This is a genomic window from Pseudomonas palleroniana (assembly GCF_003031675.1).
Taxonomy (GTDB): domain Bacteria; phylum Pseudomonadota; class Gammaproteobacteria; order Pseudomonadales; family Pseudomonadaceae; genus Aquipseudomonas; species Aquipseudomonas palleroniana.
In genome coordinates this window covers 1-56,666 of the sequence record NZ_PYWX01000031.1, presented here as the reverse complement: position 1 = coordinate 56,666, position 56,666 = coordinate 1, and the positions used below count along the sequence as shown (strand labels likewise).

The 56,666-nt window shown below is 61.0% G+C and carries 50 protein-coding genes, 5 tRNA genes and 1 pseudogene (1 of these 56 running past the window's edge); 35 read left to right on the top strand and 21 right to left on the bottom strand.

All coding sequences use genetic code 11. From position 1 onward, the window contains the following. On the bottom strand, positions 1-2,002 hold the 5' portion of the coding sequence (locus C9383_RS10935) for a TonB-dependent siderophore receptor (RefSeq protein WP_090366887.1). The gene continues 95 nt to the left of window position 1, outside the view; only the first 2,002 of its 2,097 coding nucleotides appear in the window; its start codon is at positions 2,000-2,002; the stop codon falls past the left edge of the window. A 110-nt stretch (positions 2,003-2,112) separates the two neighbouring features. After that, positions 2,113-3,267 (bottom strand): Do family serine endopeptidase AlgW, encoded by a 1,155-nt coding sequence (algW, locus tag C9383_RS10930; RefSeq protein ID WP_060754839.1) that lies wholly within the window; start codon positions 3,265-3,267, stop codon positions 2,113-2,115. Positions 3,268-3,370: 103 nt separating this feature from the next. On the opposite strand from algW, the gene C9383_RS10925 reads away from it, so the two are divergent. From C9383_RS10925 to cysN, 3 genes are all read left to right on the top strand, one after another. Then, complete coding sequence (locus C9383_RS10925; RefSeq protein ID WP_060754840.1) at positions 3,371-4,129, top strand: Nif3-like dinuclear metal center hexameric protein; 759 nt, start codon at positions 3,371-3,373, stop codon at positions 4,127-4,129. 226 nt (positions 4,130-4,355) lie between these two features. Next, positions 4,356-5,273: a sulfate adenylyltransferase subunit CysD gene (gene cysD, locus C9383_RS10920; RefSeq protein WP_060754841.1), complete on the top strand. Its 918-nt coding sequence runs from the start codon at positions 4,356-4,358 to the stop codon at positions 5,271-5,273. 9 nt (positions 5,274-5,282) lie between these two features. Continuing rightward, positions 5,283-7,181, top strand: coding sequence for a sulfate adenylyltransferase subunit CysN (gene cysN, locus C9383_RS10915; protein ID WP_090366885.1), 1,899 nt, complete (start codon positions 5,283-5,285; stop codon positions 7,179-7,181). A 100-nt stretch (positions 7,182-7,281) separates the two neighbouring features. Here cysN and C9383_RS10910 read toward each other — a convergent pair whose 3' ends face one another. From C9383_RS10910 to C9383_RS10900, 3 genes are read right to left on the bottom strand one after another with little or no spacing between them, the layout of a single operon-like run. Further along, positions 7,282-8,181 carry a 1-acylglycerol-3-phosphate O-acyltransferase, YihG family gene (locus tag C9383_RS10910; RefSeq protein ID WP_090366883.1) on the bottom strand — a complete coding sequence of 300 codons (900 nt, stop codon included), beginning with the start codon at positions 8,179-8,181 and terminating at the stop codon, positions 7,282-7,284. Further along, a complete protein-coding gene (pta, locus tag C9383_RS10905) occupies positions 8,182-10,281 on the bottom strand; it encodes a phosphate acetyltransferase (RefSeq protein WP_090366881.1) in 2,100 nt (699 codons plus the stop codon). A 60-nt stretch (positions 10,282-10,341) separates the two neighbouring features. Continuing rightward, positions 10,342-10,635 carry a DUF3565 domain-containing protein gene (locus C9383_RS10900; protein WP_081087021.1) on the bottom strand — a complete coding sequence of 98 codons (294 nt, stop codon included), beginning with the start codon at positions 10,633-10,635 and terminating at the stop codon, positions 10,342-10,344. 14 nt (positions 10,636-10,649) lie between these two features. Between C9383_RS10900 and C9383_RS10895 the strand changes: the two genes are divergently transcribed. After that, the gene (locus tag C9383_RS10895; protein WP_060754845.1) at positions 10,650-11,135 is read left to right on the top strand and encodes an FKBP-type peptidyl-prolyl cis-trans isomerase; all 486 of its coding nucleotides are present in this window, start codon (positions 10,650-10,652) and stop codon (positions 11,133-11,135) included. A gap of 182 nt (positions 11,136-11,317) precedes the next feature. Here the strand turns inward: C9383_RS10895 and rpsT are convergent, their stop codons facing one another. Next, complete coding sequence (rpsT, locus tag C9383_RS10890; RefSeq protein WP_060754846.1) at positions 11,318-11,596, bottom strand: 30S ribosomal protein S20; 279 nt, start codon at positions 11,594-11,596, stop codon at positions 11,318-11,320. Between the two features lie 253 nt (positions 11,597-11,849). Between rpsT and murJ the strand changes: the two genes are divergently transcribed. From murJ to ispH, 6 genes are all read left to right on the top strand, one after another. Further along, complete coding sequence (gene murJ / locus C9383_RS10885) at positions 11,850-13,388, top strand: murein biosynthesis integral membrane protein MurJ (protein ID WP_090366879.1); 1,539 nt, start codon at positions 11,850-11,852, stop codon at positions 13,386-13,388. Between the two features lie 119 nt (positions 13,389-13,507). Continuing rightward, complete coding sequence (gene ribF / locus C9383_RS10880; RefSeq protein ID WP_060754848.1) at positions 13,508-14,446, top strand: bifunctional riboflavin kinase/FAD synthetase; 939 nt, start codon at positions 13,508-13,510, stop codon at positions 14,444-14,446. Positions 14,447-14,460: 14 nt separating this feature from the next. Next, the gene (gene ileS / locus C9383_RS10875; protein ID WP_090366875.1) at positions 14,461-17,292 is read left to right on the top strand and encodes an isoleucine--tRNA ligase; all 2,832 of its coding nucleotides are present in this window, start codon (positions 14,461-14,463) and stop codon (positions 17,290-17,292) included. Beyond that, entirely contained in the window at positions 17,285-17,794 is a 510-nt protein-coding gene (lspA, locus tag C9383_RS10870) for a signal peptidase II (RefSeq protein WP_060754850.1), read from the top strand. Before ileS ends, lspA begins: the two co-directional genes overlap by 8 nt. Positions 17,795-17,801: 7 nt before the next feature. Next, positions 17,802-18,239, top strand: a complete 438-nt coding sequence (fkpB, locus tag C9383_RS10865; protein ID WP_174554049.1) for an FKBP-type peptidyl-prolyl cis-trans isomerase — start codon at positions 17,802-17,804, stop codon at positions 18,237-18,239. A gap of 178 nt (positions 18,240-18,417) precedes the next feature. Further along, entirely contained in the window at positions 18,418-19,365 is a 948-nt protein-coding gene (gene ispH, locus C9383_RS10860; protein WP_060754852.1) for a 4-hydroxy-3-methylbut-2-enyl diphosphate reductase, read from the top strand. On the opposite strand, the pseudogene C9383_RS10855 reads toward ispH, so the two are convergent. Then, positions 19,319-19,898: pseudogene (locus tag C9383_RS10855) on the bottom strand (GspH/FimT family pseudopilin). The gene ispH and the pseudogene C9383_RS10855 overlap by 47 nt on opposite strands. A gap of 203 nt (positions 19,899-20,101) precedes the next feature. Here C9383_RS10855 and pilV point away from each other — a divergent pair. The 5 genes from pilV (at position 20,102) to thiO (ending at position 23,415) form a co-directional block, all read left to right on the top strand. Next, on the top strand, positions 20,102-20,587 hold the full coding sequence (gene pilV, locus C9383_RS10850) for a type IV pilus modification protein PilV (protein ID WP_090366870.1): 486 nt from the start codon (positions 20,102-20,104) through the stop codon (positions 20,585-20,587). Beyond that, positions 20,584-21,291, top strand: a complete 708-nt coding sequence (locus tag C9383_RS10845) for a PilW family protein (protein ID WP_090366868.1) — start codon at positions 20,584-20,586, stop codon at positions 21,289-21,291. The genes pilV and C9383_RS10845 overlap by 4 nt, the downstream gene beginning before the upstream one ends. A gap of 7 nt (positions 21,292-21,298) precedes the next feature. After that, complete coding sequence (locus tag C9383_RS10840; RefSeq protein ID WP_090366866.1) at positions 21,299-21,829, top strand: pilus assembly PilX family protein; 531 nt, start codon at positions 21,299-21,301, stop codon at positions 21,827-21,829. A gap of 12 nt (positions 21,830-21,841) precedes the next feature. Next, entirely contained in the window at positions 21,842-22,243 is a 402-nt protein-coding gene (locus C9383_RS10835; RefSeq protein WP_090366864.1) for a type IV pilin protein, read from the top strand. A 62-nt stretch (positions 22,244-22,305) separates the two neighbouring features. Further along, a complete protein-coding gene (gene thiO / locus C9383_RS10830; RefSeq protein WP_090366862.1) occupies positions 22,306-23,415 on the top strand; it encodes a glycine oxidase ThiO in 1,110 nt (369 codons plus the stop codon). Here the strand turns inward: thiO and C9383_RS10825 are convergent. Both C9383_RS10825 and C9383_RS10820 read right to left on the bottom strand, forming a co-directional pair. Next, entirely contained in the window at positions 23,402-23,635 is a 234-nt protein-coding gene (locus C9383_RS10825) for a PP0621 family protein (RefSeq protein WP_060754859.1), read from the bottom strand. The two genes, thiO and C9383_RS10825, sit on opposite strands and share 14 nt — an antisense overlap. 126 nt (positions 23,636-23,761) lie before the next feature. Further along, positions 23,762-24,787 carry an outer membrane protein assembly factor BamD gene (locus C9383_RS10820; RefSeq protein WP_090366860.1) on the bottom strand — a complete coding sequence of 342 codons (1,026 nt, stop codon included), beginning with the start codon at positions 24,785-24,787 and terminating at the stop codon, positions 23,762-23,764. A gap of 149 nt (positions 24,788-24,936) precedes the next feature. Between C9383_RS10820 and rluD the strand changes: the two genes are divergently transcribed. From rluD to C9383_RS10785, 7 genes are all read left to right on the top strand, one after another. Continuing rightward, entirely contained in the window at positions 24,937-25,899 is a 963-nt protein-coding gene (gene rluD / locus C9383_RS10815) for a 23S rRNA pseudouridine(1911/1915/1917) synthase RluD (RefSeq protein ID WP_090366858.1), read from the top strand. Then, on the top strand, positions 25,896-26,621 hold the full coding sequence (pgeF, locus tag C9383_RS10810) for a peptidoglycan editing factor PgeF (protein ID WP_090366856.1): 726 nt from the start codon (positions 25,896-25,898) through the stop codon (positions 26,619-26,621). Before rluD ends, pgeF begins: the two co-directional genes overlap by 4 nt. Before the next feature lie 130 nt (positions 26,622-26,751). After that, positions 26,752-29,316: an ATP-dependent chaperone ClpB gene (clpB, locus tag C9383_RS10805; protein ID WP_060754863.1), complete on the top strand. Its 2,565-nt coding sequence runs from the start codon at positions 26,752-26,754 to the stop codon at positions 29,314-29,316. 303 nt (positions 29,317-29,619) lie between these two features. Continuing rightward, positions 29,620-29,695, top strand: a tRNA-Asn gene (locus C9383_RS10800). A gap of 9 nt (positions 29,696-29,704) precedes the next feature. Beyond that, positions 29,705-29,781 (top strand) — tRNA-Pro (locus C9383_RS10795). Between the two features lie 5 nt (positions 29,782-29,786). Beyond that, a tRNA-Lys gene (locus C9383_RS10790) sits at positions 29,787-29,862 on the top strand. Positions 29,863-29,956: 94 nt separating this feature from the next. Beyond that, positions 29,957-30,033, top strand: a tRNA-Pro gene (locus C9383_RS10785). A 104-nt stretch (positions 30,034-30,137) separates the two neighbouring features. Here the strand turns inward: C9383_RS10785 and C9383_RS10780 are convergent. The 3 genes from C9383_RS10780 to C9383_RS10770 form a co-directional block, all read right to left on the bottom strand. Continuing rightward, complete coding sequence (locus C9383_RS10780) at positions 30,138-31,436, bottom strand: NAD(P)/FAD-dependent oxidoreductase (protein WP_060754864.1); 1,299 nt, start codon at positions 31,434-31,436, stop codon at positions 30,138-30,140. A 60-nt stretch (positions 31,437-31,496) separates the two neighbouring features. Continuing rightward, a complete protein-coding gene (locus C9383_RS10775) occupies positions 31,497-31,670 on the bottom strand; it encodes a DUF3094 family protein (RefSeq protein WP_090366854.1) in 174 nt (57 codons plus the stop codon). 89 nt (positions 31,671-31,759) lie between these two features. Beyond that, a complete protein-coding gene (locus tag C9383_RS10770) occupies positions 31,760-32,389 on the bottom strand; it encodes a DUF1780 domain-containing protein (RefSeq protein ID WP_053254334.1) in 630 nt (209 codons plus the stop codon). Between the two features lie 128 nt (positions 32,390-32,517). On the opposite strand from C9383_RS10770, the gene C9383_RS10765 reads away from it, so the two are divergent. Beyond that, a complete protein-coding gene (locus tag C9383_RS10765) occupies positions 32,518-33,207 on the top strand; it encodes an energy-coupling factor ABC transporter permease (protein WP_090366852.1) in 690 nt (229 codons plus the stop codon). Positions 33,208-33,272: 65 nt separating this feature from the next. Then, positions 33,273-33,488, top strand: coding sequence for a hypothetical protein (locus C9383_RS10760; protein ID WP_003171680.1), 216 nt, complete (start codon positions 33,273-33,275; stop codon positions 33,486-33,488). On the opposite strand, the gene yacG is transcribed toward C9383_RS10760, so the two are convergent. The 4 genes from yacG to C9383_RS10740 are packed head-to-tail and all read right to left on the bottom strand — an operon-like array spanning position 33,485 to position 36,370. Beyond that, positions 33,485-33,682 (bottom strand): DNA gyrase inhibitor YacG, encoded by a 198-nt coding sequence (gene yacG / locus C9383_RS10755; protein ID WP_090366850.1) that lies wholly within the window; start codon positions 33,680-33,682, stop codon positions 33,485-33,487. The two genes, C9383_RS10760 and yacG, sit on opposite strands and share 4 nt — an antisense overlap. Beyond that, on the bottom strand, positions 33,679-34,302 hold the full coding sequence (gene coaE / locus C9383_RS10750) for a dephospho-CoA kinase (protein WP_060754868.1): 624 nt from the start codon (positions 34,300-34,302) through the stop codon (positions 33,679-33,681). The genes yacG and coaE overlap by 4 nt, the downstream gene beginning before the upstream one ends. Continuing rightward, positions 34,299-35,165: a prepilin peptidase gene (locus C9383_RS10745; protein WP_090366848.1), complete on the bottom strand. Its 867-nt coding sequence runs from the start codon at positions 35,163-35,165 to the stop codon at positions 34,299-34,301. Before C9383_RS10745 ends, coaE begins: the two co-directional genes overlap by 4 nt. After that, on the bottom strand, positions 35,162-36,370 hold the full coding sequence (locus C9383_RS10740; protein WP_090366846.1) for a type II secretion system F family protein: 1,209 nt from the start codon (positions 36,368-36,370) through the stop codon (positions 35,162-35,164). Before C9383_RS10740 ends, C9383_RS10745 begins: the two co-directional genes overlap by 4 nt. A 203-nt stretch (positions 36,371-36,573) precedes the next feature. On the opposite strand from C9383_RS10740, the gene C9383_RS10735 reads away from it, so the two are divergent. From C9383_RS10735 to C9383_RS10725, 3 genes are all read left to right on the top strand, one after another. Next, positions 36,574-36,987 (top strand): pilin, encoded by a 414-nt coding sequence (locus C9383_RS10735; protein WP_090366844.1) that lies wholly within the window; start codon positions 36,574-36,576, stop codon positions 36,985-36,987. Positions 36,988-37,051: 64 nt separating this feature from the next. After that, positions 37,052-37,127, top strand: a tRNA-Thr gene (locus C9383_RS10730). A gap of 173 nt (positions 37,128-37,300) precedes the next feature. Then, positions 37,301-37,603, top strand: a complete 303-nt coding sequence (locus C9383_RS10725; RefSeq protein WP_060754872.1) for a DUF6388 family protein — start codon at positions 37,301-37,303, stop codon at positions 37,601-37,603. A gap of 144 nt (positions 37,604-37,747) precedes the next feature. Here C9383_RS10725 and nadC read toward each other — a convergent pair whose 3' ends face one another. Further along, the gene (nadC, locus tag C9383_RS10720; protein WP_090366842.1) at positions 37,748-38,596 is read right to left on the bottom strand and encodes a carboxylating nicotinate-nucleotide diphosphorylase; all 849 of its coding nucleotides are present in this window, start codon (positions 38,594-38,596) and stop codon (positions 37,748-37,750) included. A 239-nt stretch (positions 38,597-38,835) separates the two neighbouring features. On the opposite strand from nadC, the gene C9383_RS10715 reads away from it, so the two are divergent. The 4 genes from C9383_RS10715 to C9383_RS10700 all read left to right on the top strand — a co-directional run bounded on the left by C9383_RS10715 (position 38,836) and on the right by C9383_RS10700 (position 43,037). Next, complete coding sequence (locus C9383_RS10715) at positions 38,836-40,992, top strand: DUF1631 domain-containing protein (protein WP_090366840.1); 2,157 nt, start codon at positions 38,836-38,838, stop codon at positions 40,990-40,992. 61 nt (positions 40,993-41,053) lie between these two features. Beyond that, positions 41,054-41,617, top strand: a complete 564-nt coding sequence (ampD, locus tag C9383_RS10710; RefSeq protein ID WP_090366838.1) for a 1,6-anhydro-N-acetylmuramyl-L-alanine amidase AmpD — start codon at positions 41,054-41,056, stop codon at positions 41,615-41,617. After that, entirely contained in the window at positions 41,614-42,450 is an 837-nt protein-coding gene (gene ampE, locus C9383_RS10705) for a regulatory signaling modulator protein AmpE (RefSeq protein ID WP_090366835.1), read from the top strand. The genes ampD and ampE overlap by 4 nt, the downstream gene beginning before the upstream one ends. Before the next feature lie 158 nt (positions 42,451-42,608). Beyond that, positions 42,609-43,037 (top strand): hypothetical protein, encoded by a 429-nt coding sequence (locus C9383_RS10700; RefSeq protein ID WP_090366833.1) that lies wholly within the window; start codon positions 42,609-42,611, stop codon positions 43,035-43,037. On the opposite strand, the gene C9383_RS10695 is transcribed toward C9383_RS10700, so the two are convergent. Together C9383_RS10695 and cra are read right to left on the bottom strand one after the other, a co-directional pair. Continuing rightward, complete coding sequence (locus C9383_RS10695) at positions 42,966-43,760, bottom strand: TatD family hydrolase (protein ID WP_090366831.1); 795 nt, start codon at positions 43,758-43,760, stop codon at positions 42,966-42,968. The two genes, C9383_RS10700 and C9383_RS10695, sit on opposite strands and share 72 nt — an antisense overlap. Before the next feature lie 2 nt (positions 43,761-43,762). Next, on the bottom strand, positions 43,763-44,758 hold the full coding sequence (gene cra, locus C9383_RS10690; RefSeq protein WP_060754879.1) for a catabolite repressor/activator: 996 nt from the start codon (positions 44,756-44,758) through the stop codon (positions 43,763-43,765). Positions 44,759-45,051: 293 nt separating this feature from the next. On the opposite strand from cra, the gene ptsP reads away from it, so the two are divergent. From ptsP to C9383_RS10670, 4 genes are read left to right on the top strand one after another with little or no spacing between them, the layout of a single operon-like run. After that, positions 45,052-47,910 carry a phosphoenolpyruvate--protein phosphotransferase gene (gene ptsP / locus C9383_RS10685; RefSeq protein WP_090366828.1) on the top strand — a complete coding sequence of 953 codons (2,859 nt, stop codon included), beginning with the start codon at positions 45,052-45,054 and terminating at the stop codon, positions 47,908-47,910. Further along, entirely contained in the window at positions 47,911-48,831 is a 921-nt protein-coding gene (gene pfkB / locus C9383_RS10680; protein ID WP_090366826.1) for a 1-phosphofructokinase, read from the top strand. Between the two features lie 11 nt (positions 48,832-48,842). Continuing rightward, positions 48,843-50,552, top strand: coding sequence for a PTS fructose-like transporter subunit IIB (locus tag C9383_RS10675; RefSeq protein WP_090366824.1), 1,710 nt, complete (start codon positions 48,843-48,845; stop codon positions 50,550-50,552). Positions 50,553-50,596: 44 nt separating this feature from the next. Continuing rightward, positions 50,597-52,138: an alkaline phosphatase D family protein gene (locus tag C9383_RS10670; protein ID WP_090366822.1), complete on the top strand. Its 1,542-nt coding sequence runs from the start codon at positions 50,597-50,599 to the stop codon at positions 52,136-52,138. A gap of 178 nt (positions 52,139-52,316) precedes the next feature. Here C9383_RS10670 and C9383_RS10665 read toward each other — a convergent pair whose 3' ends face one another. Together C9383_RS10665 and C9383_RS10660 are read right to left on the bottom strand one after the other, a co-directional pair. Next, a complete protein-coding gene (locus tag C9383_RS10665) occupies positions 52,317-54,842 on the bottom strand; it encodes a PepSY domain-containing protein (RefSeq protein ID WP_090366820.1) in 2,526 nt (841 codons plus the stop codon). Positions 54,843-54,978: 136 nt separating this feature from the next. Next, positions 54,979-56,666, bottom strand: a 1,688-nt coding sequence (locus C9383_RS10660) for a TonB-dependent receptor (protein ID WP_107338866.1), incomplete at its 5' end; no start/stop codon positions are given.

The window sequence follows — 56,666 nt, the reverse complement described above, 5'->3', positions numbered from 1 at the left end:
ACAGGTTGTTGAGGTTCAGGCCCACGGTCATCTGCTCGCTGGCCTTGTAATGGGCCAGCAGGTCGACGGTGTGATAGGCCGGCAATTCGAAGCGGCTGCCCGCTTCCCCGGAGCGGTCGCCGACATAGGTGAATGCTGCGCCCAGGTCCGAACCGCGCAGCGCGCCATCCTGGAATTCGTACACACCCAGCAGGCTGGCGCTGCGCTTGGCCACGCCGAGAATGCGGCTGCCGGTTGGAATGGCTTTGTCACCCTGGGTGACTTCGGCGTCGATGTAGGCGAAGGCACCGATGACTCGTACGGCGTCGCTCACTTGCCCGCTGGCTTGCAGGTCAAAACCTCGGCTGCGAGCCTTGCCCATGGCGCGCTGCGTGTCGGTGGCCGGGTCCAGGGCCAGGACGTTTTCCTTGTCGATATGGAAGGCGGCCAGGGTGGTGCTGAGGCGGTCGTCGAACAGCTCGCTCTTGATACCCACTTCATAGCCCACGCCTTCTTCCGGCTTGAATGATTTGCCGCCGGCATCCAGGCCGTTATTGGGTTTGAACGACGTAGAAGCGTTGGCAAACAGGCCGACTTGCGGTGTGAGTTGGTACAGTAGGCCGGCGCGCTGGGTCAGGGCGTCATGGGTTTGCCGGCTCTTGGCGTGGTTGCGTGTGAAGTCTTCAGTGCTTTGTTCCACATGCTCCAAACGCGCGCCAAGCATGCCGCGCAGGCGGTCGGTGAAGACGATCTGATCCTGCAGGTTCAGCGCCTGGCTTTTGACTTGTTCATAGAAGTCTGTGCCGGAGCGCGTGCCGTTGGGTTTGGGCTGGCCATACACGGGGTGGAAGACGTCTATGGCGTAAGGGCTACCGGCAATCGCGGTGACACGTTCCTTCTTGCGGTAGTCCTCGTACTCGGTACCGATCAGCAGTTCGTGTTGCCAACTGCCGATATCGAACCGGCCGCGCAGTTCCAGTTGGGTGATGCTGTCGTGCCAGCCGGTGGAGCGCTCACGGTAGCGGCGGTTGACGGTGTGGCCGTCGGCGTTCAGTGCCCGGCTTTCCGAGGCATCGCCCCACAGGCTGCCTTGTTTGTAATGGCTGGCCAGGCGCAATTGCCAAGTGTCGTCGAGGTTGTGTTCGATAGCGGCCTGGATCCGATTGTTGTGGTTGCGGATATTGCCGTCATTGGGTTCGCCCAGGAATGTGGAGCGGGACATGCCGGTGTTGGCGACGATGCCGCGATCGAATGTCGAGCTGTGACGTACGAATTCGCTTTCTACCAGCAGGTGGGTGTCCGGCGTCAGTTGAAAGCTGAAGGACGGTGCGACAAACACTCGCTTTGCATCCACGTGATCGCGGAAACTGTGGTTGTCCTCCACCGCCAGGTTGACCCGCGACAGTAGGTTGCCTTCGCTGTCCAGCGGCGTATTGACGTCTATGGCGGTACGGTAGCGGTCCCAACTGCCGGCGCTGGTTTGCAGGGTGGTGAAGGCATCTGGTTGGGGTTTCTTGGTGACGATGTTGACGGTGCCGCCCGGATCTCCACGCCCATACAGGCTGGCAGCAGGGCCCTTGAGCACTTCAATGCGCTCGATATTGGCCGTGTCCGGTGTGCTGGGGTAACCGCGGTTGGCGCTGAAACCGTCCTGGTAGAACTCGGAGGTGGTGAAGCCTCGCACGCTGTATTCGTAGAGCGTCAGGCCGCCGAAGTTGTTTTGCTTGGACACACCGCCTGCATATTCCAGGGCGCGCTCAACATTGTGGCTGCCCAGGTCCTTGAGCACCGTGGCAGGAATCACGCTGATCGATTGGGGGATGTCGCGAATCGCGGTGTCAGTTTTGGTCGCGCTGGCAGAGCGCGTGGCGCGATAGCCTTCAACCGGACCTGTGGCTGATTCATAGGCGTCGGTGGTTACGCTGATGGCATCCAATTCAACGGTATTGTCTTCGGCGTAGGCGGGGTCCAGCAGCAAACCCAGGGCCAGGCCGGCCAGGGGCACAAACTTTCGAGACGACATGGTAGAGCGTTCCAATAGCGATATTGAAACAATATAACATGCCTAATGAGAATGAATTGCTTTGAAACATCCGTTTACAGGTGCCCGCGAACGGGCACCTGCGATGTGACTTATCCCTCTTCCTTCACCGGCGCGGGCGGCGGGCGCAGGCCAATTTCCGCCGACAGGTTGATCTCTTTACCGTTGCGCATGACCTGGATCGTCACCTTCTCGGTCGGTTTGATCCGTGCTACCTGGTTCATCGACTTGCGGCCATCACCGGCCGGCTCGCCATCGATACTCAGGATCACATCGCCCAATTGCAGGCCGGCTTTCTGGGCCGGGCCGTCGCGGAAGATCCCCGCCACGACAATGCCGGGGCGACCGGTCAGGCCAAAGGATTCGGCCAGTTCCTTGGTCAACGGCTGGACTTCGATCCCCAGCCAGCCGCGAATCACCTGGCCGTGCTCGATGATCGACTTCATCACTTCCATCGCCAGTTTTACCGGGATCGCAAAACCGATGCCTTGGGAGCCGCCGGACTTGGAGAAAATCGCGGTGTTGATGCCGGTCAGGTTGCCATTGGCATCCACCAGCGCGCCGCCGGAGTTGCCCGGGTTGATCGCCGCGTCGGTCTGGATGAAGTCTTCGTAGCTGTTGAGCCCCAACTGGTTGCGCCCGGTAGCGCTGATGATGCCCATGGTTACCGTCTGGCCAACACCGAACGGGTTGCCGATGGCCAATGCCACATCACCCACGCGCAGCCCTTCCGAGCGGCCGATGGTGATCGAGGGCAGGCTCTTCAAATCGATCTTCAGCACCGCGAGGTCGGTTTCCGGGTCGCTGCCGACCACACGGGCCAGGGTTTCACGGCCATCGCGCAGGGCCACGACGATCTGGTCGGCGCCGCTGGTCACGTGGTTATTGGTAAGGATGTAGCCTTCGGGGCTCATGATCACCCCGGAACCCAGGCTCGACTCCATGCGGCGCTGCTTGGGGTCGTTGTCACCGAAGTAACGGCGGAACTGCGGGTCTTCAAACAACGGATGCGCCGGCTTGTTGATGACCTTGGTGGTGTACAGGTTGACCACGGCAGGCGCGGCGATGACGACAGCGTCCGCATAAGTCACCGGGCCTTGCACCACCGAACTGGTTTGCGGCGCCTGCTGCAGGTTGACATCAAGGCTGGGCAAGCCCACCCACTGGGGATAACGCTGAATAATCAGCATCGCGATCAGCACGCCAGCCAACAATGGCCATCCAAAAAAACGCAGTGCCTTGAGCATCAAGTAAGTCCTGACAGGTTGCAGGGGGCGGGAGAGCGCCCATAATGTCGCGCATTATACGAGGCTGCGAGCGCCTCGGAACGGGATATTTAGGAGTCTTTATATGGCCGTCCCCCTTACCACCCTCGTCGAGGAAGCGGACCGCTACCTTGCCAGCGCAAAAATTGCCGATTACTGCCCCAATGGCCTGCAGGTGGAGGGTCGCCCGCAAGTGCGGCGCATCGTCAGTGGCGTGACCGCAAGCCAAGCCCTGTTGGATGCTGCCGTCGAAGCCGAGGCTGACTTGGTACTGGTGCATCATGGGTATTTCTGGAAGGGTGAGAACCCGTGCATTACCGGCATGAAGCAGCGCCGCCTGAAAACCCTGCTCAAACACGACATCAGCTTGCTGGCCTACCATCTGCCGCTGGACCTGCACCCGGATGTGGGCAACAACGTGCAGCTTGCCCGCCAACTCGACATCACCGTCGAAGGCCCGCTGGACCCGAGCAACCCCAAGGTCGTCGGCCTGGTCGGTTCCCTCGTCGAGCCCTTGTCGCCCCGTGATTTCGCGCGCCGTGTGCAGGATGCCATGGGCCGCGAGCCGCTGCTGATCGAAGGCAGTGAAATGATCCGCCGTGTCGGCTGGTGTACCGGTGGCGGCCAGGGCTATATCGACCAGGCGATTGCTGCGGGTGTCGACCTGTACCTGAGTGGCGAAGCGTCCGAGCAGACCTTTCACAGTGCGCGGGAAAACAACATCAGCTTCATCGCCGCCGGCCATCACGCCACCGAGCGCTACGGGGTGCAGGCGTTGGGTGATTACCTGGCGCGGCGTTTCGCCCTGGAACATTTGTTCATTGACTGCCCGAACCCGATTTGAGCCGTGCGGCGGGTGACTTGCCGGCGATAGCAGTGTGTCAGTCTGAGAAGGGTGGCTGAGCCGCCGCTATCGAGAGCAAGCCCCTCCCACAGGCCAAACCTGGGGGCATATTCATATACCGTTTCGATCTAGTTGGCGCCCTGAATAGAAGAAGGTGCTGTGCTAGCATGCCTCGCTCGAACACGGCCCGCTGGCCGTCCATAAGATCGTTTTTCCGTGAGTAACCATGGTCGACAAACTGACGCATCTGAAACAGCTGGAGGCGGAAAGCATCCACATCATCCGCGAGGTCGCCGCCGAGTTCGACAACCCGGTGATGCTCTACTCGATCGGTAAAGACTCCGCCGTGATGCTGCATCTGGCGCGCAAGGCGTTCTTTCCGGGCAAGCTGCCGTTCCCGGTGATGCACGTCGACACCCGCTGGAAATTCCAGGAGATGTACAAGTTCCGCGACCAAATGGTCCAAGAGCTTGGCCTGGAGCTGATCACCCACGTCAACCCGGATGGCGTGGCGCAGGGCATCAACCCATTCACCCACGGTAGCGCCAAGCACACCGACATCATGAAGACCGAGGGCCTCAAGCAGGCCCTGGACAAGCATGGTTTCGACGCAGCCTTTGGCGGTGCCCGTCGCGATGAAGAGAAATCCCGCGCCAAAGAGCGCGTGTACTCGTTCCGCGACAGCAAACACCGCTGGGACCCGAAGAACCAGCGCCCCGAGCTGTGGAACGTCTACAACGGCAACGTCAACAAGGGCGAGTCGATCCGTGTGTTCCCGCTGTCCAACTGGACCGAACTGGACATCTGGCAGTACATCTACCTGGAAGGCATCCCGATCGTGCCGCTGTATTTCGCCGCCGAACGCGATGTGATCGAGAAGAACGGCACGTTGATCATGATCGACGACGACCGCATCCTTGAGCACCTTTCCGACGAAGAAAAAGCCCGAATCGTCAAAAAGAAAGTACGTTTCCGTACCCTTGGCTGCTACCCGTTGACGGGCGCGGTGGAGTCCGAAGCCGAGACGCTGACGGACATCATTCAGGAAATGCTCCTGACGCGAACTTCCGAGCGCCAGGGCCGTGTCATCGACCACGATGGTGCCGGCTCGATGGAAGACAAAAAACGTCAAGGTTATTTCTAAGGGGCTGTCATGTCGCATCAATCTGATTTGATCAGCGAGGACATCCTCGCCTACCTGGGCCAGCACGAGCGCAAGGAAATGTTGCGCTTCCTGACCTGCGGCAACGTCGACGACGGCAAGAGCACCCTGATCGGGCGCCTGCTGCACGACTCCAAGATGATCTACGAGGATCACCTGGAAGCCATCACCCGCGATTCGAAGAAAGTCGGCACCACCGGTGACGACATCGACCTGGCCTTGCTGGTCGATGGTTTGCAGGCTGAGCGTGAGCAGGGCATCACCATCGATGTTGCCTACCGCTATTTCTCCACCGCCAAGCGCAAATTCATCATCGCCGACACTCCCGGCCATGAGCAGTACACCCGCAACATGGCCACCGGTGCATCCACCTGTGACCTGGCGATCATTCTGATCGATGCGCGCTACGGCGTGCAGACCCAGACCCGTCGCCACAGCTTTATCGCCTCGTTGCTGGGGATCAAACACATCGTGGTGGCCGTCAACAAGATGGACATCAATGGCTTTGACCAAGGTGTATTCGAGCAGATCAAGGCCGATTACCTGAAGTTCGCCGAGGGTATCGCCTTCAAGCCGAGCACCCTGGCATTTGTGCCGATGTCTGCGCTCAAGGGCGACAACGTGGTGAACAAGAGCGAGCGCTCGCCCTGGTACACCGGCCAGTCGCTGATGGAGATCCTCGAAACCGTCGAGATCGCCAACGACCGCAACTACACCGATTTACGTTTCCCGGTGCAGTACGTCAATCGTCCGAACCTTAACTTCCGTGGTTTTGCCGGCACCCTGGCCAGCGGCATCGTGCACAAGGGCGACGAAGTGGTGGTGCTGCCTTCGGGCAAGAGCAGCCGCGTCAAATCCATCGTCACCTTCGAAGGCGAGCTGGAGCACGCAGGCCCGGGCCAGGCCGTGACCCTGACCATGGAAGACGAGATCGACATCTCCCGTGGCGACCTGCTGGTACATGCCGACAACGTGCCGCAAGTGACCGACGCCTTCGACGCCATGCTGGTCTGGATGGCTGAAGAGCCGATGCTGCCGGGCAAGAAATACGACATCAAGCGCGCCACCAGCTATGTGCCGGGTTCCATCACCAGCATCGTGCACCGCGTGGACGTGAACACCCTGGCCGAAGGCCCGGCGAGTTCGCTGCAACTCAATGAGATTGGCCGGGTCAAGGTCAGCCTCGACGCCGCCATTGCTCTGGACGGCTACGACAGCAACCGCACCACGGGTGCGTTTATCGTCATCGACCGTTTGACCAATGGCACCGTGGCTGCCGGCATGATCATCGCGCCGCCGGTGGGGCATGGCGGTGCGGCGCAGCACGGCAAATTGGCGCATGTGTCCACCGAAGAGCGTGCGTTGCGCTTCGGCCAACAGCCGGCCACCGTGTTGTTCAGCGGCCTGTCGGGCGCCGGCAAAAGCACCTTGGCCTACGCGGTTGAGCGCAAGCTGTTCGACATGGGGCGTGCAGTGTTCGTGCTGGATGGCCAGAACCTGCGTCACGACCTGAACAAAGGGCTGCCGCAGGACCGTGCCGGTCGCACTGAAAATTGGCGGCGTGCCGCCCACGTGGCGCGCCAGTTCAACGAGGCCGGCCTGCTGACCCTGGCCGCGTTCGTTGCGCCGGATGCCGAAGGCCGTGAACAGGCCAAGGCGCTGATCGGCGCCGACCGCCTGCTGACCGTCTATGTGCAAGCGTCGCCGCTGGTGTGCGCCGAGCGTGATCCGCAAGGTTTGTACGCTGCCGGTGGGGATAATATCCCTGGCGAATCCTTCCCGTATGACGTGCCGTTGAACGCCGATCTGGTGATCGACACCCAGGCCCTGTCGCTGGAAGAGAGCGTCAAGCAAGTGCTGGAGCTGTTGCGTCAGCGCGGCGCGATCTAAAAATGTGGGAGGGGGCTTGCTCCCGATAGCGGTACATCAGCCATTACCATTTGTGGCTGATCCACAGCTATCGGGAGCAAGCCCCCTGCCACAGGTTTGATTACCTTTTGCCTGGGTGCTCTGTGTGCAGCTTGTCCAGCAGCGCATCCTTGTCCTTCCAGAGTTGGTTGATCCAGCCCTGGAATGCGGTTCGATACTCCCCATCCTGCTCGTAGTTCTTGCCGATGAACGCGGCGGGGATCTGCACTTCTTCAAACTGCACCACCACGTCCTTCACATTTCCGCAGAGCAAGTCCCAATACCCCGGGCTCCCGGCCGGGTAATGAATGGTGACGTTGACCAGTGACTTCAGTTGCTCGCCCATCGCATCCAGCACAAACGCAATCCCACCGGCTTTAGGCTTGAGCAGGTAGCGAAAGGGTGAATTCTGCTGCGCGTGCTTGCCAGGGGTAAACCGTGTGCCTTCGGCAAAGTTGAAGATGCCCACGGGGTTGTCACGAAACTTCGCGCAGGTCTTGCGGGTGGTTTCCAGGTCTTTGCCTTTCTTCTCCGGGTGCTTTTCCAGGTAAGCCTTGGTGTAGCGCTTCATGAACGGGAAGCCCAACGCCCACCACGCCAGGCCAATCACCGGTACCCAGATCAGCTCCTGCTTGAGGAAAAACTTCAACGGGCGAATCCGCCGGTTGAGCACGTATTGCAACACCATGATGTCGACCCAGCTCTGGTGGTTGCTGGTCACCAGGTAGGAGTGTTGGTAGTCCAGGCCCTCAAGGCCGGACAGGTGCCAGCGAGTATGCTGCACCAGGTTCATCCAGCCTTTGTTGTTGGTGACCCAGGCTTCATGGGTGTGGTTCATCAGCCACTCACTGAAGCGCTTGGCAAACGGCAGCGCCTTGAACAGCGCCACGATAAACAGGAACGAACACAGCAGGATCGTATTCAACGCCAGCAGCAGCGAAGCAATGACCCCGCGCACGGCGGCAGGTAGAAAATCCAGCATTTAAATATCCATGGGGCGGTTGGCGGCTTGGATCGCAGTCAGTGCGATGGTGTACACGATGTCGTCGACTTGAGCGCCGCGTGGCAGGTCGTTCACCGGTTTGCGCAAGCCCTGGAGCATCGGCCCCAGGCTCACGCAGTCGGCGCTGCGCTGCACGGCCTTGTGCGTGGTGTTGCCGGTGTTCAGGTCCGGGAACACGAAGACGGTGGCTTTACCGGCGACCTGGCTATTGGGCGCCAGTTGCCGAGCGACGGTTTCGTTGGCGGCGGCGTCGTACTGCAACGGGCCATCGATCAGCAGCGAGCTTTGCTGTTCGTGGGCGAGCAGGGTGGCTTCGCGGACTTTTTCCACCTCCTCGCCGCTGGCTGAATCACCGCTGGAGTAGCTGATCATCGCCACGCGCGGGGTGATGCCGAACGCGGCGGCCGAGTCGGCGCTTTGCAGCGCGATCTCGGCCAGTTCGGCCGCGCTCGGGTGCGGGTTCATGACGCAGTCGCCGTACACGAGCACCTGTTCGGGGAACAGCATGAAGAATACCGACGACACCAGCGTGCAGCCCGGCGCGGTCTTAATCAGCTGCAGGGCCGGACGGATGGTATTGGCGGTGGAATGAATGACGCCGGATACCAGGCCGTCCACTTCATCCAGCGCGAGCATCATGGTGGCGATCACCACGTTGTCTTCCAGTTGCTGCTCGGCCATCGGCGCGTTGAGGCTTTTGCTCTTGCGTAGCGCAACCATGGGTTCGACGTAGCGCTGGCGTATCAGGTCCGGGTCGAGAATCTCCAGGCCCTCGGGCAATTCGATACCCTGGGCGCGGGCGACGGCCTCCACATCCGAAGGCTTGGCCAGCAGCACACAGCGCGCAATGCCGCGGGCCTGGCAGATGGCGGCTGCTTGTACGGTCAGCGGTTCGCTGCCCTCGGGCAACACGATGCGCTTGTTGGCGTTCTGGGCGCGTTGGATCAGCTGATAACGGAACACCGCCGGCGACAGGCGCATTTCCCGTGGCGTACCGCAACGTTGGTGCAGCCAGCGTGCATCCAGGTGGCTGGCGACGAAATCGGTGATGATCTCGGCGCGCTCGCGGTCGTCGATCGGGATTTCCTTGTTGAGGCTGTTGAGCAGGTTCGCCGTGTCGTAGGAACCGGTGCTTACCGACAACACCGGCAGCCCGGCCTGGAGCGCGCCACGGCACAAATCCATGATGCGCGGGTCGGGCAGGGTGTCGCTGGTCAGCAGCAGCCCGGCCAGGGGCACGCCGTTGATCGCCGCGAGGCTGACGGCGAGGATGATGTCGTCGCGATCACCTGGCGTCACCACCAGCACGCCAGGCTTGAGCAGTTCCACAGTGTTGCGCATGGTGCGCGCGCAGATGATGATTTTGGTCATGCGCCGGCTTTCATAGTCGCCGGCGTTGAGGATCTGCGCGCCCATCAGGTCGGCGACGTCGCGGGTGCGCGGAGCGTTGAGCTCGGGTTGGTAGGGGATGCAGCCGAGCAGGCGGAAATCCCCACTGCGCAGTAACGGCGAATGTTCTTTCAGGCGCGCCGAGAAGGCTTCCATGCTTTCGTCGGTGCGCACTTTGTTGAGGATCACGCCCAGTACCTTCGGATCTTTCGGGCCGCCGAACAGTTGCGCCTGCAATTCGACCCGGCCGGAAAGCTCGGTGAGTACTTCGTTCTCCGGGGCGGACACGAGGATCACCTCGGCATCGAGGCTTTTGGCCAGGTGCAGGTTGACTCGCGCCGCGTAGCTCGCGCTGCGGGTCGGCACCATGCCTTCGACGATCAACACGTCCTTGCCCACGGCGGCTTGCTGATACAGGGTGATGATTTCCTCGAGCAGCTCATCGAGCTGGCCGTCGCCAAGCATGCGCTCAACGTGGGCCAGGCCCAGGGGTTGGGGTGGTTTCAGGCCGTGGGTGCGCGCCACCAGTTCGGTGGAGCGCTCGGGGCCCGTGTCGCCAGGGTGCGGCTGGGCAATCGGTTTGAAGAAGCCGACTTTCAGTCCGGCCCGCTCAAGGGTACGCACCAGCCCGAGGCTGATGGAGGTCAGACCCACACCAAAATCGGTGGGCGCGATAAAAAAAGTCTGCATGCGAATTCTCTGGAGGTGCATGGCTTCGGTGGTGCTCTATGGTTGAGCACCTGCCGGGAATCAGGCATCAAGATTATCGTTATTCGACCCTTGCGCACACCAGCCGCAGGCAAAGGGTTGGCCTATTTTTTCAAGGCGTTGCGTGGTATCGAGTACCCAGCCTCGGGACTGCCAGGGCGGCTGGTGGCGCAGGTGCTGGGTGTGGCCGCAGGAGAGCTCGGCGACCCAATGCTGATCGTCATCCTGGTGGAACCCGATGATGAGGGATACCGTTGGTCGGTCCCGTTGGTCCGGGTTCTGTTCGCTTTCGGGCAAATCCTTGTTTAGACTTGTCCGTTCTTCATTCTTATGCAAAAGGTCTCGCCCCCATGACGATCGCCGCTAACAAGGCTGTCTCCATCGACTATACCCTGACCAACGACGCTGGTGAGGTCATCGACAGCTCAGCCGGCGGCGCGCCGCTGGTCTACCTGCAAGGCGCAGGCAACATCATCCCGGGCCTGGAGAAGGCCCTGGAAGGCAAGAGCGTCGGCGATGAGCTGACCGTTGCCGTTGAACCTGAAGATGCCTACGGCGAATACTCCGCCGAACTGGTCAGCACCCTGAGCCGCAGCATGTTCGAAGGCGTCGACGAGCTGGAAGTGGGCATGCAGTTCCACGCCTCCGCACCGGACGGCCAAATGCAGATCGTCACTATCCGCGATCTGGATGGCGATGACGTGACTGTCGACGGTAACCACCCTCTGGCTGGCCAGCGCCTGAACTTCAAAGTGAAGATCGTTGCCATCCGCGACGCCTCCCAGGAAGAAGTGGCTCACGGTCACGTCCACGGTGAGGGCGGTCATCACCACTGATTGATGCATTGATCGGCTGGTAGCAAAAAACGCCCCGACTGGTTCGGGGCGTTTTTTTGCCTGCATTTCATGGTGGGCGGGTTTCTATGATTTTCAGGCACAAACAAAAATGCCCCGGACCTTTCGGTACGGGGCATTTCTTAACTGTTACGCCGGTAAGCCAGCGTTGCAGTTGTTACCACTTAGGCAGCAGCAGCGACGTTCAGAGCCTTGATGTGGCCATTCAGGCGGCTCTTGTGACGAGCGGCTTTGTTCTTGTGGATGATGCCTTTATCGGCCATACGGTCGATAACAGGCACAGCCAGAACGTAAGCAGCTTGAGCTTTTGCAGCGTCTTTGGTGTCGATGGCTTTAACTACATTCTTGATGTAGGTACGAACCATGGAACGCAGGCTGGCGTTGTGGCTGCGACGCTTCTCAGCCTGTTTTGCACGTTTTTTGGCGGAAGGTGTGTTGGCCACCGTCGAGCTCCTCGAAAGACTTTTTAGGAAATAGCAAACAAAATAGGCCGCGAATCATGCCGATGACTTGTTGGGTTGTCAAGGGCGGCTGATGCGAACTGCTGAGTGGTCGATCTGAAGAGGCGGGTGATTTATTTCCGGCGCTTGACCTGTAAACTCGCGAGCTTTGGCTCTGTGCTGTTGCAGGCGCGCAGTATCGCATAAGTGGGCGCTTTGTTCGCCTGCTGTTTATCTATAGGCGCAAACTCTTTCGATGAATCTGCTCAAATCGTTGGCTGCGGTCAGCTCTATCACGATGATCTCCCGGGTATTGGGGTTTGTGCGTGACACTCTGTTGGCGCGCATTTTCGGCGCCAGCATGGCCACGGACGCCTTCTTTATCGCCTTCAAACTGCCCAACCTGCTGCGCCGGATCTTCGCCGAGGGCGCATTTTCCCAGGCCTTCGTGCCGATCCTGGCGGAATACAAGACCCAGCAGGGCGAAGAGGCAACCCGTACCTTCATTGCCTACGTCTCGGGCCTGCTGACGCTGGTTTTGATGTTGGTCACCATTGCCGGCATGCTCGCTGCACCCTGGGTGATCTGGGCCACGGCCCCGGGTTTTGCCAATACGCCGGAAAAATTCGCGCTGACCACTGATCTGCTGCGGGTGACCTTTCCTTATATATTGCTGATCTCGCTGTCATCCCTGGCCGGCGCCATCCTGAATACCTGGAACCGGTTCTCGGTGCCGGCGTTCGTGCCGACCTTGCTCAACGTGAGCATGATTATCTTCGCAGTATTCCTCACGCCGTACTTCGATCCACCCGTGATGGCTCTGGGCTGGGCGGTGCTGGCCGGTGGCCTGGCGCAGTTGTTGTACCAACTGCCGCACCTGAAAAAGATCGGCATGCTCGTTCTGCCGCGCTTGAACCTGAAGGACACCGGTGTCTGGCGCGTGATGCGCAACATGTTGCCGGCAATCCTGGGGGTATCGGTCAGCCAGATTTCCCTGATCATCAACACTGCCTTCGCCTCGTTGCTGGTGTCGGGTTCGGTGTCGTGGATGTACTACGCCGATCGCCTGATGGAGTTGCCGTCCGGCGTGCTCGGTGTGGCCCTGGGCACGATTTTGCTACCGACCCTGTCGCGCACCTATGCCAGCAAGGACCGCCAGGAGTACTCGCGTATTCTCGACTGGGGGCTGCGCCTGTGCTTCGTGCTGGTGCTGCCGTGTGCCCTGGCCCTGGGAATCCTGGCTGAACCGCTGACGGTGGCGTTGTTCCAGTACGGCCAGTTCAGCGCGTTTGACGCCTCCATGACCCAGCGCGCATTGATTGCCTATTCGGTGGGTCTGCTTGGCATCATCGTGATCAAAGTGTTGGCGCCGGGCTTCTATGCTCAGCAAAACATCCGTACGCCGGTGAAAATCGCGATCTTCACGCTGATTGTCACGCAATTGCTCAACCTTGCATTCATCGGCCCGCTGGCGCACGCCGGGCTGGCCCTGGCCATCAGTGCCGGCGCCTGTATCAATGCCGGCCTGCTGTTCTATCAACTGCGCAAGCAGCAGATGTTCCAGCCGCAACCTGGCTGGGGCCTGTTTGCGCTCAAGCTGGTGGTTGCGGTGGGCGCGATGTCGGCGGTGCTCTTGGGTTTGATGCACTTCATGCCCGCCTGGGATGAAGGGCATATGCTGGAACGCTTCCTGCGCCTGGGCCTGCTGGTGGTTGCGGGCGTTGTGGTTTACTTCGGCATGTTGCTGCTGCAGGGCTTCCGGCTGCGGGATTTCAATCGCAAGTCCCTGAACTAGGGACTTTGCCTCAATAAAACCGGTGTTTTATCGAATCAACCCACTTGGCCTGCGCTGTTGCCTGTCGTCCGGGGCCGGGTGTGGTTATAATCGACCACTTTATGAGCAAGAAGCGCGTTATGCAGCTGGTTCGAGGTCTCCACAACCTGCGCCCCCAGCATCGGGGCTGCGTCGCCACTATTGGCAACTTTGACGGTGTTCACCGTGGTCACCAGGCTATCCTGGCCCGGCTGCGTGAGCGAGCGGTCGAGTTGGGTGTGCCCAGCTGTGTGGTGATTTTCGAGCCACAGCCGCGGGAGTTTTTCACCCCGCAAACGGCGCCGGCCCGTCTGGCCCGCTTGCGCGACAAACTGCAACTGCTGGCTGAAGAGGGCGTGGACCGAGTTCTCTGCCTGGCCTTCAACCAGCGTTTGCAAAGCCTTAGCGCCGCCGAATTCGTCGACCGTATCCTGGTGGATGGCCTGGGTGTGCAACACTTGGAGGTCGGCGACGACTTCCGTTTCGGTTGCGACCGTGTCGGGGATTTCGATTTCCTGCAACAGGCCGGCGTCAACCAGGGCTTTACCGTCGAAGCCGCGCAAACCGTCGAACTGGACGGGCTGCGCGTTAGCAGCACGCAGGTGCGTAATGCACTGGCCGCTGCCGACTTCGCCTTGGCCGAGCGCCTGCTCGGTCGTCCGTTCCGCATTGCCGGACGGGTATTGCACGGCCAGAAGCTGGCGCGCCAACTGGGCACGCCGACCGCCAACGTGCAACTCAAGCGCCGCCGTGTGCCGCTGACCGGGGTTTACCTGGTGAGCGTCGACATCGACGGCCAATCGTGGCCGGGAGTCGCCAATATAGGCGTCAGGCCCACGGTTGCAGGTGATGGCAAGGCCCACCTGGAAGTACACCTTTTGGATTTTGCCGGTGATCTGTATGACCGGCGTTTGACGGTGGTTTTCCACCAGAAGCTGCGTGAAGAGCAGCGTTTCGCCTCACTTGAGGCGTTGAAAACGGCGATCAATGCGGATGTCGCCGCCGCCCGTGCACTAGCCGCACCTAGCGCCCATCGCTAACCGAAGAGCCTTAAATGACCGACTATAAAGCCACGCTAAACCTTCCGGACACCGCCTTCCCAATGAAGGCCGGCCTGCCACAGCGCGAACCGCAGATCCTGCAGCGCTGGGACAGTATTGGCCTGTACGGAAAGTTGCGCGAAATTGGCAAGGATCGTCCGAAATTCGTCCTGCACGACGGCCCTCCTTATGCCAACGGCACGATTCACATCGGTCATGCGCTGAACAAGATTCTCAAGGACATGATCATTCGCTCGAAAACCCTTTCGGGTTTCGACGCGCCTTATGTCCCGGGTTGGGACTGCCACGGCCTGCCGATCGAGCACAAGGTCGAAGTGACCCACGGCAAGAACCTGGGCGCGGATAAAACCCGCGAACTGTGCCGTGCCTACGCCACCGAGCAGATCGAAGGGCAGAAGTCCGAATTCATCCGCCTGGGTGTATTGGGTGACTGGGCCAACCCCTACAAGACCATGGACTTCAAGAACGAGGCCGGTGAAATCCGTGCCTTGGCCGAGATCGTCAAGGGTGGCTTCGTGTTCAAGGGGCTCAAGCCCGTGAACTGGTGTTTCGACTGCGGTTCGGCCCTGGCCGAGGCGGAGGTCGAGTACGAAGACAAGAAGTCCTCGACCATCGACGTAGCCTTCCCGATCGCGGACGACGCCAAGCTGGCCGAGGCCTTTGGCCTGGCGAGCCTGGGCAAGCCAGCGGCCATCGTGATCTGGACCACCACCCCGTGGACCATCCCCGCCAACCAGGCGCTGAACGTACACCCGGAGTTCACTTACGCCCTGGTGGACGTTGGTGACCGCCTGCTGGTGCTGGCCGAGGAAATGGTTGAAGCCTGCCTGGCCCGTTACGAGCTGCAGGGTTCGGTGATTGCCACCACCACCGGTTCCGCGCTGGAGTTGATCAATTTCCGCCACCCGTTCTATGACCGTCTGTCGCCGGTTTACCTGGCTGACTACGTCGAGCTGGGCTCGGGTACCGGCGTGGTCCACTGCTCGCCCGCCTATGGTGTGGACGACTTTGTGATCTGCAAGAAATACGGCCTGACCAACGATGACATCATCAACCCGGTGCAAAGCAATGGCGTGTATGTGTCATCGCTGGAGTTCTTTGGCGGCCAGTTCATCTTCAAGGCTGACCACGCAATCATCGAGAAGCTGAGCGAAGTCGGTGCGTTGATAAAGTCCGACACCATCAAACACAGCTACATGCACTGCTGGCGTCACAAGACCCCGCTGATCTACCGCGCCACCGCGCAGTGGTTCATCGGCATGGACAAAGAGCCGGCCAGCGGCGACACCCTGCGCGTGCGCTCGCTCAAGGCCATCGAAGACACCGGCTTCATCCCGGCCTGGGGCCAGGCACGCCTGCACTCGATGATCGCCAACCGCCCGGACTGGTGCATCTCGCGTCAGCGTAACTGGGGCGTGCCGATCCCGTTCTTCCTCAACAAGGAAAGCGGCGAGTTGCACCCACGCACCGTTGAGCTGATGGAAGTCGTGGCCCAGCGCGTTGAACAGGAAGGCATCGAAGCCTGGTTCAAGCTTGATGCCGCCGAGCTGTTGGGCGACGAAGCACCGTTGTACGACAAGATCAGCGATACCCTCGACGTGTGGTTCGACTCGGGCACCACCCACTGGCACGTGCTGCGTGGTTCGCACCCGATGGGCCACGAGACCGGTCCTCGCGCCGACCTGTACCTGGAAGGTTCGGACCAGCACCGTGGCTGGTTCCACTCTTCCTTGCTGACCGGTTGCGCCATCGATAACCACGCTCCGTACCGCGAGCTGTTGACCCACGGTTTCACGGTGGATGAAAACGGCCGCAAGATGTCCAAGTCACTGGGCAACGTGATTGCGCCGCAAAAAGTCAATGACACCCTGGGTGCCGACATCATGCGTCTGTGGGTGGCCTCGACCGACTATTCGGGCGAGATGGCTGTGTCCGAGCAGATCCTGCAGCGCAGTGCCGACGCCTACCGCCGTATCCGTAACACCGCACGCTTCCTGCTGTCGAACCTGACCGGTTTCAACCCGGCCACCGACATCCTGCCGTCCGAGGACATGCTCGCCCTGGACCGTTGGGCCGTGGACCGTACCCTGTTGCTGCAGCGCGAGTTGCAGGAGCATTACGGCGAATATCGCTTCTGGAACGTTTACTCGAAGATCCACAACTTCTGCGTGCAGGAGTTGGGTGGTTTCTACCTCGACATCATCAAGGATCGCCAGTACACCACCGGCGCTAACAGCAAGGCCCGTCGTTCGGCGCAGACCGCGCTGTACCACATCAGTGAGGCGCTGGTGCGCTGGATCGCGCCGATCCTGGCCTTCACCGCCGACGAGCTGTGGGAGTACCTGCCAGGCGAGCGCAACGAATCGGTGATGCTCAACACCTGGTACGAAGGTCTGACCGAATTGCCGGCTGATTTCGAATTGGGCCGCGAGTACTGGGAAGGCGTGATGGCCGTCAAGGCTGCGGTGAACAAGGAGCTGGAAGTTCAGCGCGCGGCCAAGGCCGTCGGTGGCAACCTGCAAGCCGAAGTCACTCTGTTTGCCGAAGAAGGCCTGACTGCCGATCTGGCCAAGCTCAGCAACGAACTGCGTTTCGTGCTGATTACCTCCACCGCTAGCCTGGCGCCATTCGCCCAGGCCCCGGCGGATGCAGTCGCCACCGAAGTGCCAGGCCTCAAGCTCAAAGTGGTCAAGTCGGCCTTCGCCAAGTGCGCCCGTTGCTGGCACTGCCGTGAAGACGTCGGTGTGAACCCTGAGCATCCGGAAATCTGTGGTCGTTGCGTCGACAACATCTCGGGTGCTGGTGAGGTTCGCCACTATGCCTAACACCAGTCGTTTCGGACGTCTGGGCTGGCTCGTGCTGAGTGTGCTGGTCCTGGTCATCGACCAGGTCAGCAAGGCTCATTTCGAAGGCTCCCTGCAGATGTTCCAGCAGATCGTGGTGATCCCGGACTACTTCAGCTGGACCCTGGCCTACAACACCGGCGCCGCTTTCAGCTTTTTGGCTGATAGCGGTGGCTGGCAGCGCTGGCTGTTCGCGCTGATCGCGGTGGTGGTCAGTGCGGTGCTGGTAGTTTGGCTCAAGCGTCTTGGCCGCGATGACACCTGGCTGGCTATCGCCCTGGCCCTTGTGTTGGGCGGCGCGCTGGGCAACCTCTACGACCGCATTGCCTTGGGCCATGTGATCGACTTTATCCTGGTGCATTGGCAGAACCGCTGGTACTTCCCGGCGTTCAACTTTGCCGACAGCGCCATCACCGTCGGTGCGATCATGCTGGCGTTGGACATGTTCAAAAGCAAGAAAACCGGAGAGACCGTCAATGACTGATCAGGTATTGGCTGAACAACGTATCGGCCAGAACACGGAAGTCACTTTGCATTTCGCACTGCGCCTGGAAAATGGCGACACGGTCGACAGCACGTTCGACAAGGCCCCCGCGACTTTCAAAGTCGGTGATGGCAACCTGCTGCCGGGTTTCGAAGCCGCGCTGTTCGGCTTCAAGGCTGGCGACAAGCGCAACCTGCAGATCCTGCCGGAAAATGCCTTTGGCCAACCCAACCCGCAAAACGTGCAGATCATCCCGCGTTCGCAGTTCCAGGACATGGACCTTTCGGAAGGCTTGTTGGTGATCTTCAACGATGCGGCGAATACCGAACTGCCGGGTGTGGTGAAAACCTTCGATGACGCGCAAGTGACCATCGACTTCAATCACCCGTTGGCCGGTAAAACCTTGACCTTTGATGTTGAAATCATCGACGTTAAAGCGATCTGATCAACGACGCGGTTAAAAATGTGGGAGCGGGCTTGCTCGCGAAAGCGGTCTATCAGTAACACATGTGTTATCTGGCCCACTGCTTTCGCGAGCAAGCCCGCTCCCACCTTTGATCTCTACTGTCAGGTGGGTTAGCGTCTAGCTTGAACCCAAGTGGCTGCAAGACACGAGGCACAGCATGCAAATCAAACTCGCCAACCCCCGTGGCTTCTGCGCCGGCGTGGACCGGGCGATCGAAATCGTCAATCGCGCCCTGGAAGTCTTCGGGCCGCCGATTTATGTGCGCCATGAAGTTGTCCACAACAAGTTCGTGGTCGAAGATCTGCGCGCGCGCGGTGCCATCTTTGTTGAAGAGCTCGACCAGGTGCCGGACGACGTTATCGTCATTTTCAGCGCCCACGGCGTTTCCCAGGCCGTGCGTACCGAAGCTGCCGGCCGTGGCCTGAAAGTATTCGATGCCACCTGCCCATTGGTCACCAAGGTGCATATCGAAGTCGCACGCTACAGTCGTGACGGGCGTGAATGCATCCTGATCGGTCATGCCGGCCACCCGGAAGTTGAAGGCACCATGGGCCAGTATGACGCCAGCAACGGCGGTGCCATCTACCTGGTGGAAGATGAAAAGGACGTCGCCGATTTGCAGGTACACAATCCTGATCGGTTGGCTTTCGTGACCCAGACTACCTTGTCCATGGACGACACCAGCCGCGTTATCGACGCTTTGCGCGCGCGTTTCCCTGCCATTGGCGGTCCGCGCAAGGATGACATCTGCTACGCCACGCAAAACCGTCAGGATGCGGTCAAGCAATTGGCCAACGAATGCGACGTGGTTTTGGTGGTCGGCAGCCCGAACAGCTCCAACTCCAATCGTCTGCGCGAGCTGGCTGAACGCATGGCCACACCGGCCTACCTGATCGACGGTGCTGAAGACATGCAACGCAGCTGGTTCGATGGCGTTGAGCGTATCGGTATCACGGCCGGAGCCTCGGCTCCGGAAGTGCTGGTGCGGGGCGTGATCCAACAGTTGCAGGCTTGGGGCGCGACCGGCGCCGATGAGTTGGCCGGCCGTGAAGAGAACATCACGTTCTCCATGCCCAAGGAACTGCGGGTTCGCTCGTTGCTCTGAGCCCAGGTGCTGGATCAGTCCCGACATAACGCCTGCTCGGTTTTATCACTGCGCAGGCTGATGCGGCCGCTTGGGGCCAGCACTACCTGATGCAGGCTTTGTGCCTGGCCCGTGTCGCATATGTGCACGGTGCCGGCACGGAAGCCTCCCCCCGTAAATACCGGCTCGCCCAATCCGCTGAAGCGCACTTGGCTCTTGACCGGCCCATTGCCGACCAGCGTTGCACGCCCGCTGTCCTGTCGCTCCAACAGTATCGGGTTGTCTTCGTCCATATGACCGCGCCCGCTGACATCCTCGATGACTCGCCAGCCTAGGCTCCAATCGTCCTCCAATGCATGAACAATCACCGCGCGATTGCGTGTGAGCGCTGCGCTGCGGGCGAAGCGCAGGCCCTGCGCCAGTGATTCGGCTGCGCTGTGTTGCTGGTGTGCGTCGAGCAATCCTTTGAAGCTGGGCACCGCCAAATGCGCCAGCAGGCCGCTCAGCATCAGGCCCAATAGCAACTCGATCAGGGTGAAGCCTCGTTCTGTCATATGCCGTCCCTCCGTGGACGCAGCTGGTAATCCAGCGGGTAGAGACAGGTATAGCCAGCGGATGCCAGGGTTGGATGATGGCCTTTATGTCCAAAGTATTTCCCTTTGTTCCGCAAGCGGCACCGATTAAAAACCGCCGCTAGTCTTGGGTCGCACAACAGGTTTTGCCTGTTTTTCGCCCCTCGACATGGATGACGACGGTGATGCTAGTCCGTACACACAGGTTTTTTCTTCGCGCCGTCCAGTGGCGCCAAACCGGCATGACCCTGATCGAGGTGTTGGTGGCGGTGTTGATTCTGGCTGTCGGTTTGTTGGGCGCTTCGGCCATCCAGCTCAATGCGCTCAAGTACACCGAGAGCGCCAGGATGACCAGCCAGGCCAGTTTCATTGCCTACGACATGCTTGATCGAATTCGCTCCAATCCCGGGATCGATTATTCGTGGTCGCGAGCTGGATCTTCGATGGCCAATGTCCCGACCGCCAGCGTGCGTGATCTGGACCTGCATGATTTCGAGGCCAATATCCTGGGTTTTGCCGGCGCAGATGCCAAAGGAGCGGTATCGACCAGCGGGCCTGAGGTCACTATCACTATCAGTTGGCAGGCGGGCAGGGGCGCAGGCGGCCCGGGAGCAAGGGAGACGTTCGTTCTCACCAGTCGCATGGTCGATGAACAAGGCGCGTTGCAATGAGCCGTCTTGTACGCGGATTCAGCCTGGTGGAAATGCTCGTGGCGTTGGCCGTTGGGCTCGTGTTGGTGCTGGGCGCAAGCCAGGTGGTCATCAGCACACGGCTGACGCATGCCAGTCAATTGGCGGCAATGGTCCTGCAAGACGATGCACGATTTGTACTGGGCAAGCTGACGCAGGATATTCGCCAGGCGGGCATGTTTGGTTGTCTGGCCAGCGCATTTATCGACGACGCCCCCGCCGCCCTGGAGCGACCGTTGGGGTGGAGTACCTCGGGGAATGCGACGTCGCTGACCCTGGTCACTGCGGATGTCGGTAGTGGGGGAGGCAAGCCTGATTGGACGGTGGTATCCGACTGCAAGACGGTTGCCCGGGCATATGCTGGGGCATCACCCGCGCCGGCGCCTGGGCAGATCCGCTTTGCGCTGCGCCAGCTCACCTACACCTTTGAATCCGGCCAACTGAAAGTCAGCACCCCGGCGGCGCCGGCCAAAGCGGTGCTTGTGGATAACGTGCGGGCGTTCGACATCAGTTTTGGTATGGCGGCCAAGCCCGCATCAACAAGCGTAGTGCGTTACGACAGCAACCCTGCCGATGAGTCGTTGATACGCAGTGTACGCATCCTCATGACGTTGCAAGACCCGACAGGGCGTGTCAGGGACCAGACCTACAGCGTTGTGGCTGCGCTGCGAAATCGCCAGGGGTAGGGCCGTGATGAAGATAAGTGGCGGTATTCATTGGCGTGAGGCAGGGATGGTGTTGTGGATCAGCCTGGTGTTCCTGCTGCTGTTGTCACTGGTTGGTTTGTCATCGATGCAAGGTGCGATATCCCAGCAAAAAGTCGCGGGCAGCTTGTGGCATCGCAACCAATCTTTTCAAAGCGCCGAAAGCGGCCTCAGGTTGGGGGAGCTGGCGGTAAAGCGCGGTGGCGGTGGGCTGCCCGAATGTCACTCGATCATCACATGCTCGCCACCTGAGGAGGCGTTTACGTTGATGGGGGCCGGGGCGAATCCGGTCTCGGCGGTTACCTGGGTTGCCTTCGACGCGGGGTTCTATGGCATTCAATCCATAGGCGAGGGCTTGGGGCTGGCGCATTTGCCGGCGCAAACCGCGGCGCGGCTGTTTCGAGTGACGGCCATCGGGCTAGGGGGCCAATCGCGCACGGTCCTGGAGAGCGTGTATGCCCAGGTGGACGAGGGAGGGCGGGCGCGGTTTCAACGAATCCTGTGGCGGCAACTTCAGTAAAGGAGCAAACGGATGAGCACGGATAGCCAGGGATTTACCCTGATCGAGTTACTGATTGCCATGGCAATCATTGCGGTGTTGGCCACGGTCGCTTATCCCGGATATACCGGGCATGTGAAAAAGGTCTATCGCAGTCAGATTGCCGCACTGTTGACCGAACAGGCCCAGTACCTGGAGCGCTTTTACGCCCGGAACGGCACTTTTATTGATGCAGGGGACGTCAGTGCGGGTAATGATCACTATAGAATCAGCGCTGTATTGAGTGCCCAGGATTTTGCCCTGCTTGCCACGCCCTCCGTCTATTCAGTCATGGCGGACGACGCATGCGGTGAATTCAGCTTGAGCAGTACCGGCGTGCGAAGCAACCCGGGAGCCAAGCCGGAAATGTCGCGCAAGACGTGCTGGGGGCAGTGATGAGAGTGCTGGATGAATGGGCGCTGTGTGCGCCAACCCCTATATATCGGCTGGATCAAATGATGGCAGAGCAACAGCGAGTGGTGATTGTCGGCGGCGGAGTAATCGGGTTGTTGACGGCGTTCAACCTGGCCACCCAGGGGCAGTCGGTAGTATTGCTGGAGCGTGCGGGGCTTGGGCAAGAGTCTTCGTGGGCCGGGGGCGGGATCGTTTCACCGTTGTACCCATGGCGCTACAGCCCGGCAGTGACCGCTTTGGCCCATTGGTCCCAGGACTTTTACCCACAGCTGGCGCAGCGGTTGTTTGCCGCCACCGGGGTTGATCCAGAGGTGCATACCACGGGCTTGTACTGGCTTGATCTGGACGATGAAGCCGATGCTTTGGCCTGGGCTGCTCGCGAGGGACGGCCGCTGAGCAAGGTGGATGTGTCGGCCGCGCACGATGCCGTGCCGGTGCTGGGGCGCGGCTATTCCCAGGCCATTTACATGGCTGATGTGGCCAATGTTCGCAACCCTCGCCTGGTCAAATCCTTGAAGGCGGCGTTGCAGGCATTGCCCGGTGTGACGATTCACGAGCAGTGTGAAGTGGCCGGTTTTGTCCTGGAGGGCGATACCGTAGTGGGCGTCGAAACGACGGCTGGCCGGGTGCTCGGCGATCAGGTCGTGCTTGCGGCGGGAGCCTGGAGTGGGGAGCTGCTGGGCACGTTGGGGCTGGCGCTGCCTGTTGAGCCGGTCAAAGGCCAAATGATCTTGTACAAATGTGCCTCGGACTTTTTGTCGAGCATGGTCCTGGCAAAAGGACGTTATGCGATCCCACGCCGTGACGGCCACATATTGATTGGCAGCACGTTGGAGCATGAGGGGTTCGACAAGACGCCGACCGAAACCGCGCTGGAAAGCCTCAAGGCTTCGGCAGTGGAATTGATTCCTGCCTTGGCTGGCGCTGAGGTGGTGGGGCATTGGGCGGGCTTGCGGCCTGGCTCGCCGGAAGGTGTGCCGTACATTGGCGAAGTGCCCGGCTTCAACGGGCTGTGGCTCAATTGTGGGCATTACCGCAATGGCCTGGTGCTCGCACCCGCGTCCTGTCAGTTGTTCACTGACTTGCTGCTGGGCCGTGCGCCGATTATCGAGCCGGCACCTTATGCGCCGGCTGGTCGTCTCAGCGCTGGCTAGGCTTCGGACCTTGTTCCAGGTGCGCCTGGGTGCAGTACCACTCTTGGCGTACGCTCAGTGCGCGATCCTGCGGCAGGTGTACGCCACAGTGCGCGCAACGCACCATCGGCGTGGCATCGGGCTCACTGGACCGTTGCTGTTTGGCGGCCGGGCTTTTGAATTTGCGCCAGAACCATACTGCGGCAGCAATGACGGCAATCCAGAACAGTAGACGAACCATGGTAAGCAGCTTCTCGACAAGGAATGCGCCAGTTTAGCCAAGGACGCAGCAGGCGCACAGCGCAATAATGCTCGCCCACAAAAAAGGGAGCCTATAGGGCTCCCTTTCTCTGATTGCCTGGATCGATCAGTCGAAAATACCGAAGGTCATGTAGCTGAACCACGAACGATCTTCCTTGCTGCCAGCGGCTTGTGGTGCCTGCTCTTCGATCACATCGCCGTTTTCGTCATGAGGCTTGAGGTCGGAAGGAATGGCGTCTTTCGCGTCCTGGAACTGCTTGATCACGTCCTGGTTGGCGCGGGTTTCGCCCGGCGGCAGCGGTGGACGGGATTCGATCAGGCCCAAGGTGTACTTGCTCAGCCACGAACGGTTATCCGCTTCGGCAACCTGAGGCACGAACTGGCCGTCTTTCAGGCTCGGGTGATCCGGGTAGTTGAGCTTCAGGGTTTCCAGGCTGGTGCTCGCCAGGGCGTCCAGGTGCAGGCGCTGGTAAGCCTCGGTCATTACCGCCAGGCCGTCACCCACGGATGGGGTTTCCTGGAAGTTTTCCACCACATAGCGGCCACGGTTGGCAGCGGCCACGTACGCCTGACGGGTCAGGTAGTAGTGGGCTACGTGGATCTCGTAGGACGCCAGCAGGTTACGCAGGTAGATCATGCGTTGCTTGGCATCCGGGGCATAGCGGCTGTTGGGGTAGCGGCTGGTCAGCTGGGCGAACTCGTTGTAGGAGTCGCGGGCAGCGCCCGGATCACGCTTGGTCATGTCCAGCGGAAGGAAGCGCGCCAGCAGGCCGACGTCCTGGTCGAACGAGGTCAGGCCCTTCATGTAGTAGGCGTAATCCACGTTCGGGTGCTGCGGGTGCAAGCGGATAAAACGCTCTGCGGCGGACTTCGCGGCTTCCGGCTCGGAGTTCTTGTAGTTGGCGTAGATCAGTTCGAGCTGGGCCTGGTCGGCGTAGCGCCCGAACGGGTAACGCGACTCCAGGGCCTTCAGCTTCGCTGTGGCGCTGGTGTAGCTATTATTGTCCAAGTCTTTCTGAGCTTGCTGGTAAAGCTCGACTTCGCTCAGGTTTTCGTCGACGACGTCCTTTGTTGACGAGCAAGCAGCAGTCATGGCGAGGATGGCGATCAGCAGCAGGTGTTTCACTTGCATGGCGGCTTGCGTCCCTATGACGGCCGCTGTCTTGGGCGGGGCCGTCCTGTTATGATGAGCGCCCCGTTGAAAGCCTCGGGGCAAAAGACGCCGTATTTAACCACAAGCGCGCAGCCGAAACCAAAGGCTGTGCCACGCCTAGTCTGAGCATGTCCGATAAAATTGAACTTCGCGCAGAGGTGCCGTCCGAAATGGGTGGCCAACGCCTCGATCAAGTCGCCGCACAATTATTCGCTGAGCACTCGCGCTCGCGCCTTTCCGCCTGGATCAAAGACGGCCGCCTGACTGTGGATGGAGCGGTTATCCGCCCGCGAGACATAGTTCATGGCGGTGCGATTCTTGAGCTGACTGCCGAGCAGGAAGCCCAGGGAGAATGGGTTGCCCAGGACATCGAGCTGGACATCGTCTATGAAGACGACGACATCCTGGTCATCAACAAACCCGCAGGGCTGGTGGTTCACCCGGCTGCCGGGCACGCTGATGGCACTTTGCTCAACGCCCTGTTGCATCACGTCCCGGACATCATCAATGTCCCGCGCTGCGGCATCGTGCACCGTCTGGACAAGGACACCACCGGCTTGATGGTGGTGGCCAAGACCATTCAGGCGCAGACGCAGTTGGTTACCCAGTTGCAGAGCCGCAGCGTCAGCCGGATCTACGAGTGCATCGTGATCGGCGTCGTGGTGGCGGGTGGCAAGATCAACGCCCCAATCGGTCGCCACGGCCAGCAGCGCCAGCGTATGGCGGTGATGGAAGGCGGCAAGCAGGCCGTGAGCCATTACCGCGTACTGGAGCGTTTTCGCTCCCACACCCACGTGCGGGTCAAGTTGGAAACCGGTCGTACTCACCAGATTCGCGTGCATATGGCGCACATCAACTTCCCGTTGGTCGGAGATCCTGCCTACGGTGGCCGCTTCCGCATTCCGCCGGCGGCCAGTGCAACCATGGTTGAATCGTTGAAAAACTTCCCGCGCCAGGCGCTGCATGCCCGCTTCCTGGAGCTGGATCATCCGACGAGCGGTAAGCGCATGAGCTGGGAATCGCCTCTGCCAGACGACCTGGTGTGGTTGTTGTCGCTGCTCAAGCAGGATCGCGAGGCGTTTATCGGATGAGTGACTGGCTGATTCCTGACTGGCCCGCGCCGGCTCAGGTGAAAGCCTGCGTCACCACCCGTGCGGGCGGCGTCAGCCCGGCGCCGTTCGACAGCTTCAACCTGGGCGATCATGTCGAGGACAGCCTGGACGCCGTCCTTGAAAACCGTCGTCGTCTCTCCGAGACCTTCAAGATTCAACCGGCCTGGCTGCGCCAGGTCCATGGCGTGAGCGTGGTCGAGGCCGATCCCGGCCGCGTTGCCGAAGCTGATGGCAGCTGGACCAGTACTCCAGGCATTGCCTGCACCTCAATGACCGCTGACTGCCTGCCGGCGTTGTTCTGCAACCGTGCCGGCACTCGCGTCGCGGCTGCCCATGCCGGTTGGCGCGGGTTGGCGGCAGGGGTGTTGGAGGCGGCGTTCGAAAGCCTGGATACCGAGCCTGCCGACGTTCTGGTCTGGCTCGGCCCTGCCATTGGTCCGCAAGCTTTCGAGGTCGGCCCGGAAGTGCGTGAAGCGTTCATGCAGCAGCTGCCGATGACCGCCCAGGCCTTTGTACCCAGCCGCAATCCTGGCAAGTACATGGCCGACATCTATGAGCTGGCGCGCCTGCGCCTGGCCGTACAGGGCGTTACCGCTGTCTATGGTGGCGGTTTCTGCACGGTGACCGACCCACGCTTCTTCTCCTATCGCCGCAGCCCACGCACCGGTCGATTTGCCTCCCTTATCTGGCTTGAGCGCTAGACTCTCCTGACTTACGTCAACTGTTCGTAGCTTGAATCTTCCAGAATTCACCCCATCTACTGGGTATCTGGCAGGTTTCTTCATTCAGGATGTGTTTATAGCTCCGGCCTGCTCAAAAGGAAGGTGACTAATGCGTATTGATCGTTTAACCAGCAAATTGCAGTTGGCTTTATCTGATTCCCAATCGTTGGCGGTGGGCCTTGACCACCCGGCCATTGAGCCTGCGCACTTGATGCAGGCGCTCCTGGAGCAGCAAGGTGGTTCTATCAAACCCTTGCTGATGCAGGTCGGTTTTGACGTCAACAGCCTGCGCAAGGAGTTGAGCAAAGAGCTCGACCAACTGCCGAAAATCCAGAATCCCACCGGCGACGTCAATATGTCGCAGGACTTGGCGCGCCTGCTCAACCAGGCTGACCGTCTGGCTCAACAGAAAGGTGACCAGTTCATCTCCAGCGAGTTGGTGCTGCTCGCGGCCATGGATGAGAACAGCAAGCTCGGCAAGTTGTTGCTCGGCCAGGGCGTGAGCAAGAAAGCCCTGGAAAATGCCATCAACAACCTGCGTGGCGGCGACGCGGTGAACGACCCCAACCACGAGGAGTCGCGCCAGGCCCTGGACAAATACACCGTCGACCTGACCAAGCGTGCCGAAGAAGGCAAGCTTGACCCGGTGATCGGTCGTGACGATGAGATTCGTCGCACCATCCAGGTCCTGCAGCGTCGCACCAAGAACAACCCGGTGCTGATCGGTGAGCCCGGTGTGGGTAAAACCGCGATCGCCGAGGGCCTGGCCCAACGCATCATTAACGGTGAAGTGCCGGACGGCCTGAAAGGCAAGCGTCTGTTGTCCCTGGATATGGGGGCGTTGATCGCCGGCGCCAAGTTCCGAGGCGAGTTCGAAGAGCGTCTGAAAGCCTTGCTCACCGAGCTGTCGAAGCAGGAAGGGCAGATCATTCTGTTTATCGATGAGCTGCACACCATGGTCGGCGCCGGTAAAGGCGAAGGCTCGATGGATGCCGGCAACATGCTCAAGCCGGCTTTGGCCCGAGGGGAGTTGCACTGCGTTGGCGCGACCACGCTCAACGAGTACCGCCAGTACATTGAAAAGGACGCGGCCCTTGAGCGTCGCTTCCAGAAAGTGCTGGTGGAAGAACCGAGCGAAGAGGACACCATCGCGATCCTGCGCGGCTTGAAAGAGCGCTATGAGGTCCACCATAAGGTGGCGATCACTGACGGTGCAATCATTGCGGCGGCCAAATTGAGCCATCGCTACATCACCGATCGTCAGTTGCCGGACAAGGCCATCGATTTGATCGACGAGGCCGCCAGCCGCATCCGTATGGAGATCGACTCCAAGCCGGAAGTGCTCGACCGTCTGGATCGGCGCCTGATTCAACTGAAAGTTGAGTCCCAGGCCCTGAAGAAGGAAGAGGATGACGCGGCGAAGAAACGCCTGGAAAAACTCCAGGAAGAAATCGTCCGCCTGGAACGTGAGTATTCGGACCTTGAAGAAATCTGGACCTCGGAAAAAGCCGAAGTACAGGGTTCTGCACAGATCCAGCAAAAGATCGAGCAGTCGCGGCAGGAGTTGGAAGCTGCGCGTCGCAAAGGTGACCTGAACCGCATGGCCGAATTGCAGTACGGGGTGATCCCGGACCTGGAGCGCAGCCTGCAGATGGTTGACCAGCACGGCCACAGTGAGAACCAGCTGTTGCGCAGCAAGGTGACCGAGGAAGAAATCGCCGAAGTGGTCTCCAAGTGGACCGGCATTCCCGTGTCGAAGATGCTGGAAGGCGAACGTGACAAGCTGCTGAAAATGGAAAGTCTGTTGCATCAGCGCGTCATCGGCCAGGAAGAGGCTGTGGTCGCAGTGGCCAACGCCGTACGGCGGTCCCGGGCAGGGTTGTCCGACCCGAACCGTCCGAGCGGCTCATTCATGTTCCTCGGCCCGACTGGTGTGGGTAAGACCGAGTTGTGCAAGGCGTTGGCCGAGTTCCTCTTTGACACGGAAGAAGCCATGGTCCGGATCGATATGTCCGAATTCATGGAGAAACACTCGGTGGCTCGCTTGATCGGCGCCCCACCAGGCTACGTGGGCTATGAGGAGGGCGGTTACCTGACCGAGGCCGTGCGGCGCAAGCCTTACTCGGTGATCCTGCTGGATGAGGTCGAGAAGGCGCACCCGGATGTGTTCAACATCCTGCTGCAAGTGCTGGAAGACGGCCGCCTGACGGACAGCCACGGACGTACTGTAGACTTCCGCAATACGGTGGTCGTGATGACCTCCAACCTGGGCTCGGCACAGATCCAGGAGTTGGTGGGTGATCGTGAGGCGCAGCGTGCCGCGGTCATGGATGCGTTGACCAGCCACTTCCGTCCGGAATTTATCAACCGGGTGGACGAGGTGGTGATCTTCGAGCCTCTGGCGCGGGATCAGATCGCAGGCATCACCGAGATCCAGTTGGGTCGCCTGCGGGGTCGCCTGGCCGAGCGCGAGCTGGGCCTGAATCTGAGCGGCGAGGCCTTGGACAAGCTGATCGCGGTGGGTTACGACCCGGTGTATGGCGCACGGCCGTTGAAGCGTGCGATTCAGCGCTGGATCGAAAACCCGCTGGCTCAGTTGATCCTGTCGGGCCGCTTTATGCCGGGGACCAGCGTCGAGGCCACAGTGGAGAACGACGAAATCGTCTTCCATTAAGCTTGGCGAGTACGTTAATAAGAGAAGGCTCCGCATTGCGGAGCCTTTTTTTTCGATAGGGCGTTGAACTGTAAGGCAAAGGCTTGTAAAGTGCGCCCCGCAACAACGTCAGCCCAAGGGTTTCTTCTCCCCAAGAAGAAATCAGAAAGAAGCGCAAATCATTGTCTTAAAAGCAATTTAAAGGGTTGACAGGGGTTTTTAAGATTGTAGAATAGCGCGCCTCAGAGACATGAACGTAGCGATACGGACAGATCGAAGAGAAGGTTACATCGCAGTAAAAGTTGTAAATTTGAAATACGCAGTTCCGTGATAGCTCAGTCGGTAGAGCAAATGACTGTTAATCATTGGGTCCCAGGTTCGAGTCCTGGTCACGGAGCCATTTCAAAATCGGGGTATAGCGCAGTCCGGTAGCGCGCCTGCTTTGGGAGCAGGATGTCGGGAGTTCGAATCCCCCTACCCCGACCATATTTGGGTCGTTAGCTCAGTTGGTAGAGCAGTTGGCTTTTAACCAATTGGTCGTAGGTTCGAATCCCACACGACCCACCATTTTTGAGACCAGTTAGCTCTGGAATCGAATCTTAAGATCAGAGGCCAAAAGCACTGATCGAAGAAGGCGACTGAAAGGTCGCCTTTCTTTTACCGGGGTATAGCGCAGTCCGGTAGCGCGCCTGCTTTGGGAGCAGGATGTCGGGAGTTCGAATCCCCCTACCCCGACCATATTAAAAATCCTCGTATCGAAAGATACGGGGATTTTTTTTGCCTGTGGAAAACTCGGCGGCACTGTAAATCAATGTGGGAGGGGCAAGCCCCTCCCGCAGGTTTTAGTGCAGCTTAAGACGTGGCTCGGTGCCACGCCCAATCTTGCTGCCCAGCATCAGCATCGCCGTGCGAAAGACTCCATACAGCGCCATCTGATGCATGCGATACAGCGACACATAGAACATCCGCGCCAGCCAGCCTTCGAGCATGACGCTGCCGGTCAGGTTGCCCATCAAGTTACCCACAGCGGAAAAGCGCGACAGCGAGATCAGCGAGCCGTAGTCAGTGTACTTGTACGACGGCAGCTCCTTGCCTTCGATCCGCAGTTTCAGTGACTTGGCCAGCAACGAGGCCTGTTGGTGAGCGGCCTGGGCCCGTGGCGGCACATTGCGGTCGGTGCCCGGTTGCGGGCAGGCGGCGCAGTCACCGAAGGCGAAGATGTTTTCGTCGCGGGTGGTTTGCAGTGTCGGCAGTACTTGCAGTTGGTTGATACGGTTGGTTTCCAGGCCATCGATATCCTTGAGGAAACCGGGGGCGCGAATACCGGCGGCCCATACCTTCAGGCTGGCCGGGATCACCTGGCCGCTGCTGGTAATCAGGGCATCTGCCGTCACTTCGCTGACCGCCGAGTTGGTCAGCACGGTCACTCCGAGTTTCTCCAGGGTTTTATGCACAGGCGCGCTGATCCGCTCCGGCAGTGCGGGCAAGACTTTTGGCCCGGCCTCGATCAAGGTGATGTGCATGTTTTCCGGTTTGATGCGGTCCAGGCCGTAGGCCGCCAGTTCATGGGCGGCGTTGTGCAGCTCAGCGGCCAGTTCAACCCCGGTGGCACCGGCACCGACGATGGCGACGCTGATTTTTTCTTCCACATCGGTCTGGCCCGCGTGGGCGCGCAGATAGTGGTTGAGTAATTGCTGATGGAAGCGCTCGGCCTGCTTGCGGGTGTCGAGGAACAGGCAATGTTGCGCTGCACCCTCGGTGCCGAAGTCATTGGTGGTGCTGCCCACTGCGATCACCAGCGTGTCGTAGCTCAACACTCGTGCGGGCACCAGCTCGCGCCCCTCTTCATCGAGGGTGGCGGCCAGTTGAATTTTTTTCTGTTCACGATCGAGCCCGCTCATGCGCCCCAGCTGGAACTCGAAGTGGTTCCATTTGGCTTGGGCGACATAGTTGAGTTCGTCTTCCGAGGAGTTCAACGAACCGGCGGCCACTTCGTGCAGCAGCGGTTTCCAGATATGAGTCAGGTTGGCGTCCGCCAGTGTGATGCTGGCGATGCCGCGCTTACCCAGAGTCTTACCCAGGCGGGTAGCCAACTCCAGGCCGCCGGCGCCGCCGCCGACGATAATAATACGATGGGTCATGGGGATATCTCGCAAGGCTAAAAGAAATCGGAGCAGTGACCCCCGCGAGCGCCAGGCAGCTCATAGCGTGAGGTAACTCAAAAGGCGGCTCAGCAAACCGAGCCCGATTACCGCCACCAGCACCACACCAAGGAGCAGCCAAGGCCGGAAAGGCTTGCGCTCGACTTGGTTCTGGGAGAGTTGCAGGTACTCTTCGACATGCTGTTGGTCATCGGGGTTCAGGCGGCTGGTCATAAAGGCCTCGTCAGGTAGACGTTGCAAAAGGGCGCCACGTTACAGTCAGGGGATTGGCGGCATCGCCACAAGCGTAGCCTGCGCCCGTGTCACAGGCTGATGCCCACGTCGAATACTATGCTGCGGCCCAGGTTGTTACGCAAGAAGTCCGGTGCGTCTGGGTGTGCGAACAGCACCCGGGCAAAGGTCGGCCCGACTAACGATAGCGAACGCCAACCCTGGCGCAGGTATTCGGTGGGAGGCGGGAAGTGGCTGTTGAGGTCCAGTACTTCGCGTTTGAGGCTGGTGAAGGCAATCAAGTCCAGCTCGCCGAGGTCCATGCCGCGTTCTTTGTAGTTATGGGCTTTCTTGCGCAAGGTGGGGGCCAGGCGCAGCAGAAACTCATGGGCGGGGATGCGTCGCGGCTTGGCCTCGCGCCGGACCAGTTGGCTCAGGGAAAACGCACTGCGTCGGCGCAGCAGCTCATCGCGCCATTCGTCGTTCAGGCGCCGGCCTTCGTCCAGAACAAAAAAAACTTCGAAACTGGCGTCGCGAAACAGCACGTCCGGCGGCTCTTGCCCGGCAGGGTGAAACTCTTCCGCCCGGTAAGGCACGTTCAAGCCTTGCAACAGGCGCTGGCAGACCCAACGCTCACGCTCCCATTTGCGGGCATTGGACAAGAACGCGTTGGCTTGTTCGGCCGCTACGGTGAGCAGGCGCAAGTAATCTGAGTCATCCATGTTTGCAGCTTAGCGTTCAAATGATGACCGCAGGAAGTCTTGCTTTAAAACAGCGGTGTAGACTGGCCTCTCGAGAGTGGCTCAGGGATGAGGTGCATGATGAGGTTTCTTGCAGGGGGTGTGTTCCCGTGATCAGCGCAGCGGTATTGGCACCGGCAACGCTCGGCTTCGGTTGGTTGTTGTACGCGCCCTGGGTGTTGTGGGCGATCCTGCGCTCGCCCTGGGTCGAGCTGTTTGCCGACCGACGGCGCCAGCATTTGTTGTTCGGTACGGTGTTTGCGCTGTTCATGCTGTGGTTGGTGCGGCGGGATTTCGATACCGGAGTTTCCTACCACTTTATCGGTATGACCGCCGTGACCCTGTTGCTCGACTGGCCCCTGGCAATCGTCGGAGGGCTTGTCGCGCAAATGGGCCTGGTGTGGCTGGGGCGCCAGGATCTGGCCGCTGTCGGGGTCAATGGCCTGTTGTTGGTCGTGCTGCCGGTGCTGGTCACCGAAGGCTGCGCGCTGCTGGTGGAGCGTGCGCAGCCGCGTAATCCTTTTGTGTATATCTTCTGCTCGGGTTTTTTCGCCGCTGCGCTGTCGGCGTTGCTCTGTCTGTTGGCCGCATTGGGGCTGTTGTGGTTCGACGGGCGTTTCGCGATGCCGGAATGGCTGGAGGATTTCGTCGGTTACTTGTGGCTGATCATCTTCCCCGAAGCCTTTATCAACGGCATGGTGATCAGTGCCTTGGTGGTGTTCAGTCCTGAATGGCTGGAGACTTTCAACCGCACCCGCTACCTCTCGGCACCCTGGAAGGATGACGACTCGCAGCGTTGATCCAGATCAAATCGCGGGCAATCCGGCAGGCCCATGCTCTGCACAATTTTTCAGGAGCACGGATCATGAGTGTGTATGAGTGGGCACGGCAGGAGTTGCGCAGAAGCCAGGACGCAGCGCAGGAAATCGGTTTTGACCCAGGGCTGACCCTGCGCGCCATGCTCAGTGCAGTGGTGCAACAGAGCAAGGGCGTACGCAGCTTCGAAGACCTGGCCGACGAACTGCAATACCTTGCAGAGAACCTCGACGACCAGCAGGAATACGCTTTTATGCGGCCTTAGTGGCGCGGCAGGTCTTCGGAGAACAGCTCGTCTTCGGCATCCGGGGCCACGGGAATCTTGTGTTCTTCAGCCGCCCAGGCACCCAGGTCGATGAGCTTGCAGCGGTCCGAGCAGAACGGTCGGTTGGGGTTGGTCGTTTTCCATTCCACGGGTGCGCCGCAGGTTGGGCAGTCGACGGTCAAGGGTTGGCTCATGATCGGCCTCCACGCAAAGTAAGGTAAAAGTGGTGCAGTCGCTCGACCTCGCTATGCAGCCAGGCGAGGTCCTGGTCATTGACCAGCACGTCATCGGCATGGTTCAGGCGGTCTTCACGGCTGGACTGGGCCTTGAGAATCGCCTGCACCTGCTGCTCGCTGATGCCGTCGCGCTGCAGGGTACGCTGAATCTGCAGCGATTGCGGCACGTCGATCACCAGGATGCGCTGGGTCATGCTGTACTGGCCGGACTCGATCAGCAGCGGAGACACCAGTATCGCGTAGGGCGATTGCGCACGCGCCAGGTGGCTGCGAATCTCTTCGCCAATCAGTGGGTGCAGCAAAGCTTCCAGCCAGAGGCGCTCCTGGGGGACTTCAAAGATCAGTTGACGCAACGCGGCGCGGTCCAATCGGCCGTCGGGCAGCAGCACGCCGGCACCGAAGTGCTCGGCGATACGCGCCAGTGCCGGTCGGCCGGGCTCGACGACCCAGCGGGCGGCATGGTCGGCGTCGACCAGGTCGATGCCCAGGTCGATAAAGTGCTGGGCGGCAGCGCTCTTGCCGCTGCCAATGCCGCCGGTGAGGCCAAGAATCCAGGGTGTTGCGACAGAAGTGGTCATCTGAAACCGACAGACTGCAAATAGAAGTCGGTTATTTGACCACCCCAGAGCAATGCAATCCAGCCGGCAATCGCCAGGCAAGGACCAAATGGCATCGGCGTCGATACGTCGGACTTGCGCAAGTGCATCAGCATCAGCCCGGCAGACACCCCCAGCAGCGACGCCAACAGCAGCGTCATCGGCAGAATCTGCCAACCCCCCCAGGCGCCGAGCAGGGCCAGTAATTTGAAGTCGCCATGGCCCATGCCGTCCTTGCCGGTGATCAACTTGAACAGCCAGAACACCGTCCACAGGCACATATAGCCCGTGACCGCGCCCCGCAGCGCATCGGGCAGTGTCGCCAGCAGGCCATTGCTGTTGAGGATCAGCCCCAGCCATAGCAGTGGCAGCACGAGCACGTCCGGCAGCAGTTGATGCTCTGCATCGATCAGGCTCATGGCCAGTAAGCCCCAACTCAGCAGCATCACTGCGCCTGCTTGCCAGCCGAAACCGAAGTGCCAGGCAGTGGCGGCCGAAATGAGTGCGCAGGCCAGTTCGGTCAACGGGTAGCGGGTGCTGATGGGCTCGCGACAATGGGCGCAGCGCCCCCTGAGCATCCCGTAGCTGAGCAGCGGGATATTTTGCCAGGGGCGAATCGGTTGGTTGCACCGCGGGCAGCATGAATTGGGGCGCATCAGGTTATAGGCAGGCCCGACAGGCGCAGTTGGCAGTCCGAGGAGTTCGTTGGCCTGGGCACGCCATTCCCGTTCAAGCATCTTCGGCAGGCGCCACACCAGCACATTGAGGAAGCTGCCGACGATCAGGCCGAGCACCAGCGCCGTTGCAACGAAGGCCCAGGGAAGCTCAGTGAGCAGCCTGCTCAAAATGCGCTCCCCAATTGGAAGACCGGCAGGTACATGGCAAGGACCAACGCACCGACAATACCGCCCAGCACCACCATGATCAGGGGCTCCATCAGGCTGGTGAGGTTATCGACCAGGTGGTCCACATCGGCCTCGTAATGGCTCGCGACTTTTTCCAGCATGCCGTCCAGCGTGCCGGACTCTTCACCGATGGCTGTCATCTGGACCGCCATGCCTGGAAACAAACCGCTGGCGGCCATGCAGTGATTCAGTTGCATGCCGGTGGAGACATCATGGCGCATACGTTCGATTGCCTGTTTGAAGGGGCCAATGCCGACGGCGCCGGCTGCCGAGCTCAAGGCCTGCACCAGCGGCACGCCTGCTGCAAAGGTAGTCGAGAGCGTACGGGCGTAGCGGGCGATGGCGGACTTCTTCAGCAGTGTGCCCGCCAGGGGCAGTTTCAACAAACCCGCTTCCAGCCTGTGACGAAAGCCCGGAGACGCCCGATGGGCCAGGCGTAGCCCGGCAGTTGTCGCGCCCAGGCTCAGTGCCACTAACCACCAGGCACGCTGCAGGAATTCGGACAAGGCAATGACCCACAGGGTAAAGCCGGGCAAGGGGCTGTCGACCCCCGCGAACAGGTTCTGGAACTGCGGCACTACATGGATCAGCAGTACCGTACTGACTAGGGTGGCAACCACCAGGATCGCGATAGGGTAGGTCATGGCTTTCTTGACCCTGGCCTTGAGCCGTTGGCTTTTTTCCAGATGGATTGCCACGCGCTCCAGCAGGGTTTCCAGGGCGCCGGCTTGTTCTCCGGCGGCGATCAGGTTGCAATACAAGTCATCGAAGTAGCGCGGGTGCTTGCGCAGTGCGGCAGCCAGATTGGTGCCGGCGGCAATCTCCTGTTTCAGCCCCTTGAGCAGTTCGCGCAGCTGTTGGTTTTCGACGCTTTCACGAATGATGTCGAATGCCTGCAGCAAGGGAATGCCGGCCGTCAGCAGCGTCGCCAGCTGACGAGTAAACAGCGCAATATCGGCGGGCTTTATTGCGGGAGCGAGGATTGGCAGGCCTTGGGCTTGCTTGCGCACGCGACCGGGGCAGATCCCTTGCCGGCGCAGTTGGGCCTTGATCGATGCCAGGTCGTGACCGGTGGTTTTTCCGCTCACCCTGCGCCCTTTGCGGTTGATGCCTTCCCAGGCGTAAATCGTCGAAGCGTCGTTCATGTCGCGGTTCCGCACACAGGTAGTGGAAGCTTTATAGCTTAGTCAGGTAACGGGCTCGGGCCTGAAGCGGCTGATCGATAAAATGTCAGAATGTGCGTCTTGTGCGCGATTGGCCGCTCACGGATAAGTACACTGGCGCCGCTGCAAAATGCGGGGCGCAGGAAGCGCCTTGTCTTGGGTTCTATCTCTGGAGAGTGAATGTGATGCGTCAGAAAGGCTTTACCTTGATCGAGCTGCTGATCGTCGTGGCGATCATCGGCATTTTGGCAACCATCGGCTTGCCCATGTACACCAAGCACCAGGCCAAGGCCAAGTTCACGGCGGGCTTGGCTGAAATCAGTGCATTGAAGGCGGGCTTCGAGGACACCCTTAACCAGGGCGCCGTACCGACGCTGGCTTTGATCGGTGGCACCAGCCCCACCGCCAACTGCACTATCGACGTGACGGGTGATGTGGCCACCGGGGCCGGCTCCATCCGTTGTGAAATCCTTGATGCGCCTGCGCCCGTGCTGGGCAAGACCATCACCTTGACGCGCAGTGCCACCACGGGCTGGAAGTGTGCCACCACGGCTGACGCGCAATACGTCGCCAAGGGCTGCGGCACCGACGGAGCGTAACCTTTGCCGGGTGGTAGGCGAGTGAGTTGCCGCATGCCCGATGCGGTGCTAGCTTTAGCCCACCGCCCGTGTAGCTCAGCCGGTAGAGCAGCGCACTCGTAACGCGAAGGTCGCAGGTTCGATTCCTGTCTCGGGCACCAAGGCAACACTGTTTCAACGGCATGTTTCAAAGGCATGTTTCAAAGGCAACGTTTTCAGATGATCCCAGAATGGTTCTGAAGGCCAGACAAGTCGGCACTCGTGCCCGCTTATCAATATCTGCGCGACCTTGATGACCCAGATGCATCCCCATTCCTCGATCTAAGAGAACAACATGACCACGACTGAGATGACCCAGGAAGTTCGGCACCAGGTAGCACTCGAAAAGTACCTCGAGGAGTCACCGCAGCTTAAGGAAGAGATCAAGGATTTGAGTGCTGATGACCAGCGCGACCAGATTCAGTGGGCATTCGAGGACGAAGCCGAAAGCCGGGGCTACCAACCTTGGGAGCTGACCCTCAAGTACACCTCTACACCCGAAGAGTTCGAAGCCGCGCGGCTGGCCTTGCATAAAGAGGCGGCCGAGGTGCTCGGAGTCGAGTGGGAAGAATATTGCGAGATGAACAACCTCGTGTAGTGAGCGGGCTTGCCCCGCGCTGGGTGGCGCAGCCGCCCCAAACCCTGGCGCCTCGGTCCTCCTGAAACACCGCAGCGCCCCGATTGGGGCGGCTGCGCCCCCCAGCGCGGGGCAAGCCCGCTCACTACAACATTTCGGGGGAGGTCAGATGCTCAGGCGCATCGACAAATCCACCGCCTTTACATCCTTGGTCATCGCGCCGATGGAGATGTAGTCCACTCCGGTTTCAGCGATAGGCAGCAGGGTGCTTTCATTGATCCCGCCGCTGGCTTCCAGCTTGGCCTTGCCGGCGTTCAGTCGCACGGCTTCACGCATGTCATCCAGGCTCAATTCGTCGAGCATGATGATGTCGGCATTCGCCGCCAGTGCTTCACGCAGTTCTTCCAGGCTTTCCACTTCGATTTCCACCGGCTTGCCCGGGGCGATCTTGTGGGCGGCCGTAATTGCCTGGGCAATGCCGCCACACGCAGCGATATGGTTTTCCTTGATCAGGAACGCGTCATACAGACCGATACGGTGGTTGTGACAGCCGCCGCAGGTCACTGCGTACTTCTGCGCCAAGCGCAGGCCCGGCAAGGTTTTGCGGGTGTCGAGCAGCTTGACCTGGGTACTCGCGACAAAGTCCGCCAGGTACTGAGCCCGCGTGGCTACGCCTGACAGCATTTGCAGGAAGTTCAGCGCGCAGCGCTCACCACTGAGCAGCGAGCGCGCCGGGCCTTCGAGATGAAACAACGCCTGGTTGGGGCTGACGCGATCTCCGTCGGCCACCTGCCAATGTACGGCGACGCGCGGGTCGAGCTGGCGGAATACCGCGTCTACCCACGCGGTACCGGCGATAACCGCCGCATCACGGGTAATGATCGTGGCTTTGGCCAGCCGTTCGGCCGGGATCAATTGCGCGGTGATATCGCCGCTGCCGATATCTTCCAGCAGTGCACGGCGCACGTTGGCTTCGATTTCGGCGGTGAGGTCGGCAAGACGGAGATTCGGCATAACAGGCTCCACAAACAAAGTGCAGGGATTATAGGGCCAGCACGTGCCCGAACCCAGGCTCACTACTCATTTGCCACGCAATGGCAGAGTTTGCTGGCGCAACGGCCCTCATTTGCAAGATAATCCAGCGCCTTGCAATTGGCGTCATAGCTTTGACGTAGGGGTGATGCCGGGATATTTGCAGTGCCCGCCCAGGCCTGCCCTCGATATTTTCAACTCCACCGTTTCAGGAGGCCAGGATGCACAATGACGGAAAGGTGGTGCCGATCAACAAGGCACAGGCCACGCCATCGCCGCTCGCGCGCCTGCCTGTGGTGTTGCTGCAGGTGCGTGACAAGGCCGCGCAACAGCTGCAACAAGGGTTGCAGGAGCTGTTCGACAACGCCGACGACACCCTGTTCGAGATGGCCGACAAGGCCCGCAGTAATGCCGACCACCACATCTTCTTTGAAGCCATGCGCGACCTGCGGCTCAAGCGCAAGAATTTCGAGCGCGTATTCATGGAGCAGCTGTTTGCCGCCTTCGCCCATCTGGGGCAGGTCGGGCGCGGTGACGTGCAGCTGGTGCCGAGGGTGTCATACGAAACCGGCGTCGCTAAGTCCGGCGATGCACTGGAAAAGGCCGTGGCGCTGGAGGCCATGTTGGGGCGGGTACACCACCGTGACGGCCTGGCGCTGGGGCAACTGACGGCCCGCTTGAGTGCTTTGCTGGGCAAGCCACTGGACGAGCGTGAAAACCCCTTGGGGCCGGCCCTGCTGTGCGAGTTCTTTTTGCAGGCGGGGCGCAGCCTGGGCGTGGAGATTCGCGTCAAGCTGATCATGCTCAAGCTCTTTGAAAAATACGTGCTCAGTGACGCCGACCTGTTGTACGGCGGCGCGAACCAACTGTTGGTTGCCACCGGGGTATTGCCCGAGCTCAAGGCGGTACCCTCGCGCCGCCCCGGCGGGCGTGCGTCGCGTGATCAGCAGCGCGAGGAGCGCTCGCCATCCATGGAGCCTGCGGGCGATGACAGTGGCCAGGAAGCCTTTGCCGCTTTGCAGAAGCTGCTGGCGGCGGTTCGTGGCAGCGTTGCCCCCACCCTGGAGGCCAGCGCCGAGCCGCAACCGATTGCCTCCCGCGACCTGCTGCGTCTGCTTTCACACCTGCAACAGTACGTGCCGGAGCCCGAGGCCGAAGACGATTTTGACCTGCGTAACCAGCTTGAACAGCTGTTGACCCGGGTCAGCGTCAAAAGCGGCAAATCCCGTGTGGTGGAAGACGCCGATGAGGATGTGATCAACCTGGTCGCGCTGCTGTTCGAATACATCCTCAGTGATCGCACCGTGCCTGATGCCTTCAAGGCACTGATCGGTCGCTTGCAGATTCCGATGCTGAAAGTGGCGGTGCTGGACAAGAGCTTCTTCAGCCGTACCAGCCATCCGGCGCGACGCTTGCTGAATGAAATAGCCGCCGCCGCCATGAGCTGGAGCCCAAGGGATGACTATCAGCGCGACAGCCTGTACCTGCATATCGAGCAGGTGGTGCAGCGCTTGCTGAATGATTTCGTTGACGATATGACGATTTTTTCCGAGTTGCTGGCGCAGTTCACTGCGTTTGTCTCGGATGAGCGTCGCCGCAGCGAGCTGCTTGAACAACACACTTACGTTGCCGAAGAAGGGCGTGTGCGGGCTGACGCCGCTCGTCAACGTGTGGCCGAGGTGCTCAACCGGCGCTTGCTGGGCAAGGTGTTGCCCCAGGCGGTGGTGCAATTTATCCAGCAAGCCTGGAGCCAGGTGCTGTTGCTGGCCAATCTCAAGCACGGCGAGCAGTCGGTGCAATGGCAGGCGGGGCTGCGCACCATGGACGAGTTGATCTGGAGCGTGGGCCTGCAGAAGGACACCGAGGCCGGTCGCCACCTGCTGGAGCAGTTGCCCGGGCTGCTCAAGGCATTGCGCGACGGCCTGACCAGTGCCGCGTTCGATCCCTTCAGCACGCGCGAATTCTTCGATCGGTTGCAAGCGATGCATGTGCAGTCTTTCGGTGGAGAGGGGGTCGAGACGTTGGTTGAAGTGCGCGAGCCCTTCGTACTCGGTGCCGGGGCGTCTGATCCGGCGGCTAACTTGCCCAATGATGACCCGGACCTGCTCAAGGTCTACCAGTTGCGGCTGGGAAGCTGGTTCGAGTTCCAGACCAGCGCGGCCAGCACCGTGCGTTGCAAGCTGACGGCAATCATGGCACCGACCAATACCTATATTTTTGTCGGTCGCTCCGGGCTGAAGGTGCTGGAGAAGAGTGCTGCGCAGTTGGCCATGGCTTTCAAGCAGGGTGTACTGCGCACGTTGGACGAGGGCTTACTGTTTGATCGTGCGTTGGCTTCGGTGATCGGCAACCTGCGTCAACTCAATCGCGGCAAGTGATCGCAACCGCAGGGTGGAACGCGGCATACTGGTAACACTTCGTCTCATTCAAGGAGCCAGTATGCAGTTGGACCCCGCCAGCGGTTGGTGCCAGGGCATCCGTCATTGCCCTTCGCCCAACTTCAACGAGCGCCCGGCTGGTGAAATCTCGCTGTTGGTGGTGCATAACATCAGCTTGCCACCGGCGCAGTTTGCCACGGGCAAGGTGCAGGAATTTTTCCAGAATCGCCTCGATGTTACGGAGCATCCCTATTTTGAAGGGATTGCCGCCCTACGGGTATCTGCGCATTTTCTGATTGAGCGTGACGGCACAGTGACGCAATTTGTCTCGTGCCGTGACCGGGCGTGGCATGCCGGGGTTTCCAGTTTCGAGGGGCGTGAGGTCTGCAATGATTTTTCCCTGGGGATCGAGTTGGAGGGAACGGACGAGCTGCCTTTTACCGATGCCCAGTATGATTCGCTGATCGAACTGACACGCCAGTTGTTGGCGGCTTATCCCGACATAACGCACCCGCGTATTTGCGGTCATAGCGATATCGCCCCGGGTCGCAAGACCGACCCCGGCCCGGCTTTTGATTGGACGCGCTTTCGCAGCGCCCTGCAGGATGGAGGACACGCACGATGAGTTTCCTGGTGTTGGTTCTGGCGGTGTGGATCGAGAAATTCTCGGCCCTGCGCCAGCGGTTGCAGCGCGATGGTGGCTGGTTGCGTGAGCTGGCCAAGTTGGAGTCGAGCCCCAGGATGGGCAAGCGACCCTGGCTGATTCTGTTGTTGCTGGTACTGCTGCCGGTACTGTTGCTGGCGCTGTTGTTGCTGGTGCTGGAGCCGGTGGCCTATGGCTTGTTGGCTTTGCCGGTGCACTTGCTGGTGGTGATCTACAGCCTGGGGCGTGGTGATCTATTGGCGCAGCTTGGACCTTTCCGCGACGCCTGGCGCCGCGGTGATCTGCAGGCTGCCGAGCACGTGGCCGAGCGTGACCTGAACATCGGCGCCGACAGCGGCGAGCAGCTACTGGAGCGGGTTCAGGGGCATCTGCTCTGGCAGGCCTATCAGAGCTTTTTTGCGGTGATTTTCTGGTATTTCCTGCTGGGCCCGGTGGCGGCGTTGGCTTACCGCTTGCTGGCGCTGGCCAACGAATACAGCCAGAACCCGTTGGTGGCCGAGCGCGCCGGGCAACTGCGGCACGCGTTCGACTGGGTGCCGGTACGCCTGCTGGCGGCCAGTTTTGCCTTGGTCGGTAATTTCGTAGCGGTCAGCCGGGTGATGCTCCACGAGCTGCTGAATTGGGATATCAGCGCCGCACAACTGCTGGAAAAAGTCGGCCTGGTGGCCGCAGAAATCCCCGCGCCCGTGGTGGGCGTCGACGGCATCAATAGCCTGGATCAGTTGTGGGAACTGCTGCTGCGTGCGGCGGTGTTGTGGTACGCCGGATTTGCTATCTGGACCGTGTTGCCCTGACACAGTCCCGCAGGGGGGCGTTTCGCGTGTAGGGCTTTCGTGTAGGAATAAGATTTTTGCGGTGTGGTGCTTGTCTTGTTTTCCCTGTCGGCCTTCATTGTGAGGTGAATCGGTGAGAAGTTTGTATCACCTAGTAACCGTCTCGCGGAGGCACAGTCATGACCGCTGTCATCGGCATCAAAGGGCATTGTGCTCACTGTGAAATGACATTCGAGCTCAAGCCTTGGCAGTTGAATGCCATTGCCATCGATGAGCCCTTTGACTGCAGGTACTGTCACGCGTGCCTGCAGCTGTGTTGCCACAAGCAACTGCGTCAATTCCGAGCGTTGGACCATTGGGCGCTGGTGCGTCCCGGCATGGTCATTCTGACCTGCGCGACCTTGCTGATGGCGCTGGTGGCGGAGTGGGTGGGGCTGCTCAGTGTGGTCGGGCAGTTCAATATTTCACTGACGACGGTGTTGGTGCATTGCCTGAGTGTGCGTTACGCCCGCCACCGGCAAAAGATCACCTTGAATCTACAGGCTGTCAGCCGCCTGCCAATTGAACAGCTGGCACGCGTTGCGTGTGCTCGCCTCGGCCAGGCGTGACGCGTCGATACCCATGCGTTCAGCCAGGGCGATGCAGATGTCCGGCAGGTGTTGCGGGCTGTTGCGCTGGCCCGGGTACATGACCGGCGCCATATCCGGTGAATCGGTTTCCAGCACGACCGCCTCTAGGGGCAGTTGAGCGAGCACCTTGTGCATGCGCAGTGCCTGGGGCCAGGTGGCGGCGCCGCCCAGGCCCAGTTTGAAACCGAGCTTGATGTATTCGCGGGCCTCTTCGACGCTGCCGGCGAACGCGTGGATGATGCCGCCGCGTGGCAGGCGAATGCGCTTGAGCGTGGCGATGACCGCCGCGTGGCTACGGCGAACGTGCAGCAGGGCCGGGAGCTGGAAGTCCACCGCCAGTTTCAGTTGGGCTTCGAACAGGCTTTGCTGGCGCTCGCGATCCAGTTGCTCAAGGAAGTAATCCAGGCCGATCTCGCCGACGGCGCACAGTTGCCGGTGGCCGTGCAGGCGGTTCAGCCAATCGCCCAATTTCATCAGGTCGGCGGGGCGGTGCTCATCGAGATACACCGGATGCAAGCCGAAGGCGGCGAATAAGCCGTCATCTGTTTGCACCAGATCCCACAACCGCTGCCAATTCTGCTGATACACCCCCAACACCACCATGCGCTGCACGCCGAGTTGGCGGCTGTGGCTGAGGACTGCCCGGCGATCGTCATCGAAATCCGGGAAGTCCAGGTGGGTATGGGTGTCGATCAGCTTCACGTTCAAGCCTCGTGAATGCGCTGCTTGAAGGTCCGGCCGATGGCGTGCACGCCAGGCTGATACTGCTCGTCTTCAATCGCCGCCAGCGCCAGGCGCAGGGCGGTATCGGCGATCAGTTGATGTTGTTGGGCCATGGCGTTGACCGGCAACGGCAGGAAGTCCAGCAGTTGGGTGTCACCGAACGTGCCCAGGCGCAATGGCCGGGACTTAAGGGGGAAGTCATGCAGTGCGTCGAATACGCCTTGCAGCAGCACGTAGGAAGTGGTCACCAGCGCATCGGGCAAGTGCCCCAAGCGCTGCAGGAGTTGCTCCATCAACTGACGGCCGCAATCGCGGCTGAAGGCCTCGCCGTGTTCGACGATCACCTCGCCGGCAAACCCTTTGAGGGCTTCACGAAAGCCCGCGGCACGTTCCTGGCTGATGCTCAGCTCTGGGTGGGCACCGATCAGCGCAATCTGCTTGGGCAACGGCAGCAATAGGCTACTGGTCAGTTGCTGGCAGGCTTTGCGGTCGTCGCTGACCACCGAGCAGAACTGCGCAGGCTCCATGACCCGGTCGATGGCGATCACCGGCAGACCCTTGGCTTGCAGCTCGCGGTAACTGTCGTCGCTGGCCGGCAGGCAACTGGCGACAAACAACGCATCGCAGCGCCGCGCGCGGAACAGTTGCAGCAACTGGCGCTCGCTGTCGGCTTCATCGTCGGAACTGGCGATCAGCAATTGATAACCCCGTGCCCGTGCCCCTTGCTCCAGCAGCTTGGCGATACGTGCGTAACTGGGGTTTTCCAGGTCCGGCAGGATGAAGCCCAAGGTGCGCGTATGCCGGCTGCGCAGCCCGGCCGCCTGGGGGTTGGGAGTAAAGCCATGGGCTTCAACCACTGCACGCACCCGCTCGACGGTGGCGTTACTGATGCGTTGCTGTTCGGCCTTGCCATTGATGACATAGCTGGCGGTGGTTACGGACACACCGGCCAGGCGTGCGATATCACTGAGTTTCAAACCGGGATTTCCTTGTTTTTTGGAGCTCGCCCCGACATTTTGTCTAATCGTAACCGATTCCAGCGCGTGGCCCATGCCTGAGCTCAAGTGCCGAGCGGCCCTTCAAGCTTGCGCAATTACCGCGTAACCTGCCATAAATTCTAGATTAAACGTTTCAGCTGGCGTATTTTTACGACGTTCGTGACTAAGTGGTTACTGCCAATTGACCACTCAGTCAGTTATTTTTGAACACATTGCGCTGATTTATTCAAAACAATACCTAGTGCACCCCTTGCACTAACTAGGAGAACGGCATGCTGGAGCTCACTGTAGAGCAGATATCCATGGGCCAGGTGGCTGTGGATAAATCTGCCGCCTTGCATTTGCTCGCTGACAAATTGGTGGCCGATGGCCTGGTCGCCGAGGGTTACCTCAGTGGCTTGCAAGCCCGTGAAGCCCAAGGCTCGACCTTTCTCGGCCAAGGCATCGCCATTCCCCACGGCACTCCCGAGACTCGCGACCAGGTGTTTTCTACCGGCGTGCGCTTGCTGCAGTTCCCCGAAGGGGTGGACTGGGGTGACGGCCAGATCGTTTACCTGGCCATCGGCATTGCCGCCAAATCCGATGAACACCTGCGCCTGCTGCAATTGCTGACCCGCGCCCTCGGCGAGACCGACCTCGGCCAGGCGCTGCGCCGCGCCGGTTCCGCCGAAGCCTTGCTGAAACTGCTGCAAGGCGCGCCGCAGGAGCTGGCGCTGGATGCACAGATGATCAGCCTGGGCGTGTCCGCCGATGACTTTGAAGAGCTGGTTTGGCGTGGTGCCCGGCTGTTGCGCCAGGCCGACTGTGTCAGCAATGGTTTCGCCGCCGTATTGCAGCAAGTCGACGCGCTGCCCCTGGGTGATGGCCTGTGGTGGTTGCACAGCGAACAGACGGTCAAGCGCCCGGGCCTGGCGTTCGTCACCCCGGACAAACCCATGCGCTACCTTGGCCAGCCTCTGCACGGCCTGTTCTGCCTGGCAAGCCTGGGCGAAGCACACCAGACGTTGCTGGAGCGCCTGTGCGCGTTGCTGATTGAAGGTCGCGGCCAGGAGCTGGGCCGCGCGACCAGCAGCCGTGCCGTGCTCGAAGCGCTCGGTGGCGAACTGCCTGCCGACTGGCCCAGCGCTAGCATTCCCCTGGCCAACGCCCATGGCCTGCATGCGCGTCCGGCCAAGATCCTCGCGCAATTGGCGAAAAGCTTCGACGGTGATATCCGCGTACGCATCGTCGATGGCCCGGTGGGTGCCGTGTCGGTGAAAAGCCTGAGCAAATTGTTGAGCCTGGGTGCACGCCGTGGCCAGGTGCTGGAGTTTGTCGCCGAGCCGACGATTGCCGGTGATGCGTTGCCTGCCTTGCTGGCGGCGGTAGAAGAGGGCCTTGGCGAAGAGGTCGAACCGCTGCCGACTGTAAGCGCCCCTGCGCCAGTGCTCGACAGTGAGCCGGTGATCAATGCGCCGCTGTCCGGCAGCCAGGTCCAGGCGATTGCGGCTGCCCCCGGCATCGCCATCGGCCCGGCCCATATCCAGATCCAGCAAGTGTTCGATTACCCACTGCGCGGCGAATCTTCGGCCATTGAACGCCAGCGCCTGCAACAGGCCTTGGCTGATGTACGCCGCGATATCCAGGGTTTGATCGAGCGTAGCCAGGCCAAGGCTATCCGCGAGATCTTCATTACCCACCAGGAAATGCTCGACGACCCGGAACTGACCGACGAAGTCGACACCCGCCTAAAACAAGGCGAGAGTGCGCAAGCTGCGTGGATGAGCGTGATTGAAGCGGCCGCCAGGCAGCAGGAATCGCTGCAGGACGCCTTGCTCGCGGAGCGCGCCGCCGACTTGCGGGATATCGGTCGCCGGGTGCTCGCGCAGTTGTGTGGCGTGGAAACCGCCCAGGAACCCAGCGAGCCGTACATTCTGGTGATGGACGAAGTGGGCCCCTCGGATGTGGCGCGCCTCGATCCATCGCGTGTTGCCGGCATCCTGACGGCCCGGGGCGGCGCTACGGCCCACAGCGCAATTGTTGCGCGCGCGCTGGGCATTCCCGCGCTGGTGGGGGCCGGTCCGGCAGTCTTGCTGCTGGCGTCCGGCACGCCACTGTTGCTGGACGGCCAGCGCGGCCGCCTGCATGTCGACCCCGACGCCGGCACCCTGCAACGTGCCGTGGTCGAGCGCGATACCCGCGAACAGCGCCTGCAAGCCGCAGCGGCCCAGCGCCATCAACCGGCACTGACCCGCGACGGCCATGGCGTGGAAGTCTTCGCCAACATCGGCGAAAGCGCTGGGGTTGCCGGTGCGGTGGAGCAGGGGGCCGAAGGTATCGGGCTGCTGCGCACCGAGCTGATTTTCATGGCCCACCCGCAGGCGCCGGATGAAGCCACCCAGGAAGCGGAGTACCGCCGCGTGCTCGACGGCCTCGCCGGGCGCCCGCTGGTGGTGCGCACCCTGGATGTGGGTGGGGACAAACCGCTGCCCTACTGGCCGATTGCCCAGGAAGAAAACCCCTTCCTCGGCGTGCGCGGTATTCGTCTGACCTTGCAGCGCCCACAGATCATGGAAGCCCAGTTGCGGGCGTTGCTGCGTTCGGCGGACAACCGTCCGTTGCGCATCATGTTCCCCATGGTCGGCAGCGTGGATGAATGGCGTGCCGCCCGGGAGATGACCGAGCGCCTGCGCCTGGAAATCCCGGTGGCGGATTTGCAGTTGGGCATCATGATCGAAGTGCCGTCCGCTGCGTTGCTGGCGCCGGTACTGGCCAAGGAAGTGGACTTCTTCAGTGTCGGCACCAACGACCTGACCCAGTACACCCTGGCCATCGACCGCGGCCACCCGACGCTGTCGGCCCAGGCGGATGGCTTGCATCCCGCCGTATTGCAATTGATCGACATCACCGTGCGTGCCGCCCATGCCCACGGCAAGTGGGTTGGCGTGTGCGGCGAGCTGGCGGCCGACCCGCTGGCGGTGCCGGTGCTGGTCGGCCTGGGTGTGGATGAATTGAGCGTTTCGGCCCGCAGCATTCCAGAAGTGAAGGCGCGGGTGCGGGAATTCAGTCTGAGCGAGGCCCAGGGCCTGGCGCAAAAAGCACTCGCGCTGGGCTCGCCCGCCGACGTGCGTGCCCTTGTGGAGGCCGTGTAAATGGCGAAGATTCTGACCCTGACGCTGAACCCGGCGCTCGACCTCACGGTGCGCCTGGCGTGCCTGGAACCGGGCGCCGTCAACCGCAGCGAGCCTCTGCTCACCCACGCTGCCGGCAAGGGGGTGAACGTGGCTCAGGTGTTGGCCGATTTGGGCCACCAAGTCACCGTCGGCGGCTTTCTCGGTGAAGACAACCCCCAAGCCTTCGAGGCGCTGATTGCGCGGCGCGGGTTTGCCGATGCGTTTATCCGCGTGCCGGGCGAAACCCGCAGCAACATCAAGATCGCCGAACAGGACGGCCGGGTCACTGACATCAATGCCCCGGGGCCACAGGTCAGCGAGCAGGCGCAGTTGGCGCTGCTCAATCAGCTCGCCTTGATTGCGCCCGGCCATGAGGCCGTGGTGGTTGCCGGCAGTTTGCCGCGTGGTGTCAGTGTGCAGTGGTTCCAAGGCTTGCTCGCAACATTGAAGGACCTCGGCTTGAAGGTGGCCCTGGACACCAGCGGCGAAGCCCTGCGTGCGGGTTTGCAAGCCGGTCCCTGGTTGGTCAAGCCCAACACTGAAGAGCTGGCCGAAGCCCTGGATAACGCCGCAGACACCATCAGCCGCCTGCATCGGCAAGGCGTGGAGCATGTGGTGGTTTCCGATGGCGCCGCCGGCGTGAACTGGTACAGCCCGGGCGTGGTGTTGCACGCCACGCCGCCCAAGGTCAGCGTCGCCAGCACCGTCGGCGCCGGCGACTCGCTGCTGGCCGGCATGCTGCACGGTTTGCTCAGCGGCGACGCGCCCGAGCAGACCCTGCGCCGCGCCACCGCGATTGCCGCCATGGCGGTCACGCAGATCGGTTTCGGCATCAGCGATGACGCGCAGTTGGCGCGTCTGGAAAGCGGCGTCGATGTGCGCGCGCTGACAGAACAATAAGAGGGTTTGTGATGAAGTTAGCCATTGTTACCGCCTGCCCGAACGGCATGGTCACCAGTGTGCTGTGTGCTCGCTTGTTGGACGCCGCCGCGCAACGCCAGGGTTGGAGCACCAGCGTCGAAGTGGTGGACGTCGCACGCCCGGAGCGGCAGTTGTCCCAGGCGACGATCGATGCCGCCGAGTGGGTGCTGCTGGTCAGCAGCACGCCGGTCGACATGCAACGGTTTGTCGGCAAACGCGTGTTCCAAAGTACGCCTGCTCAAGCCTTGGCCGATGTCGAGGCGGTGTTGCGCCTTGGCGCCGAAGAAGCCCAGGTGTATGTCGAGACACAACAGGCGGTAAAAAACGCGCCGCGTATCGTCGCGATTACCGCATGCCCCACCGGCGTCGCACACACCTTCATGGCCGCCGAAGCCTTGCAGCAAACCGCCAAGCGCTTGGGTTATGACTTGCAGGTCGAGACTCAAGGTTCGGTCGGTGCCCGTACCCCCCTGAGCCCGGAAGCTATCGCCAATGCCGATGTGGTGTTGCTCGCGGCGGACATCGAAGTCGCCACCGAGCGCTTCGCCGGCAAGAAGATCTACCGTTGTGGGACTGGCATCGCCCTCAAGCAATCCGAAGCGACCCTCAACAACGCCCTGGCCGAAGGCGCGGTGGAAAACGCCGCCAGTGGCGCGGTGGCCAAGCCGGAAAAAACCGGGGTCTACAAACACCTGCTCACGGGTGTGTCGTTCATGTTGCCGATGGTGGTGGCGGGCGGCTTGCTGATCGCCTTGTCGTTCGTGTTCGGCATCCATGCCTTCGAAGAAAAAGGCACCTTGGCCTCGGCCCTCAAGATCGTCGGCGACCAAGCCTTCATGCTGATGGTGCCGTTGCTGGCGGGCTACATCGCCTACTCGATTGCCGACCGTCCGGGCCTGGCGCCCGGCATGATCGGCGGCTTGCTCGCGGGCACGCTGGGGGCCGGGTTTATCGGCGGCATTTTTGCCGGTTTCCTGGCCGGTTACTGCGTCAAGTTGATCACCCGCGCGGTGCAGTTGCCGCAGAGCCTGGAGGCGCTCAAGCCGATCCTTATCATCCCGTTGCTGGCCAGTCTGTTCACCGGGCTGGTGATGATTTATCTGGTCGGCCCGCCGGTGGCGCGCATGCTCACGGGCTTGACCGATTTTCTCAGCACCATGGGCACCACCAACGCGGTGCTGCTGGGCATTCTGTTGGGCGGCATGATGTGTGTCGACCTGGGCGGGCCGATCAACAAGGCCGCGTATGCGTTTTCCGTCGGTCTGTTGGCGGCGCAGAGCGGGGCGCCCATGGCTGCGACCATGGCCGCAGGCATGGTGCCGCCGATCGGCATGGGCATCGCGACGTTCCTGGCGCGACGCAAGTTCGCCCAGACCGAACGCGAAGCCGGCAAGGCCGCGATGATTCTAGGGTTGTGCTTTATCTCTGAGGGCGCGATCCCGTTCGCCGCCAAAGACCCGCTGCGGGTGATCCCGGCGAGCATCGCCGGTGGCGCCTTGACCGGTGCGCTGTCGATGTATTTTGGCTGCAAGCTCGCGGCGCCTCACGGCGGCTTGTTTGTGCTGGTGATTCCGAACGCGATGAACCATGCATTGCTGTACCTGCTGGCGATTGTGGCCGGCAGCCTGATGACCGGTCTGGTCTATGCGTTGATCAAGCGTCCGGACGCGGCGCCGGTGGCTGTCGCAACGGTGTCATAAGCGCATGCTTTAGTGGCCCTTTTGATACTCAAGAGGGCACCTGCATGAGCCACTTCGATCTCGGCCGTCGCCGTGTGATGCAAGCCGTCGGCGCCGGCATTCTGTTGCCGGGCCTGGCCCCGGCGGTGATTGCTTCGGTCAAGGACCGCCCGCAACTCACCGATGGGGTGCAGTCCGGTGACTTGCTCGGCGACCGCGCCATGATCTGGAGCCGCAGCGACCGCCCGGCCAGGATGGTGGTGGAGTGGGACACCCGCAGCGTGTTCAGCAACCCCCGTCGTTTTGTTTCCCCTCTGGCCGACCAGCGCAGTGACTTTACCGCTCGCGTCGAGCTGACCGGGCTGCCGGTCGATCAGGCGATTTTCTACCGCGTGCACTTCGAGGATGCCCAGACCGGTGTCGCCAGCGAGCCCTGGTTCGGCCACCTGCGCAGTGTGCCGCAGCAGCGTCGCGACATTCGCTTTGTATGGAGCGGCGATACCGTTGGCCAAGGCTTCGGCATCAATCCGGACATCGGCGGCATGCGCATCTACGAAGCCATGCGCCTGCGCCTGCCGGACTTCTTTATCCACAGCGGCGACACCATCTACGCCGACGGCCCGGTGCCGGCGCAACTCACGGTCGAGGACGGGCGTATCTGGCGCAACATCACCACCGAGGCCAAGAGCAAGGTCGCTGAAACCCTCGATGACTACCGCGGCAATTATCGTTACAACCTGATGGACGAAAATGTGCGCCGCTTCAATGCCGAGGTGCCGCAGATCTGGCAATGGGACGATCACGAAGTGGTCAATAACTGGTCGCCGAGCAAGCAACTGGACGAGCGTTATCAGGTCAAGGACATCAACACGCTGGTGGGGCGTGCGCGTCAGGCCTGGCTGGAATATTCGCCGATGCGCCGGCAGAGCGCCGACGGCGGCGGGCGCATTTACCGCAAGCTCAGCTACGGTCCGCTGCTGGATGTGTTCGTGCTGGATATGCGCAGTTATCGCGGGCCTAACGACGACAACCTGGGCGGCGAAAAACCCTTTATGGGGCGTGAACAACTGGATTGGCTCAAACGTGAGCTCAAGGCGTCCCAGGCGCAATGGAAAGTCATCGCCGCCGACATGCCCATCGGCCTCGGCGTGCCGGATGGTGAGGTCAGCCCAGGTGTACCGCGCTGGGAAGCCATCGCCAATAATGACCCGGGCGCACCGCAAGGCCGCGAGCTGGAGGTGGCCGAGTTGTTGGGCTTTTTAAGGGCGCAGCAGGTTCGCAACCACGTGTGGCTGACGGCTGATGTGCATTACTGCGCGGCGCATCACTATCACCCGGATCGCGCAGCGTTCCAGGATTTCGAGCCGTTCTGGGAGTTTGTCGCCGGGCCATTGAACGCGGGCAGTTTCGGGCCAAACCCACTGGATAAGACGTTTGGCCCCGAGGTGGTTTTCCAAAAGGCTCCAGCTGCGCAGAACAGCTCGCCGTTTGCCGGGTTCCAGTTTTTTGGCGAAGTGCAGATTGATGGGCAGACGGCGGAGCTGACGGTGACTTTGCGCGACCTGGATGGCGTATCCGTATACCAGCAAAAACTCCAACCCGCCTGACTTGTTGGTGGGTCTGTAGTGAGCGGGCTTGCCCCGCGCTGGGTGGCGCAGCCGCCCCAAACCCAGGCACCTCGGTCCTTCTGAAATACTGCGGCGTCTTTGTTGGGGCGGCTGCGCCACCCAGCGCGGGGCAAGCCCGCTCACTACAAGCCCCCGGATCTCCATCGGCTTTCGAGGGTCAGTAGACATCTCGACGGTAGCGGCCTTGCTCAATCAAGCGTTCCACCGCTTCACGGCCGAGCACGTCATGCAGCACTTGGTCCACGCCCGCTGCCATCCCCTGCAAACTGCCGCACACATAAATGGCTGCGCCATCGGTCAGCCATTTGCGCAGTACGTCTGCCGACTCACGCAGTCGGTCCTGTACATAGATTTTCTCTGCCTGATCGCGGGAAAACGCCAGGTCGAGCAGGGCCAGATCGCCGCTGGCCAGCCAGCCATGCAACTCGTCCCGGCAGAGGAAATCGTGCTTGATATTGCGTTCGCCGAACAGCAGCCAGTTGCGCTGCTGGCCATCGGCAATACGCGCCTTGAGCAAGCTGCGCAGGCCCGCGAGGCCGGTGCCGTTGCCCAGCAGAATCAGCGGCACCGGGGTTTGTGGCAAGTGAAAGCCGCTGTTACGCCGCAAGCGCAGGCTGATGCCCGAGCCGATTGCTGCGTGCTCGGTCAACCAGCCCGAGCCGAGCCCCAGGCTGCCGTCGGGATGACGTTCCTGGCGCACGATCAGTTCCAGCACGCCGTCGCTGGCAATCGAGGCGATGGAGTATTCGCGCATGCCCAGGGGCACCAGCGCGTTCACCAGCGCCTGGGCGTGCAGGCCGACCAGGTGCGCACGGTGGGTCGGTAATTGGCGGGTGGCCAGAGCCTGTTCGAGGGGTTGCGCCAAGCCATCGATAACCACGCTGTCGTCACCGGCCAGGCCCATGCCCTCAAGGAAGTGTTCAACGGCCCCCAGGCTGTTGCGCGGCAGCACTTCCACCAGGTCGCCCGCCAGCCAGGTTTGCGGCGACGGCGGTGTCAGGCCCAGCAGGTAGATGCTGGCGCCGACGCTGTCGCGATTGAGCAGGGTGCGTTGGCTGAGGGTCCAGTTTTCATACGGTGCGGCCTGCCAGGCCGCTGCAGGCGCGTGGCCGGTGAGTTGGCCCAGTTGCTGTTGCCAGGTCGACAGGGCTGCGGTATCGCCGCTGTCGACTTCCACCGGGGCAAATAAGGCATTGCCGCCCTGATGGGTCAGCCAGAAATGCAGGCGTCGGGCAAAGCCGCAGAAGTGTTCATATTGACGATCGCCCAGGGCCAGTACCGAGTAGTTCAGGCCTTTGAGGGACAGGTCCTGGCCGAGCACGTTGCGCTCAAAACCACGGGCGCTGTCTGGCGCTTCACCATCACCGAAGGTGCTGACTACGAACAGTGCATTTTCCGACTGGCTCAAGTCGCTTTGGCTGACGCTGCCCAGAGGTTGCACCTTCACGGACACCCCGGCGGCCTGCAATTGGCCGGCCGTTTGCCAGGCCAACTGCTCGGCAAAGCCGCTCTGGCTGGCAAAACCGATCAACCAGGCTGGGGCGTTGCCCGGGTTGGTGCCCAGGCCCTTGCGCGCATCGCGCACCTGGCGTTTTTTTCGGCGCCGGTCGAGGTATAGCAGCCAGCCCGTGATAAAGAACAGCGGCATCAACAACGAGGCGACGGTGAGGATGATCCTGCCGGTCAGGCCAAAGTAGCTGCCGGTGTGCAGCGCGTAGATGCTGGTGAGCCACTGGGACTTGAGGGACTGGGCCGCGTACTGGTCGTGGGACTGGACCTCGCCGGTGACCGGGTCCAGATCGATCTGGTTCAACGCCCGGTCATGCGGCGATGAGCTAAGCAGGTAGTAGACGGTGGCCGGCTGCCCGGCGACGGCCGGCATACGAATGTTGTAGGCGCTCAAGTCGGGGCCGGCATTCGCGTAGATGCTGCTCCAGATGGCGTCGTAGTTGGCCTCCGGGGCCGGACCTTGAGGCGCCGGGCCGCGCTTGCGCACGCGCTCGTTATGCGGGGCGTCCGACAGCAGGCTGGTGAGGCCCTGCCTGTACCAGTCGTAGGACCAATACAGGCCGGTCAGCGCCGAAAACAGGTAGAACAACAGGCACCAGGTGCCGAACACCGAGTGCAGGTCCCAGTTGAAACTGCGACCCTTTTTGCGCCAGTCCAAGGTCAGCCAAGCACGCCAGTTCGCCACTTGGCGTGGCCAGCGCAGGTACAGGCCGGAGAGGCAGAAGAACACCAGGATCAGCGTGCAGGCGCCGGTGATGTTGCGCCCGGTTTCGCCCATGGCGAGGAAACGGTGCAGTTGCAGAGTGAAGCCGAGCACATCCTGGCCGACGGCATCGCTCCTGTCATCGCCGGTGTACGGGTCGAAGTAGCGCATCTGGCCACGCCGCTCACCCGGTGGCGCGGTGAAGTACACGCGGGCGGCATTGCCGCTTTCGGTTTCCACCCACAGCATCGACACGCTTTTGCCCTCACGGGCTTCGAGCTTGCGCACCAGCTCGGCGGGAGGCAGCACGCCGGCCTCGCGTTTTTCCACGGTCAGTACCCTGGGGTTGAGCGCCCGCAGGATTTCATCCTGAAACGAAACCGCAGCCCCAGTGATCCCCATCAACGCCAGCACCAGCCCGGCCGTGACGCCGAAGAACCAGTGCAACTGAAACAGGGTTTTCTTCAACACGTCTGACTGCCTCGCTCATCTGGATTTGTTCGTCACGGCGCGCATTATGCCGTGAGTTGTCGAGAAACATTCTTTTTTACATGCAAAAGCCCCACGCATCCGATGCGTGGGGCTTTTGCCGGGACGTTGACCGCTTTTAGAAGTGGAAGCTGGTGGTCAACAGCGCCGTACGACCGGCCGCCTGGTTGGCGAAGTGCGCCGCGTAGGCTTTGTCGTAATAGGTCTTGTCGGTCAGGTTTTGCACGTTCAATTGCAGGTCGATGTTCTTGGTCAGCTTGTAACTGGCCATGGCGTCGTAGCGGGTGTAGGACGGTACGTACACGGTGTTGGCCGCATCGCCGTAAACCTGATCGACGTAGAACGCACCGCCGCCGATGGTCAGTTTTGGGGTGATGTCGTAGGTGGTCCACAGGCTGAAGGTGTTCTTCGGCGTGTTGGGCATTTCATTGCCTTTGTTCGAGCCGGCGCTGACGACACCGTTGCGGCCGTTGAGACCTGCGTCGACCAGCTCGCTTTTCAGGTAGCTGTAGCCCGCGAACACCTGCCATTGGTCGGTGAGCTTGCCGCTGGCGGACAGCTCCAGGCCGTCAACACGGGACTCACCGGCGTTCTGGTAGGTCATCGAATCCACCAGGATTCGCGTGTTTTTCTTCTCGGTGCGAAATACCGCCGCGGTCAGGGACAGGCGGTTGTGGAACAGGTCCCACTTGGTACCCAGCTCGTAGTTGACGGTTTCTTCTGGCTTCAGGTCGCTGGTGGCGGCACCGGCCGACAGTGGGTTGCCATCGGCACCTTCACCCACCAGGCCGCCGGCTGGCGATGCCGAGGTGGCGTAAGAGGTGTAAATGCTGCCGTTCTCCATCGGCTTCCAGACCAGGCCCGCCTGCCAGTTGAAGAACTGGCTGTCGTTCTTGATTTTGCTGCGGCCGTTGGTGGCATTGCTGTTGGCCACGGTGTCGAAGGTATCGTAACGCAGGCCCATGTTCAGCAGCCATTTCGGGTCGAGTTCGATGGTATCGAACACGTACGCGGCGCGGCTGGTCGCCTTGGTGTTAGTGCCCATGTAGTTGCGTGTGGCGCTACCGGTCCAGACGTCGTCAGGGTTGGGGTTGCCCAGGGAGGTGCAACTCCCGCCGCTGCTGCCGACCAGGCCGGGTTTGCAGCCGCCGCTCGGGTTGGCGTTGGGTGACACGGTGTAGCCGCTGACGCGGGTTTCTTCCCCGGTGAATTCCAGGCCGGTGGAGTAGGAGTGCTTCATGCCCGCCAGTTGGAAATTACCAAACAGGTCGGTCTGGTTGGTGGTGGTTTCGGTGGTGGAAACGCGAGTGTTCGCGCGACGCCACACGGTGCCGAACTGGTTGACGTTGTGCTGGCTGTCGTCGGGCTGGGTGAGGATGTAATCCTGGCCGGTGCTGCCGTGGCGCAGGGTGTTTTTCAGCGTCATGTTGTCGTTCAAGTCGTGCTCGACGGAGAACGTGCTGATGTCGGCGCGGGTTTTGCGGAAGTCGCGGTCTTTCAAGCCGTAGAAGTTGCTGCTGTTGCCGCCGTCGGTGGGTTTGTCGTGTACATGGACGGCTTTGGCGCCGCTGTTGCTGTAGCCATAGGGCATGCCCGAATCCGGCAGATCATCGCTTTCCATGTGGTAGTAGCTGAGGTTGACGCGGGTCGGTGTGCCCAGGCCGAAAGTCAGCGACGGCGCTACACCCCAACGGTCGTAATTGATCGCATCGCGGCCGGCCACATTCTGCTCGTGGCTCATCAGGTTCAGGCGGAACGCGGCGTTGTCGAGGAACTGGCGGTTCACGTCGAGTACGTAGCGGCGGG

Bases quoted from the DNA above. Each gene is read 5' to 3' on its own strand.
- C9383_RS10670 (WP_090366822.1), top strand. From the start codon at position 50,597: ATGAGCCACTTCGATCTCGGCCGTCGCCGTGTGATGCAAGCCGTCGGC.
- C9383_RS10775 (WP_090366854.1), bottom strand. From the start codon at position 31,670: ATGACCAGCCGCCTGAACCCCGATGACCAACAGCATGTCGAAGAGTAC.
- algW (WP_060754839.1), bottom strand. From the start codon at position 3,267: ATGCTCAAGGCACTGCGTTTTTTTGGATGGCCATTGTTGGCTGGCGTG.
- yacG (WP_090366850.1), bottom strand. From the start codon at position 33,682: ATGAGCCAACCCTTGACCGTCGACTGCCCAACCTGCGGCGCACCCGTG.
- C9383_RS10840 (WP_090366866.1), top strand. From the start codon at position 21,299: ATGAAGATAAGTGGCGGTATTCATTGGCGTGAGGCAGGGATGGTGTTG.
- C9383_RS10780 (WP_060754864.1), bottom strand. From the start codon at position 31,436: ATGACCCATCGTATTATTATCGTCGGCGGCGGCGCCGGCGGCCTGGAG.
- C9383_RS10700 (WP_090366833.1), top strand. From the start codon at position 42,609: ATGACCGCTGTCATCGGCATCAAAGGGCATTGTGCTCACTGTGAAATG.
- cysN (WP_090366885.1), top strand. From the start codon at position 5,283: ATGTCGCATCAATCTGATTTGATCAGCGAGGACATCCTCGCCTACCTG.
- ileS (WP_090366875.1), top strand. From the start codon at position 14,461: ATGACCGACTATAAAGCCACGCTAAACCTTCCGGACACCGCCTTCCCA.
- pgeF (WP_090366856.1), top strand. From the start codon at position 25,896: ATGAGTGACTGGCTGATTCCTGACTGGCCCGCGCCGGCTCAGGTGAAA.
- ptsP (WP_090366828.1), top strand. From the start codon at position 45,052: ATGCTGGAGCTCACTGTAGAGCAGATATCCATGGGCCAGGTGGCTGTG.
- C9383_RS10740 (WP_090366846.1), bottom strand. From the start codon at position 36,370: ATGAACGACGCTTCGACGATTTACGCCTGGGAAGGCATCAACCGCAAA.
- murJ (WP_090366879.1), top strand. From the start codon at position 11,850: ATGAATCTGCTCAAATCGTTGGCTGCGGTCAGCTCTATCACGATGATC.
- C9383_RS10910 (WP_090366883.1), bottom strand. From the start codon at position 8,181: ATGCTGGATTTTCTACCTGCCGCCGTGCGCGGGGTCATTGCTTCGCTG.
- cysD (WP_060754841.1), top strand. From the start codon at position 4,356: ATGGTCGACAAACTGACGCATCTGAAACAGCTGGAGGCGGAAAGCATC.
- C9383_RS10925 (WP_060754840.1), top strand. From the start codon at position 3,371: ATGGCCGTCCCCCTTACCACCCTCGTCGAGGAAGCGGACCGCTACCTT.
- pfkB (WP_090366826.1), top strand. From the start codon at position 47,911: ATGGCGAAGATTCTGACCCTGACGCTGAACCCGGCGCTCGACCTCACG.
- C9383_RS10725 (WP_060754872.1), top strand. From the start codon at position 37,301: ATGACCACGACTGAGATGACCCAGGAAGTTCGGCACCAGGTAGCACTC.
- thiO (WP_090366862.1), top strand. From the start codon at position 22,306: ATGGCAGAGCAACAGCGAGTGGTGATTGTCGGCGGCGGAGTAATCGGG.
- clpB (WP_060754863.1), top strand. From the start codon at position 26,752: ATGCGTATTGATCGTTTAACCAGCAAATTGCAGTTGGCTTTATCTGAT.
- pilV (WP_090366870.1), top strand. From the start codon at position 20,102: ATGCTAGTCCGTACACACAGGTTTTTTCTTCGCGCCGTCCAGTGGCGC.
- ribF (WP_060754848.1), top strand. From the start codon at position 13,508: ATGCAGCTGGTTCGAGGTCTCCACAACCTGCGCCCCCAGCATCGGGGC.
- C9383_RS10770 (WP_053254334.1), bottom strand. From the start codon at position 32,389: ATGGATGACTCAGATTACTTGCGCCTGCTCACCGTAGCGGCCGAACAA.
- C9383_RS10820 (WP_090366860.1), bottom strand. From the start codon at position 24,787: ATGCAAGTGAAACACCTGCTGCTGATCGCCATCCTCGCCATGACTGCT.
- C9383_RS10735 (WP_090366844.1), top strand. From the start codon at position 36,574: ATGCGTCAGAAAGGCTTTACCTTGATCGAGCTGCTGATCGTCGTGGCG.
- pta (WP_090366881.1), bottom strand. From the start codon at position 10,281: ATGCAGACTTTTTTTATCGCGCCCACCGATTTTGGTGTGGGTCTGACC.
- rluD (WP_090366858.1), top strand. From the start codon at position 24,937: ATGTCCGATAAAATTGAACTTCGCGCAGAGGTGCCGTCCGAAATGGGT.
- coaE (WP_060754868.1), bottom strand. From the start codon at position 34,302: ATGACCACTTCTGTCGCAACACCCTGGATTCTTGGCCTCACCGGCGGC.
- C9383_RS10835 (WP_090366864.1), top strand. From the start codon at position 21,842: ATGAGCACGGATAGCCAGGGATTTACCCTGATCGAGTTACTGATTGCC.
- lspA (WP_060754850.1), top strand. From the start codon at position 17,285: ATGCCTAACACCAGTCGTTTCGGACGTCTGGGCTGGCTCGTGCTGAGT.
- ampE (WP_090366835.1), top strand. From the start codon at position 41,614: ATGAGTTTCCTGGTGTTGGTTCTGGCGGTGTGGATCGAGAAATTCTCG.
- C9383_RS10845 (WP_090366868.1), top strand. From the start codon at position 20,584: ATGAGCCGTCTTGTACGCGGATTCAGCCTGGTGGAAATGCTCGTGGCG.
- ampD (WP_090366838.1), top strand. From the start codon at position 41,054: ATGCAGTTGGACCCCGCCAGCGGTTGGTGCCAGGGCATCCGTCATTGC.
- C9383_RS10895 (WP_060754845.1), top strand. From the start codon at position 10,650: ATGACGATCGCCGCTAACAAGGCTGTCTCCATCGACTATACCCTGACC.
- C9383_RS10760 (WP_003171680.1), top strand. From the start codon at position 33,273: ATGAGTGTGTATGAGTGGGCACGGCAGGAGTTGCGCAGAAGCCAGGAC.
- C9383_RS10715 (WP_090366840.1), top strand. From the start codon at position 38,836: ATGCACAATGACGGAAAGGTGGTGCCGATCAACAAGGCACAGGCCACG.
- C9383_RS10675 (WP_090366824.1), top strand. From the start codon at position 48,843: ATGAAGTTAGCCATTGTTACCGCCTGCCCGAACGGCATGGTCACCAGT.
- nadC (WP_090366842.1), bottom strand. From the start codon at position 38,596: ATGCCGAATCTCCGTCTTGCCGACCTCACCGCCGAAATCGAAGCCAAC.
- C9383_RS10825 (WP_060754859.1), bottom strand. From the start codon at position 23,635: ATGGTTCGTCTACTGTTCTGGATTGCCGTCATTGCTGCCGCAGTATGG.
- ispH (WP_060754852.1), top strand. From the start codon at position 18,418: ATGCAAATCAAACTCGCCAACCCCCGTGGCTTCTGCGCCGGCGTGGAC.